41 protein-coding genes and 1 pseudogene are annotated in these 49671 nt (G+C 52.2%); 18 read left to right on the top strand and 24 right to left on the bottom strand.

The annotated features are described in order from the left end of the window. Positions 1-157: 157 nt before the first annotated feature. The 5 genes from ACR0IY_RS21575 to ACR0IY_RS21555 all read right to left on the bottom strand — a co-directional run bounded on the left by ACR0IY_RS21575 (position 158) and on the right by ACR0IY_RS21555 (position 5756). A complete protein-coding gene (locus tag ACR0IY_RS21575) occupies positions 158-880 on the bottom strand; it encodes a hypothetical protein (protein ID WP_480677034.1) in 723 nt (240 codons plus the stop codon). A gap of 744 nt (positions 881-1624) precedes the next feature. After that, positions 1625-2323, bottom strand: coding sequence for a TetR/AcrR family transcriptional regulator (locus tag ACR0IY_RS21570; protein ID WP_480677033.1), 699 nt, complete (start codon positions 2321-2323; stop codon positions 1625-1627). Between the two features lie 104 nt (positions 2324-2427). Then, a complete protein-coding gene (locus tag ACR0IY_RS21565) occupies positions 2428-3978 on the bottom strand; it encodes a TRAP transporter large permease (RefSeq protein WP_480677031.1) in 1551 nt (516 codons plus the stop codon). Further along, the gene (locus ACR0IY_RS21560; protein WP_480677029.1) at positions 3971-4492 is read right to left on the bottom strand and encodes a TRAP transporter small permease subunit; all 522 of its coding nucleotides are present in this window, start codon (positions 4490-4492) and stop codon (positions 3971-3973) included. Before ACR0IY_RS21560 ends, ACR0IY_RS21565 begins: the two co-directional genes overlap by 8 nt. Before the next feature lie 178 nt (positions 4493-4670). Then, positions 4671-5756, bottom strand: a complete 1086-nt coding sequence (locus ACR0IY_RS21555) for a TRAP transporter substrate-binding protein (protein ID WP_480677027.1) — start codon at positions 5754-5756, stop codon at positions 4671-4673. A 297-nt stretch (positions 5757-6053) separates the two neighbouring features. Here ACR0IY_RS21555 and ACR0IY_RS21550 point away from each other — a divergent pair, with 297 nt between their 5' ends. From ACR0IY_RS21550 to ACR0IY_RS21495, 12 genes are all read left to right on the top strand, one after another. Further along, on the top strand, positions 6054-6431 hold the full coding sequence (locus tag ACR0IY_RS21550; protein ID WP_480677025.1) for a cupin domain-containing protein: 378 nt from the start codon (positions 6054-6056) through the stop codon (positions 6429-6431). 94 nt (positions 6432-6525) lie between these two features. Further along, positions 6526-7905, top strand: a complete 1380-nt coding sequence (locus tag ACR0IY_RS21545) for an aldehyde dehydrogenase family protein (RefSeq protein ID WP_480677023.1) — start codon at positions 6526-6528, stop codon at positions 7903-7905. 50 nt (positions 7906-7955) lie between these two features. Then, complete coding sequence (locus tag ACR0IY_RS21540; protein ID WP_480677021.1) at positions 7956-9590, top strand: acetolactate synthase large subunit; 1635 nt, start codon at positions 7956-7958, stop codon at positions 9588-9590. Positions 9591-9604: 14 nt separating this feature from the next. Beyond that, positions 9605-10759 carry an iron-containing alcohol dehydrogenase gene (locus ACR0IY_RS21535; RefSeq protein WP_480677019.1) on the top strand — a complete coding sequence of 385 codons (1155 nt, stop codon included), beginning with the start codon at positions 9605-9607 and terminating at the stop codon, positions 10757-10759. 8 nt (positions 10760-10767) lie between these two features. After that, positions 10768-11601 (top strand): poly(R)-hydroxyalkanoic acid synthase subunit PhaE, encoded by an 834-nt coding sequence (locus ACR0IY_RS21530; protein WP_480677017.1) that lies wholly within the window; start codon positions 10768-10770, stop codon positions 11599-11601. Then, positions 11598-12701, top strand: a complete 1104-nt coding sequence (phaC, locus tag ACR0IY_RS21525) for a class III poly(R)-hydroxyalkanoic acid synthase subunit PhaC (protein ID WP_480677015.1) — start codon at positions 11598-11600, stop codon at positions 12699-12701. Before ACR0IY_RS21530 ends, phaC begins: the two co-directional genes overlap by 4 nt. 3 nt (positions 12702-12704) lie before the next feature. Continuing rightward, a complete protein-coding gene (locus tag ACR0IY_RS21520; RefSeq protein WP_480677013.1) occupies positions 12705-14591 on the top strand; it encodes an acyl CoA:acetate/3-ketoacid CoA transferase in 1887 nt (628 codons plus the stop codon). Between the two features lie 24 nt (positions 14592-14615). Then, positions 14616-15545, top strand: a complete 930-nt coding sequence (locus ACR0IY_RS21515) for an alpha/beta fold hydrolase (protein WP_480677011.1) — start codon at positions 14616-14618, stop codon at positions 15543-15545. Positions 15546-16080: 535 nt separating this feature from the next. Then, positions 16081-16752 (top strand): SDR family oxidoreductase, encoded by a 672-nt coding sequence (locus tag ACR0IY_RS21510; RefSeq protein ID WP_480677009.1) that lies wholly within the window; start codon positions 16081-16083, stop codon positions 16750-16752. Positions 16753-16856: 104 nt separating this feature from the next. Then, positions 16857-17768 (top strand): DMT family transporter, encoded by a 912-nt coding sequence (locus ACR0IY_RS21505; RefSeq protein WP_480677007.1) that lies wholly within the window; start codon positions 16857-16859, stop codon positions 17766-17768. A 171-nt stretch (positions 17769-17939) separates the two neighbouring features. Beyond that, on the top strand, positions 17940-19193 hold the full coding sequence (locus ACR0IY_RS21500) for an LVIVD repeat-containing protein (RefSeq protein WP_480677005.1): 1254 nt from the start codon (positions 17940-17942) through the stop codon (positions 19191-19193). Then, positions 19150-22143, top strand: coding sequence for an FAD-binding and (Fe-S)-binding domain-containing protein (locus tag ACR0IY_RS21495; protein ID WP_480677003.1), 2994 nt, complete (start codon positions 19150-19152; stop codon positions 22141-22143). Before ACR0IY_RS21500 ends, ACR0IY_RS21495 begins: the two co-directional genes overlap by 44 nt. A 76-nt stretch (positions 22144-22219) precedes the next feature. On the opposite strand, the gene ACR0IY_RS21490 is transcribed toward ACR0IY_RS21495, so the two are convergent. From ACR0IY_RS21490 to ACR0IY_RS21480, 3 genes are all read right to left on the bottom strand, one after another. Then, positions 22220-22933 (bottom strand): cytochrome b561 domain-containing protein, encoded by a 714-nt coding sequence (locus tag ACR0IY_RS21490; protein WP_480677002.1) that lies wholly within the window; start codon positions 22931-22933, stop codon positions 22220-22222. Between the two features lie 21 nt (positions 22934-22954). Further along, on the bottom strand, positions 22955-23449 hold the full coding sequence (locus tag ACR0IY_RS21485; protein WP_480677000.1) for a YbhB/YbcL family Raf kinase inhibitor-like protein: 495 nt from the start codon (positions 23447-23449) through the stop codon (positions 22955-22957). Positions 23450-23842: 393 nt separating this feature from the next. After that, entirely contained in the window at positions 23843-24631 is a 789-nt protein-coding gene (locus tag ACR0IY_RS21480; RefSeq protein ID WP_480676998.1) for a helix-turn-helix transcriptional regulator, read from the bottom strand. A 185-nt stretch (positions 24632-24816) separates the two neighbouring features. On the opposite strand from ACR0IY_RS21480, the gene ACR0IY_RS21475 reads away from it, so the two are divergent. The 5 genes from ACR0IY_RS21475 to ACR0IY_RS21455 all read left to right on the top strand — a co-directional run bounded on the left by ACR0IY_RS21475 (position 24817) and on the right by ACR0IY_RS21455 (position 29645). Further along, the gene (locus tag ACR0IY_RS21475) at positions 24817-26358 is read left to right on the top strand and encodes a sugar ABC transporter ATP-binding protein (RefSeq protein ID WP_480676996.1); all 1542 of its coding nucleotides are present in this window, start codon (positions 24817-24819) and stop codon (positions 26356-26358) included. Beyond that, a complete protein-coding gene (locus tag ACR0IY_RS21470) occupies positions 26345-27442 on the top strand; it encodes an ABC transporter permease (protein ID WP_480676994.1) in 1098 nt (365 codons plus the stop codon). Before ACR0IY_RS21475 ends, ACR0IY_RS21470 begins: the two co-directional genes overlap by 14 nt. A 29-nt stretch (positions 27443-27471) precedes the next feature. Continuing rightward, on the top strand, positions 27472-28581 hold the full coding sequence (locus ACR0IY_RS21465) for a substrate-binding domain-containing protein (protein WP_480676992.1): 1110 nt from the start codon (positions 27472-27474) through the stop codon (positions 28579-28581). 177 nt (positions 28582-28758) lie between these two features. After that, complete coding sequence (locus tag ACR0IY_RS21460; protein ID WP_480676990.1) at positions 28759-29085, top strand: NIPSNAP family protein; 327 nt, start codon at positions 28759-28761, stop codon at positions 29083-29085. Beyond that, positions 29085-29645, top strand: a complete 561-nt coding sequence (locus ACR0IY_RS21455) for a DsbA family protein (RefSeq protein ID WP_480676988.1) — start codon at positions 29085-29087, stop codon at positions 29643-29645. Before ACR0IY_RS21460 ends, ACR0IY_RS21455 begins: the two co-directional genes overlap by 1 nt. A gap of 41 nt (positions 29646-29686) precedes the next feature. Here ACR0IY_RS21455 and ACR0IY_RS21450 read toward each other — a convergent pair whose 3' ends face one another. After that, a complete protein-coding gene (locus ACR0IY_RS21450) occupies positions 29687-30805 on the bottom strand; it encodes an alkene reductase (RefSeq protein WP_480676986.1) in 1119 nt (372 codons plus the stop codon). 135 nt (positions 30806-30940) lie between these two features. Here ACR0IY_RS21450 and ACR0IY_RS21445 point away from each other — a divergent pair, with 135 nt between their 5' ends. Then, entirely contained in the window at positions 30941-31876 is a 936-nt protein-coding gene (locus ACR0IY_RS21445) for a LysR family transcriptional regulator (RefSeq protein ID WP_480676984.1), read from the top strand. A 514-nt stretch (positions 31877-32390) separates the two neighbouring features. On the opposite strand, the gene ACR0IY_RS21440 is transcribed toward ACR0IY_RS21445, so the two are convergent. The 15 genes and pseudogenes from ACR0IY_RS21440 to ACR0IY_RS21370 form a co-directional block, all read right to left on the bottom strand. After that, entirely contained in the window at positions 32391-33227 is an 837-nt protein-coding gene (locus tag ACR0IY_RS21440; protein ID WP_480676982.1) for a glycine betaine ABC transporter substrate-binding protein, read from the bottom strand. A 139-nt stretch (positions 33228-33366) separates the two neighbouring features. Continuing rightward, entirely contained in the window at positions 33367-34374 is a 1008-nt protein-coding gene (locus ACR0IY_RS21435) for a zinc-binding alcohol dehydrogenase family protein (protein WP_480676980.1), read from the bottom strand. 84 nt (positions 34375-34458) lie between these two features. Next, complete coding sequence (locus ACR0IY_RS21430; protein WP_480676978.1) at positions 34459-35367, bottom strand: LysR family transcriptional regulator; 909 nt, start codon at positions 35365-35367, stop codon at positions 34459-34461. Between the two features lie 63 nt (positions 35368-35430). Next, positions 35431-36426, bottom strand: a complete 996-nt coding sequence (locus tag ACR0IY_RS21425) for an NADPH:quinone reductase (RefSeq protein WP_480676976.1) — start codon at positions 36424-36426, stop codon at positions 35431-35433. A 66-nt stretch (positions 36427-36492) separates the two neighbouring features. Next, the gene (locus ACR0IY_RS21420; protein WP_480676974.1) at positions 36493-37611 is read right to left on the bottom strand and encodes an L-dopachrome tautomerase-related protein; all 1119 of its coding nucleotides are present in this window, start codon (positions 37609-37611) and stop codon (positions 36493-36495) included. Positions 37612-37631: 20 nt separating this feature from the next. Continuing rightward, positions 37632-40024, bottom strand: a pseudogene (locus ACR0IY_RS21415) (transketolase). Between the two features lie 142 nt (positions 40025-40166). Beyond that, positions 40167-40706, bottom strand: coding sequence for a YbhB/YbcL family Raf kinase inhibitor-like protein (locus ACR0IY_RS21410; protein WP_480676972.1), 540 nt, complete (start codon positions 40704-40706; stop codon positions 40167-40169). Positions 40707-40856: 150 nt separating this feature from the next. Then, positions 40857-41726, bottom strand: a complete 870-nt coding sequence (locus tag ACR0IY_RS21405) for a polysaccharide deacetylase family protein (protein ID WP_480676970.1) — start codon at positions 41724-41726, stop codon at positions 40857-40859. An 830-nt stretch (positions 41727-42556) separates the two neighbouring features. Further along, on the bottom strand, positions 42557-42964 hold the full coding sequence (locus ACR0IY_RS21400; RefSeq protein ID WP_480676968.1) for a universal stress protein: 408 nt from the start codon (positions 42962-42964) through the stop codon (positions 42557-42559). A gap of 420 nt (positions 42965-43384) precedes the next feature. After that, a complete protein-coding gene (locus tag ACR0IY_RS21395) occupies positions 43385-44197 on the bottom strand; it encodes an IclR family transcriptional regulator (RefSeq protein ID WP_480676966.1) in 813 nt (270 codons plus the stop codon). A 281-nt stretch (positions 44198-44478) separates the two neighbouring features. Further along, complete coding sequence (locus tag ACR0IY_RS21390) at positions 44479-45783, bottom strand: TRAP transporter large permease (RefSeq protein WP_480676964.1); 1305 nt, start codon at positions 45781-45783, stop codon at positions 44479-44481. A gap of 1 nt (position 45784) precedes the next feature. Next, entirely contained in the window at positions 45785-46300 is a 516-nt protein-coding gene (locus ACR0IY_RS21385; RefSeq protein WP_480676962.1) for a TRAP transporter small permease, read from the bottom strand. Positions 46301-46380: 80 nt separating this feature from the next. Then, positions 46381-47391, bottom strand: a complete 1011-nt coding sequence (locus ACR0IY_RS21380) for a TRAP transporter substrate-binding protein (RefSeq protein WP_480676961.1) — start codon at positions 47389-47391, stop codon at positions 46381-46383. A gap of 198 nt (positions 47392-47589) precedes the next feature. Then, positions 47590-48681: an NADH:flavin oxidoreductase/NADH oxidase gene (locus ACR0IY_RS21375; RefSeq protein ID WP_480676959.1), complete on the bottom strand. Its 1092-nt coding sequence runs from the start codon at positions 48679-48681 to the stop codon at positions 47590-47592. Positions 48682-48843: 162 nt separating this feature from the next. After that, positions 48844-49323: a RidA family protein gene (locus tag ACR0IY_RS21370; RefSeq protein WP_480676957.1), complete on the bottom strand. Its 480-nt coding sequence runs from the start codon at positions 49321-49323 to the stop codon at positions 48844-48846. Between the last annotated feature and the right edge of the window lie 348 nt (positions 49324-49671).

The raw sequence follows: 49671 nt of genomic DNA, 5'->3' as shown, positions 1-49671 counted from the left end.
CTCTCTCCGTTTCAGCAGTTCACGCAACTGGCAGGATAATCGACCAGCCTGCTCCATCCACTTAGCCTTCGAAGAAATTTGCGACAGAACCCATGTCGATCGCGCGATAAAGATATACCCAAAGTGTCCGATGCTGCGCGCGACACGAATGGTCGCTCTATTGATCCGGGTCGTTTTTGGCCTGCCAGACTTCAAAGGCTTCGAGGATGTCATCCCCATTTCTTTCGAAATGCGTTTCCACTTCCAACCCTTTCAGACCGATGAACGCATCGTCTGGAATATGCCATCTCAATTTCTTGCCCTCTGAAAGCGCTGCGTGCATCTTCGTTTTGTAGTCGAGGACACGTTCTGGTTCTGATGGTGCGTAGTTTCGCGACGCAAAGCTCGCGGCGTTCATACGCTTTAGGATGGCATCACTGCGGTGCACGTCTGCCTCAAATACCCCGAGAGGGTTTTTCTTGGCATCGTTCTCCCAGAGATACTCTTCGATCGACATTGGTGATCCAGAGCCGAGAAACAATTGCCATCCCGTACCAAGATCGCATTTCGGGTGCAGCACGCAGGCCATCGCCCAGTCCTCATCGAAAGGACCATCATAGTATATGTTGCTCGCAAGATAGTGAATATCCCCCGCATCCAACTTGGCCAGAAAAGCATGACCTTCCTCGCTATCTGGCATGATTTCGTGCAAGTTTAATAAGCGCGCGCTATCAAGCCATTTCTGCGTCTCATGCGCGCTCGCTTGGCGGCGGCTACGCGCCTCAACCTTTTCTTCCGACCTGTTTTCTTGCTGGAGTTTTTGAAAGGTATTGGCGTCATTCAATTGCCGAATAAGGCCACCTCGCTTCCCATCTTGAAAGAACTTCTTAAAAAAATTCACGCCGTTGGCCCTTTCCTACCCATGTCTTCCTTTTTTGCTAAACAAGCCGGATGTACGGCAAACTGTCGAATGCAGACATTTGTTCAATAGGCGCTGGCGGCAGATTCGTCCGTGTCTTTCGAGTGCGATCACAACTGGCAAGTCCATTCGTTCTGCGAGACTTGGAAGTTGCGTGTGGCTTTTGCGCCTAGGGGCTGCGGTCCCGCAATCAGTAAGAAACACGATGGCCGCATCTGCACCAGCAGAACGAAACTCGGAGCATCTTTCTACAACGTCGCCCCCGAGTTCTCCAACGCAAACGAGAAGAACTTTATCTTTCGAGAGACCTAACCGCGTTGCTGCGACGACCTCAAGACTCTCACTTCTCGACAGGTTTGCACGATCTCGAACCGGTGTATTGACGGCAATTCCTTGAATTCCGCTTATCCGCGATAACCTTGACGCCTGTGTGCTGATCACCTCCGGCGCCAGAGACAAGTCTTCTCTAAAGACCGCCAGTATTGAGACAAATAGGCCGCCTGAGATTGATTGCGAGGTCAGTCTTTGTGGAACGTAATTCAAATACCCAAACGCCCTACTCAGTTCGATGTCAAATGTCCTGCTTTGTCTAGGAAGCTTGGGCTAAGATGTGCTCATCTTGACCCAAGACTAGTACCTTGGCCAGAGGCTATTAGCTCTTGTCGTTCACCTCCGATGCGACTCGTCCGCTCGACTAAGTGGAAGTCTTGTGGACGGATTTACCTTTCACAAAACGTGGTTCTCCGGACGCAAAGAAGCGTTGCTGCTTGTCGTTTCCAAGTGAACTTTAAATCCATTGAGAAATGTACGAGCACGGCATGCGATGAGTGATTCCAACTCGACTTGCGCAGGCATTTTGAACACCCATTGCCGTACGCCGAGATAAAAGAAGCTGGAATGAAACCCCCAGATCAATTCGAGTGCCATCTCTCGATCCGATGGGTCGAGATCGGTTTTTCTTCCCATCTCTTGCAAGAGCTCGTCTAGGAGTGGCTCAAAAATACGCTTGCGCAGAAGTGCAATATATCTTTGCGAGATCACGGGGTCGTCAAAAGCTGACAGCAGAAAAATTCTGACCCAATCCTTTTGCAGGATGACCTTTGTGTAATCTTGAAGATACTGAACGAGACGCTCTTCAACAGAACGGCTCTTGTCGATCAAAGTTTCGTCCCATTCTGGGTCCCAGCGTCCAAGATAGACGCGTTCGTAGATTTTCTCCACGATATCGTCTTTGTGTGCAAAGTAGCGATACAAGAGGCTCTGGCTAATCCCCAAATGTTTGGCGAGGTCGCGCGTAGAGAAGTTCAACCCCCGGTCTGCTACAAAATCAATAGCCCCTTTTACAATCTGATGCTCGCGCTCTTGAGGTGAAAGGCGTTGTCGCTTTTTGGTTTGCGGTATTGTTGGTGTTTCTTTCTGTACCATAAGTCCCGAACTGCCTCTGCCTTGTAACCCACGTTGTTAGCTCACGTGCCCCTATATAGCATGTGCTGCGGATGCCACCCGCCGAAACGGGTGGCATCATAGATTTATCGCAAGGCGTAGGGAAGCCAGGTCGAGATTGCCGGAAAGAAGGCAACGATGATCAGGACCAGCACTTGCAAGCCAATGAATGGTAGCACTCCGAGATAGATATCCTTTGTCGATATCTGCGGAGGCGCTGCCGAGCGGAAGTAGAACAATGCGAACCCAAAGGGTGGGGTCAAGAACGATGTCTGTAGGTTGAGTGAGATCAAAATGGCAAGCCATATCGGATCGATCCCAGATGCCAGAAGCACCGGTGCAATCGTCGGAACAATTACAAAGATGATCTCAATGAAGTCCAGAATGAACCCTAGCAAGAACATAATCGCCAAGACCGCCGCAAGCGCGACATAGGGACCACCTGGAACACTGGAAATCAGATGCTGAACCGCTTCGTCACCACTAAATCCGCGGAAAACCAAAGACAGCATTGCCGCACCGATCAAGATCATGAAGACCATGGCGCTCAATCGCGTGGTTTCAGTAGCTGATTTGACAAGCGCTGATGATTTCACGGTTTTCAACAGGGCCACAAAGAAGAACCCGAAGAAGATGATCACCGGAATGCCGACGATGATACGTTCAGCGAACAAGGAAACCCCGACGTTTGCAAAGACAAGCTGTTTCAACAAGACTGCAAGCCCAAGAAATCCAAGGGCGATGTTAGCCCGAGCTCGATGCTCTGTGCCAAACCCGGCCAGAAGAATGGCGCCAGCGGCACCGATGGCTGCGGACTCGGTCGGAGTTGCGACACCGCCAAGGATAGATCCGAGAACACCTAGTATGAGTGCCAACGGAGGCACGAGTCGAGCCAAGAGAGTTGAAGCTGAGATTGTCATCTCATCTGCTTCACGCTCCGGCGGAGGGGGGCAGGTGTTAGGCGCAAAAAATGCCAGGCAAATCTGATAAGCGAGAAAAATCACCACCATCAACAGACCTGGAAGCAGCGCGCCGGCAAACAGGTCAGAGATCGAAACTGTGTCAGGTGAGAAGTTTCCCATCTCTAGTTGTGCCTTTTGATAGGCAGACGAAATCGTGTCAGCCAGCAGAACCAGAACCAAAGACGGCGGAATGATTTGGCCAAGCGTCCCCGCCGCGCAAATAGAACCGGCCGCAAGTTTTGGGGAATATCCCCACTTCAACATCACGGGAAGCGAAAGCAGTGCCATCGTGGTCACGGTTGCGCCGACAATTCCTGTAGAGGCGGCTAAAAGCGCACCTACGAGCGTAATCGCGTATCCCAACCCACCCCGACGACGACCAAATAAACGGCCGATGCCATCAAGGAGTTCTGAAGCGATGCCACTTCGTTCCAACATCGCACCCATGAAAACAAAGAGTGGAACTGCCAAAAGGATGTCGTTTGTCATGGCGGCGTAAATGCGTTGCGGAATCGCCGACAAGAACGACGCATCAAAATGTCCCAACAAGACGCCGAGCCCACCGAGAAGAAGGGAGAACCCGCCGAGTACAAATGCGACTGGAAATCCCGACATTAAGAACAACAAAAGGCCGCCGAATAGAGCGATCAAGTATATGTTGTGAACATCAATCATTGGTCTGCCCCCCAAGCCCGATACAGCGGGAAAAAATTGCAAGGGACTGAACAATGACCAACACCAATGCTACGGGGATTACCGTTTTGAACAAGAAAACACCCGGCAAACCTGTCGCTTCGCGAGACCCCTCAAAAGAAGCCCAGCTGTTGAGAACATATTCTCGCGAGCTCCAAAGCATGAATAGGCAAAGGGGCAGTAGAAATATGACGATCCCTGCAGCGTCTACGATGCGCTTTTTTCGTTCAGAATACGTGTGATAAAGCATATCGACGCGAACGTGCCGATCCGCTGCAAGACTATCAGCTAATGCAAGCATGAACATTGTACCAAACAGGTACAGTATCGCTTCCTGGGCCATCACAGAGCCGGCATCGAATAGGTATCGAGCTACGACAACAAAAAACTGTAGCAAGACCATCGCGACCGCCAGCCAGCGGACAGCTTTGCCAAGTTTTTCGATAATGAAGTCGAGCCAACTGCTTCCGCGCATATGGCCTTGGTGATCTGACATGTATTCCTCCCTGGAGTGGTGCCAGGAAGGTCCGCAAACCGGGAGCCCATTATTCAATTCTGGCACTTAATAGATTGAATGTTTCATCGTCGAGGCCAGGAAATCCGTAAAACCCAGCCTCGACGGTTCTGCTCGCTTCAGCTTTGGGCTGAAGGAACTGCCTGTATGGATGCCAGGATTAACCCTGTTGCTTCAGGCGTGCGTTTGCATAGTCGCCGATTTGACCCCATTCGCGCTGCGATTCACGGAAGGCAATCCAGCTTTCGTGTACCTTGCCAGCGATCTCGCTCTTTGCGGAGTTCTCGGCAAGCACGTCAGGTGCGATGCGTTTCATCTCCTCAACAATGTCGCTGGGCCATTCATGCAATTGGACGCCATGGTCATCAACCAATTGGTTCAACGCGGACAAATTGCGCGCATTGTATTCAGCGAGCGAGGTCATGTATTCGGCATCCGCGACTGACTGCAGAATTTCACGCTCCGAGTCGTTCAACCCTTCCCAAACGTCCTTGTTGATGTTGGAGCCGAGCGTATGACCCATTTCGTGGAAGCCGGGGTAGTAGTAGTGCTTTGCCGTGCGGTGGAAACCAAAGGCCAGGTCGTTCCAAGGCGCAATCCATTCCAAACCGTCAATTGTTCCGGACTGCAACGCAGTGAAAAGCTCACCGCCAGGGATGTTGATTGGGGTCGCACCAAGCTTTGAGAGCATCTGCCCACCGAGACCAGGGTAGCGAACTTTCAGACCCTGCAGATCGGCAGCTGACTTGATTTCTTCTTTGAACCAGCCACCCATTTGAGCGCCGGTGTTCAAGCTTGCCAGAGGTTTAACGCCGTGTGCGGCACCCAACTCGTCCCACAGTTCCTGACCGCCACCGAACTTCAGCCAAGTGAAATGTTCGTCCGCAGTCAATCCGAATGGAACGGTTGCAAAATAGACAAAAGCCGGATCTTTGCCGAACCAATAGTAGGGTGTGTCGTGGGTCAGGTCACCTGCGCCCGACGCTACCGCGTCGAGAACTTCGAACGGGGCAACGATCTCGCCGGCACCAAAAACCTTAAGCCGGAGCTTTCCTCCACTGGCGGTGGCGACACGTTCTGCGAAGCGTTCCGCACCCGTGCCAAGCCCTGGAAAATTCTTTGGCCAACAGGTGAGCATTTTGAGCTCAGTTCCACCTTCCGCAAGTGCAGGCGCTGCCAGCGCCGTAGCACCTGCACCCAAGGCTGCCGTTTGAACAAAGTTACGTCGTGAAATTTTGTTGGTCATGAGACCTCCCTTTCATTTGATCTGGATGAATTGACATGAGGCCACTGCAGCTGATCACGGGCCGATGAGCCCTGATCCAAAGCGCGTGAGCAAAAACGCCAGTTCCTGCAAGCGCGAGCCATCCTTCATGCCGAAGCGTCTCCACGCGTCAATCATCTCCTCTTAAATGGCCAAACGATCAATAAGAAAACTTTCTTGTTGCGTCAACATGCAAAATATCCTTACAAATGCTGTTTATATCGAATAATAGAGTGGTCGAATGATCAATAGAATCAAAATTTGACGAAGGAGGAGCGTATGCCAAACGACATGAATCCAAAAAATCTCTCTAATTGGACAGAGGAGTACCGTGCTGAAATCAAGGCGAATTGGAACAATCGTCAGGTGGGATCTCGCGTTGTGTCGGAGACAGACGCGATGCGGATCTGGCATCTCGAGCTGGAACCTGGAGAGCGTGCCCCGTTCCACCGGCATGAAGAAACCTATTTCTGGACCGTGACCGGGCCCGGTAAATCGCGCTCTCACTACCATGACGGTTCCGTGCGAGATACTGACTACCAAGCAGGTGACACGCGGCACTTTGAGCTCGAGGACGGCGACTTCTTTGTTCATGACCTTGAGAACATTGGCGACACGAAGCTCACTTTCGTGACGGTCGAGTTCAAAGCGAACTGAATAAACCAGGCTGCCATTGGATCGTGAGAAGCGAGGCCAATGGCAGTCATTGCAACTCACGATAATAGTAGAATCTTTGCTAGGCGCCTCCCAGATGGAAACTCACGTAGTCAGTGCATACGACCGCACAGAAATTGCCAAAATAGAGCAGTTGAACTGGTCGCAGGTAGACGCCGCGCTGGCGCGAGCGCAGAAGATACACCGCTCGGTGGACCAAAAGCTTCCGCGCTGGAAGCGCATCGAAATACTGGAGAACGCAGCTTCGATAATTTTGGCTCGTAAGGCGGAGCTTGCGCATCAAATTGCACTGGAGGGTGGAAAGCCTTTGGTGGACGCTCTGGTCGAAGTCGAGCGAGCCGCCAACAGTACCAAACTTGCTGCGTCGTTACTGATTTCCGAAAGAGGCGACGAAATCCCGATGGGGATTACCCCGGCAGGTGAGGGGCGGATTGCCTTTACCCGTAAAGAGCCCATCGGGCCGGTGGTTGCAGTGAGCGCCTTTAATCACCCGCTCAATCTGATTGCGCATCAAGTTGCACCTGCAATCGCAGCCAACTGCCCCGTAATCATTAAGCCCTCGATGCTGACACCATTATCCTGTCTCGCCTATGTCGACATTCTGCGGGAAGCCGGATTGCCGTCCGAACGTTGTTTCGTCGCGTTGTGCGACAGAGAGACATCGGAACGCATGGTTCGGGATCCTCGAACCGCTTTCTTTAGCTTCATCGGCTCCGCAAAAGTCGGCTGGTACTTGAGAAGCAAGCTCGCGCCAGGAACGCGTTGCGCCTTAGAGCATGGCGGAGTTGCGCCAGTGATCGTAGACAGTGACGTCGATCAGGATGACGCAATCGACAGCATCTGTAAGGGCGCCTTTTATCACGCAGGCCAAGTCTGTGTCTCTGTTCAAAGGGTGTTCGTCGTCGGAGAGCAAGCGGATGACTTTATCGAAGCCTTAGTCGCCAAAGCAAAAACACTTAACGTGGGTGATCCAACGCAACCTGAAACTGAAGTTGGTCCCCTTATCGCAGGCGTAGAAGTTGATCGAGTTTCCGATTGGGTCTCGCAGGCAATTGCCGAAGGTGCAGATTGTCGTTGCGGAGGCCGAAAGCTCTCTGAGACGTTATATGAACCTACCGTTTTGGTTGACCCCCCATACAACAGCAATGTTGCGCAGCGGGAAGTGTTTGGCCCCGTGGTTTGTGTGTTCAGATGTCGCTCTCTGGAAGAAGCCGTTGAGCGCGCCAATAGCGTGGATGCCTCGTTTCAGGCAGCTGTATTCACTCGAAACATAAACACTGCAATGCGTACAGCTGATGCATTGACCGGGTCCGCCGTAATGGTGAACGACCACACAGCCTTCAGAGTTGATTGGATGCCATTTGCCGGCCTCGGCACCTCTGGGCTCGGTGTTGGCGGCATCAAAGGCAGTTTCGAAGACATGACCTACGAGAAGATGACGGTCATTCGCACTTGAGGGCGAAGTTGCCCCTTCGGCGAATGACAAAAGGATAATTGGAGGAACCTATGAAAGCAGCAGAGCTGTTCGTGAAGTGTCTGGAGCATGAAGGTGTAGATTATATCTTCGGGGTTCCGGGCGAAGAAAACATCGACGTTATGGACGCCTTGATCGATAGTCCAATCGAGTTCGTGACGACCCGTCACGAGCAAGGTGCCGCGTTCATCGCCGATGTATATGGGCGGCTGACTGGGAGAGCCGGCGTGTGTCTTTCGACACTCGGTCCAGGGGCGACAAACCTCGTTACAGGTGTTGCTGACGCTAATATGGACCGGGCGCCCATTGTCGCGATCGCCGGACAAGGCTCGACCGATCGCCTACACAAAGAAAGTCACCAGATTCTTGATTTGGTGAATCTCTTCGAGCCCATTTCAAAATACTCGACACAAATTCGAACACCGGAAATCATTCCGGAAATCGTTCGCAAGGCCTTTAAACGCGCTCAGGCAGAAAAGCCGGGATGTTCGTTTATCGATCTGCCGGAAAATGTGGCTGGAGACGACTTGGACGCCACTCAACCACTGAAAGTTCAAGCTCCTATGCCTCCAACGGCGCCTGTAGGAAAATGTGCTTCCGTCGCTGAAATAATCGGTAAAGCCAACGTTCCGGTAATCATGGCTGGAAACGGGGTTATCCGAGGCGGAGCGTCTGAGGCCCTGGTTGACTTTGCCGAGAAGATGAACATCCCAGTGGCGACGACATTTATGGCGAAAGGGGTTATTCCGTTCAGCCATTCTTTAAGTCTTGGAACAATTGGGCTGAAAGCACACGATTTCGTGTCATTTGCGTTTGATGAAGCAGATCTCATCATCTGCGTGGGTGTCGATATGGTGGAATACCATCCCGCGCTTTGGAACCCTGAGAAAAGCAAAAAAATCATACATATCGACGAAAGTGCAGCCGAAGTTGACGCACACTATATCCTGGAGGCTGGGGTCGTCGGAACGATAGAGGATTCATTGTCGCGCATTGCTGCAAGATCTCGACGTCGCCCAAACACAAAAATTCACAAGCTGTCTGCCATCATCAAAGAGCAGATTGCAGAGCACGCAAACGATACAGAGTTTCCGGTTAAGCCTCAGAAAATTGTCTGGGATCTGCGCCAGGCGCTCGACCCAGACGACATCACAATCTCGGATGTTGGTGCCCATAAGATGTGGATGGCCAGAATGTATCAGGCCGAGGCGCCAAACACCTGCATTATTTCCAACGGGTTTGCTTCTATGGGGATCGCTCTTCCAGGAGCAATCGCCGCAAAACTTGCGTATCCAGATCGTAAGGCTGTTGCAGTCTGTGGCGATGCGGGCTTCATGATGAACAATCAGGAGATCGAGACCGCAGTTCGCCTGGGGCTGGATTTGGTGATCCTGATCTTCAACGACAGCAAATACGGTCTCATTGAATGGCACCAAGAGCGCCATTTTGGTCGCTCGACAAAGATTGAGTTCGACAACCCAGATTTCGTGAAATTTGCCGAAAGCTTTGGCGCCAACGGATACCGGGTTGAGAGCGCCCAAGAGTTGCTTCCAACTCTGCAAACTGCCCTCAACGATGGCACGGTTTCGGTAATCGACTGCCCCGTCGACTACCGAGAGAACATGAAGCTAACAGAACAGCTGCAAAACCTGACTTCGCCGATCTAACAGGGGGCGTTTAGATGACTTCATTTAGTTTTCAAACTACTCGCTCGGTTCTCGCCGAGATAGGGGCCACCGCCAAGATCGGCAAAATTCTCTCCGACCGGGGGTGTAAGAAAGCTGGTTTCATTACCGACGAAATGATTTTGAAACTTGGGTTGGCCGATCCAGCGTTGGAGGGGTTTCGGCAAGCTGGGCTTGATGTATGGATATTTTCCGGTGTTCAGCCTGATCCTCCTGAGGATATGGTCAAATCCGCCGTCGAGCGTGCCCGATCTGAAGGCATAGACTGCGTGGTCTCCATAGGCGGCGGTTCTTCGCTCGACACAGCCAAGCTAATCGCCGTTTTGGCAAACACCGATCAAGACTTGGCGGATATGTACGGCGTAAACCTGGTCCGGGGAGAGCGTCTTCCTCTGATCTTGGCACCCACGACTGCCGGCACAGGGTCCGAAGTCACTACGATTTCCATCGTAACGACAGGTTCTAATGAAAAAAAAGGGGTGGTCGCTCCCCAGCTCCTGCCTGACTTTGCTGTTTTGGATGCTGAACTCACTATTGGCCTTCCTGCACCGGTAACAGCGGCTACTGGTATCGATGCGATGGTACATGCCATCGAAGCCTACACGTCAAAGCGACTCAAAAATGTGGTGTCAGACTGCCTGGCGAAACAGGCGTTAGAATTACTCGGGGCCAATATACACAAAGCGTGTTTCAGCCCGGAAGATCGAGATGCCAGGGGCAATATGCTACTCGGTTCGATGCTTGCGGGGATGGCATTCGCAAACGCTCCGGTCGCTGCCGTACACGCATTGGCCTACCCGTTAGGAGGGCATTTTCATGTTCCTCATGGGCTGTCAAATGCGCTGGTATTGCCCCACGTGCTTGAGTTCAACTTGCCGAACACGCACTCAGAATATGCCGAATTGGCACCAATTGTATTCCCAGAGCTTGCAGGGCTCGGAGAATCTGAACGCGCCAATGCAATGATTTCACGGTTCCTGGAGCTGGGTCCTGAACTGGGCATGCCGAGCCGGTTGAGCGATGTGGACGTCAGCCAAAACCATCTGCCGATGTTGGCAACGGATGCCATGAAACAGGAGCGATTGCTGATCAACAATCCTCGCGAGATGACTTACGAGGCAGCGCTCGCCATTTATAGCAAAGCGCTGTGAGGTCGGCCATGCCAGACAAACCTTCCGAACCTTTCCCGTTTCTTGATATGTGGTTACGCTCCCAGAGCGCCATGATTGATGCTCAGCGACCATTCTGGGAGAGCATATCAAAATCACTCACTGCGAGCGAAAGTGAAGAAAGCGCGAGAATTGCCCAGCAGCTTTGGGACAAATCCGTAACAGCTAGACGAGATTGGATCTCGGCAGCGTTTCAGAATGCTCGCTGGGAAAAAGACACCAATGACATCGCTAAGACAACGCTCAGCAAGGTAATGGACCCGAGCCAGTTTCTATTGTTCGGATCAGATGAAGTTAATTCCACCATACAAAAGCTTGTCGATGGCCCCGGGCATTTTAGTTCTGCAGATCTCAGTGATCTTGGAGAGCAAACGACGAACGAGTGGGCGGCGCTTCGCGAGGCCAGCGCAACATATCGGAACATCGTCCTGAAGGCTTGGTGGGCGGCATATGAGATCTTCTTGAAGGAACACAGCGGTGATCTTTCAAAACTGGGGCATTCGCCGAATGAACTCATTCAGAACTGGCTCCAAATCGCCAACGAAGAACTCACCAAAACCCAACGCACCAAGCGCTACCTCGATGCACAAAGACAATTGTTACGTGCCGGCGTGGACTACAGGCTCAAAGAGCAGGAACTGGTTGAGAAATGGTGTGAGACGCATTCCCTTCCAACTAGATCAGAGGTCGATGAGCTTCATAAGTCAGTCCACGAATTGAAGAAATCGCTTCGAGACTTGACCAAGCAGATTTCTGATCAAGTTTCCGCTCCGCCGTCCCACAAAAAACCAGATTCCTCCAAGTCTTATGGAGAAAAGATATGAGTGACGAAAAAAACTCTCAATTGGGCGTGTTCCAAGATGCGATCAAATGGAATGACCAGATATCGAAAAGCCTGAAAAACCTGAGCGCGGTAAGTGCCGATGATGTGGATGTCGGCGCAACGCCAAAAACTCTTGTCCTAGAGCAAGATAAGGTCACGCTGCACCACTACGACCCGCTCCCAGACACTGAAGTACAAATTGGTCCAGTAATTATCGTGTATGGGTTGGTTGGGCGATACACGATGGTCGACTTGCAAGAAGACCGGTCTCTTGTGCGCAATCTACTCGGTCGCGGGGTGGATTTGTATGTGGTCGATTGGGGACATCCGACCCGCGCCGATCAGTACCTGACACTGGATGATTATGTAGACTGGTACCTTAATGATTGCATAGAGAGAATTCGAGAAATCTCCGGCGCCGATCAGGTGACGATCCTTGGAATTTGTGAGGGTGGTACGTTTTCCGTCGCTTATGCCGCTTTGCATCCTGAGAAAGTCAAGAACCTCATCTTGACCATCACGCCCGTAGATTTTCATGGTGATCTACGGGATGAAAATGAGGCCCATGGGTTCATCAATCTTTGGACCCGCAGCCTTGAGGAAGAAGATATTAATCGCCTGATCAAGGTCTTCGGGAACCTGCCTGGTGAAATTATGGCGAGCGTGTTCCAGATGATGACGCCCGTTCGGACCATGACAAAGTACAATATCGACCTTCTCGAAACAGCGTCGGACGAAAAACGACTTCTGAATTTCCTGCGAATGGAAAAATGGCTCGCCGATCGTCCACACCATCCCGGTGCAGCGGCCAAGCAATGGCTTATCGAGTTGTATAAGGAAAATCAGCTTGTGGAGGGGACTTTCGAACTCTCAGGACGCCGCGTTGACCTCAAGAATTTGGATATGCCGATCCTCAATGTCTTCGCCGAACAAGATCACATCATTCCACCACCATGTTCAACAGCTCTGGGCAAGCATGTCGGCACCGATGACTATACAGAGCTCGCGTTGCCAGGTGGCCATGTCGGCGTTTACGTCAGCAGAAAGAGCCAGGGCATTGTCGGGTCAGGTGTTTTCGATTGGCTGATGGATCGGCAGTAGCGCATGGGTCATCCAAGCATCAGTGTTCCTGCTCGAGACGCCATTTCCGTGATACGCGACGGCGACACAGTCTGTGTTTCTGGCTTTGTCGGTGTTGGAACGCCAGACGAGCTCCTGATTGCACTCGAAGAGAGGTTTTTGGAGACAGGCCACCCCAGAGATTTAACTTTGGTTTTTGCGGCAGCCCCGGGCGACGGTGGCGAGCGGGGATTGAACCGCCTTGCGCATAAGGGTCTCATCAAACGTGCTATCGGTGGCCATTGGTCGTTGGTACCTAAGCTATCAGCCATGGCTGTTGAAAACGAAATAGAGGCATACAATCTTCCGTTGGGCTGCATCAGCCAGCTCTATCGGGAAATTGCTGGTGGAAAGCCGGGCATGTTCTCAAAGGTTGGTCTTCGGACATTCGTTGACCCTCGACAATCCGGTGGGAAAATAAACGACCGGACAGTTCAAGACCTTGTCGAACTGGTACATCATCAAGGGGAAGAATGGCTGTACTACAAGGCCTTTCCAATTGATGTCGCGTTATTGAGAGCAACGACCGCTGATACAATGGGCAATTCCACAATGGAGCGGGAAGCCCTCAAGCTGGATGCCACAGCCGCAGCAATGGCCGCACATAATTCTGATGGGGCGGTGATCGTTCAGATTGAGCGAATGGCGATACACGGCACACTCTTACCCAAGCGTGTCATGATTCCAGGAGCACTGGTTGACTGCGTGGTTATCTCCAAGGCAGAAAATCACCGGCAAACTTACGCCACACCCTATAACCATGCCTATTCAGGTGAATTGCGTTTGCCATTGGATCAGGTGAATTCGCAACCACTAACTGAACGCAAGGTCATTGCGCGTAGGGCTGCTTTCGAATTGCCGATAGACGGCGTCGTCAATTTGGGCATTGGAGTTCCCGAAGGCGTGGCTGCTGTCGCGGCGGAAGAAGGGTTGCTCAACAACGTGACGCTCACTGCTGAGCCCGGCGTCATTGGCGGCATGCCACAAGGAGGGTTGGATTTTGGGGCCGCACTAAACCCCGATGCTGTCGTCGCTCAGAGCGCCCAGTTCGATTTTTACGATGGAGGCGGTCTCGATATGGCGTGTCTCGGCATGGCCCAGACAGACCGTTTCGGCAACGTGAACGTCTCGAAGTTTGGTCCGAAATTTGCCGGGGCGGGTGGTTTTATTAACATTAGCCAGAACGCTGGCCGCCTAGTTCTTGCAGGCACGTTCACTGCGGGGGGGCTCAAAACCGAGATTGGTGATGGCAAGATCAAGATTGTTCGCGACGGGGTTGTAAGAAAGTTCGTCCCATATGTTGAGCAAATCACCTTCTCCGGAGAGTTAGCCGCCGAGCGGGGACAACCCGTGCTCTATGTTACTGAAAGATGCGTTTTCCAAGCTTCGGCGGAGGGTCTGGTGCTGGTCGAAATCGCGCCAGGCATTGACCTAAAGAACGACATTTTGGCGCTTATGGATTTTATACCCATCATTCGTGAGCCGAAACTTATGGATGAGCGAATTTTTCGTCAGGATCAAATGGGTCTTCGCGAAGAACTATTTGGAGCATCCGTGGACACACGTGTTCAACTAAATGAGCATACTGGACAGTTGGAGATCAATCTGCGCGGCTTCTTTCTGAGTAGGAAAGAAGAGCTGTTCCAACTGGAGGAGCATGTCCGAGATCGGTGCAAAGGGCGAGAGGGGTCGATTGATTGCACAGTTTGGTATGACGGATTTGACGTCCATTCAGACCTGATTGATGAGTATCTTCGTTTGACCAGTGAGCTCGACGAGAAGGTGTTTAGAAAAGCGACCAGGATTACTAAGAGCCCGTTTCAAAGGCTCAAGTTTGGCGTGGAACTTGCCAAACGCGAACTACGATCCTAACGAAAGCTTCTGGGGAGAAAGTCAGTGACCTTACGCGCTTTAAAGTCAAATGACCAAGTCTCATCATCTGAGGCACAGGGCCGAAGTGTTATATTGAACCATGCAAGATGTATCAGTCGGCATGGATTTCACACACTGGCCTACCGTGAGTACCCATGCCTTGAACCAACCAGTGATGTAATATGCGTTCACGGTTTGACGCGAAACAGTCGTGATTTCGATGTGCTCGCCTCACGTCTTTCATCAACGCGAAGAGTTATTTGTGCTGACCTGGCTGGTCGCGGTGATAGTGATTGGCTGACCGACCCATCGGATTACAATCTCCTGCAGTACAACATGGACATGACCGTGGTGGCCGCCAAAGCGGGTCTCTCACGCTACGACTGGATCGGAACATCCCTTGGGGGTCTAATCGGCATTGCATTGGCGGGTCTCGAAAACTCACCAATTCAGCGCCTTATCATTAACGATATTGGGCCGGATATTCCGTTCTCGGCACTTCGTCGGATCACATGCTATGCGGGGCAGACGAACCAATTCGATAGTTTGAAGGAGGTTGAGAACCACCTTCGGCAAACGCTTAGCCCATTCGGGCCGATGACCGACACCGATTGGGCGCAAATGGCGCAAACCAGCTGTTTTGAAACGTCCGAAGGCTACCATATGCATCATGACCCAGACATTATGCAGAACTTCCGCAACTATTTTATGTTCATGCATTTCAATCTTTGGAAATTCTGGGACAGGATCAAATGTCCTGTTCTGGTGCTGCGGGGGATGGACTCCGATTTCTTGCCCGAAAGCTTGCTGGACAAGATGCTCCGCCGACTACCAAACGCAACTTCCATCGAGTTTCCGGATGTTGGGCATACGCCAACCTTGAACGCCACCGAACAAATCGAACCCATTCAGAGTTGGCTTGCCGAGACAGACTCCGGGATGCGCAAGACATAATCCTGATCAACAGAGGTTTTGACAGTTACATCTCGTTCGCCAGTTCGCGCATCCATCTTTCAGAAAACTCAAACTGACAATTCGATGCTTCCAGATTGTTTGGCTGGTGCCATTGCTTACGCTCCGCCGAGCGAAAGGACCGCCTATGCAGCTAGACCACGTCACAATCAGAACAAAGGATCCAGCGGCCGTAAAGTCGTTTTTTCTCTCGGTCTTTGACGAGTTGCAGGTAGGGTCGCGGCCTAAAGCGATCCAACATATCCCTGGGTTTTGGCTTTACGCCGGAGACAAACCGATTTTGCATTTGATTGCCACAAATCGACCGGGTCAGAACCCTCAATCTGAGGCTTGGGACCACGTCGCTTTTCGCCTGAAAGGTTACCATAAGTTTCGAGCCAGATTGGAGAACCTAGGCATTCCCTACAGCCCTATGGAGCTTCCTGAACTCAGCGAAAGACGGCTGTTTTTTAAGACACCGGAAGATCTCCTAGTCGAAACAGTTTTCCGCGAATGCAAATCATGAGGAGCAAAAAAAATGAGCTTTACCGAGACCACCAAATCGATCGTGATAGGAGGGACGTCAGGTATTGGACGCGCCGTTTGCGAAGCTCTGTCGAGGCGTCCTGGTGCCGTAGTCGCAGCAAGTCGTTCTACCGGCTTGGATATCTCTGAGAGAACCTCTATAGCTCGATTTTTCGAAGAACAGATCGATCTGGATCACCTCGTCATTACAGCGGGATCACAGGCCCCTGGAGGAGAGATTTCAGATCTCGATCTCAAAGCCGCCCGACAAGCCTTTGAAACAAAGTTCTGGGGTTCCATTGAGACAGCACAGATTGCCTCAAAATATATGCGAGCCGGAGGTTCAATTACTTTGACCTCGGGGTTTTTAGCACGTCGCACAGTTCCCGGGACGTTCACCAAGACCGCAATGAATGCTGCTCTGGAAGCCTCAACTAGGCTGCTCGCACGAGAGTTGGCTCCGCTTCGCGTCAATGTCGTGAGCCCGGGATTGACCGATACGGAAGCCTACGCCGGAATGGAGTCAACAGCGCGTTCATCAATGTTCCAGAACGCTGCCAACACTCTTCCGGCCGGACGCGTCGCCCGAGCTGAAGACCTCGCTCCCGCCTATCTTTTTGCGATCGATTCCCCGTCTATGACCGGCGCAACGGTTGATGTCGAAGGCGGCGCGCTTATCGCTTGATAGCTAACATTTACAAAAACCTGATTGCGTAGGTCGGCGACCCAAGGTTGCCGACCTTTTTTATAGAACTGAGTTTAAGCGGCCCAAGAGTCAGATTTCTTACGATGGCAGATAACAAATATGACGTGCCAAAAAACACAGGAGCATATGTCGCTCTTGTTGTTTCTGTTGTGATGTTAGGTGTTAACTGGCCCTTTATGAAACTAGGCCTAGCCTACTTTAGCCCATTTTGGATGGTGTCTCTCCGGTTTTGCCTCAGTGCACCTGTTGTTGCTCTACTGGTCGTTGTGCTCAAAAGGCGTTTGCCCGTTTTTAACAGTTTGGACCTGCGGGTGATTATTGGCGTCGCACTAATGCAATTTGTCACTCAGATGGGGCTTGTGACGCTGTCGCTAAAATGGATTCCCGCTGGAACTGCGAGCATACTTATCTACGCGACGCCCCTTTGGCTTGTCCTGTTGGATCTATTGGTCTTTCGAGCCAGAATCGAAAAACATCGTCTCGCCATTACCGTTGCATCTGCATTTGGGTGTGCCATCGTGGTCTTCAGCTCCAGCCAGGCGATGCCGGTTGTTCCCCTATTCATGGTTCTTCTAGCGTCAGTTTTCTGGTCGCTCTCGATGCGACTGATTGCAACACATAGGTGGTCTGGCGATGTTCCGGATGCAGTTTTTTGGCAATTCTTGCTTGCAGGCCTTGTTACATTACCGCTGGCTTGGTTCATGGATGGATCACTAGCACCAGAAGCATTATCGCCGCCGGGCTTGCTCATCTTGCTATTTGTGGGTCCCTTTGCGACTGGGCTCGGGTTTGGGCTAATGATCGTCGCAGGTCGTTCCCTTCCTGTCGCACGAGTTTCGCTGGTCAGCACGGCTGCCCCACTCATCGGTTTCCTGAGCTCGGCATTTATCCTTAAGGAAGCGATTACTGTCTGGATCGCTTTCGGCGGCGCTGTCATTTTAGCCGCTTTGGTTGCGGGATCATTTGAGACAGTCAGGCGTAGTGCCAAAGGCTAGCTCACAAACTGCGTAAACCGCGCACTGATCGACCTCACAAGAATTGCAGGTGCTGGCCGAATATCGAGGTTTTGTGTCCTCTTACAGAATGCAGGCCACATGATTTACGTCCATTCTTGGAACAACGCGTGAATCCAACAAGCGTAGTTTACCATTGAAAGGAATGCGAAGATGGCCGCCTCGGACCTACCTACACCCGACTTTGCAAAAAACATGAAACTCATTGGTCATTGTGATCAGGGTGGTCGTCCGGATGGCGTTCAATTGATGATCAACAAGGGCTTTGCCTTCACAGGGCACATGTTTTCAAAAGGCTTCAGTGTCATAGACGTACGCGATCCTCGGAACCCTAAGCCGGTGAACTATATCGCCGCCCCGAAAAATACTTGGCACCTTCATCTGCAAACTTACGAAGATCTCTTGCTGGTTATAAATGCGAAAGACATGTTTGCATCGGCTGAGTTTCAGGATGAGAGCGAATATTATAAGGGCGCGCTTGGTCGGAAAGTCGGCACTGCGGATATGAACCGTGAACGCGACTGGACCGCGGGGATGTCCGTTTACGATATCAAAGACCCAGCAAATCCACGTCAAATTGGTTTCTTTTCTGTAGAAGGCGGTGGTATTCACCGGCTTTGGTACGCTGGTGGTCGATGGGCATACGCATCGGTACTGCTCGATGGATTCACAGACTACATATTCATGACCATCGATATGAGTGATCCATCTAATCCAAAAGAGGCCGGGCGCTTTTGGTTGCCGGGAATGAATGCGGCGGCAGGAGAAGAACCTGCAGATGAGAATGCCCGCGGTGGATTGCACCACGCCATTGTAGACGGTGATATCGCTTATGGCGCGTGGCGCGATGCCGGCATGGTTGTAATGGATGTTAGTGACCGGACCAATCCAGAGCTGATTGTGCATCGCAATTGGTCGCCGCCGTTTGGTGGAGGGACCCATAATTGCTTGCCCTTGCCCGATCGGGACCTGCTCGTCGTCGTAGATGAGTCTGTTCTTGATAATTGTGAGGATGGTATCAAACACATCTGGATGTTTGATAACCGTGTTCCATCCAATCCCGTCAGCATTTCGACTTTCCCTGTCCCGTCTGAAGCCGACTATTGTAAGAAGGGGGGGCATTTCGGCCCGCACAATATCTATGAAAACCGACCCGACGGTCTTGTCAGTGATCAGCTGATTTTTTCAACCATGCAGAACGCGGGTATTCGCGTTACCGACATTTCTGATGAATACCGCCCCAAAGAGGTTGCAGCGTTTGTGCCGCCAGCGCCCAAAAAGCTGGTTGATCACCGGCCAAACCGTCCCTTGGTCATTCAGAATTGTGATGTCTATGTCGACAAGCAAGGATTGATCTACGCTAATGACTACAATGGCGGGCTCTACATTCTTGAGTACGAAGGCTGACATGAAAGACCTGCCACCTCAAGGAATGCCAGATGTCAGCCTGACCGTCACTTCCTATTTTGACAGTTTAAAAAGTCACGGATTCTCCGGAGAGCTGGCGTCGGATACAGCAAGCCGAATTGCTTGCTCGACCGACAATTCGATCTACCAGATCATTCCGCAAGCGGTGGTTTATCCCCGCTGCGGTTCTGATATCGATCTGCTTGTGCAGGTCGCTCAGGAGGAAGCGTTTTCTTCTCTGAGATTTTATCCGCGGGGTGGCGGAACATCGACAAACGGACAATCGCTGGGAACAGGCGTCATCGTGGACACATCGCGTTTCATGCAAAACGTCCTGAGTTTTGACCAAGCCAAGGGTTTGGTGCGTGTCGAGCCGGGTCTGGTGCGCGACAAACTGATTGATTTCCTGAAACCGCATGGCCGCTTTTTTGCGCCACATGTCTCAACCACGAGTCGCGCGACCCTTGGAGGAATGACGTCAAACGACAGTTCCGGGAAAGGATCAGTCGTATATGGCAAGACTTCTGACCATGTTCATTCGATAGAATTTGTTCTGCCCAACGGAGAATGTGTTGAGATAGGGGAGGTGGCAGAGGCGGGTTTGCCAACCCTCGAAGGCACAACAGGAGAGCTGGCCCGACGGGTGGATGCCATTCTGGCACCTCATGTTAAGGAAATTCAGAAGCGCTTTCCTGACATGAAGCGCGGGTTTACCGGCTACAATCTGAAAGAAGCGCGGAATGTGGACGGAAGCCTGAACCTTGCGAAATTGGTGGCAGGGTCCGAAGGAACGCTTGGATTCATCAAATCGATCACTCTTAAGGCAGAACCAATTCCGGCCCACACGGTGCTTACCGTTCTGGTCTATCCCAGCCATGAAGCGGGACTGCGCGCTGTTCCGGGTCTACTTGAGGCTCGTCCTCACGCGATCGAGTTCATCGACGACAAGATTTTGGGCGCTGCATTGCGTTCACCCTTCGCGAATGATGTGCGGGATGTTCTGGGAATTGAAGGGGATGGTGAGGCGCTGGCGGCCCATTTCTTTGAAATGTCGGATGATGATGGCGATACTCTGGATTGCCGTCTGCAGGAATTTCTGGCACATTTCGAAACCTTGCCCGATGCAGGCCTGCGCCCAATCGGCGTCAAGGTGTTGCGGGACCCGGATCAGATCGCTCGTGTCTGGGAGATCCGCCGCGCCTGTCAGGGTTTGCTCGCTGGTTTTGATCGCAACAAACGTGCTGTCGCCTTTATTGAAGATTGTGCGGTTCCACCAGAACATCTGGCCGATTTCGTTGGCGAACTGGAAGAAGTGCTGTCAGCAAAAAATATTCCGCTGGGTATGTATGGCCACGCCGATGTTGGCTGCGTCCACATTCGACCGCTGATGAACCTGAATTCCGAGGACGAGCGGCGGCAAATCCGTGAAATCTCGGATGCGGTGTTTGACCTCACACGCAAATATGGTGGCCTTTTGTGGGGTGAACACGGCAAGGGTTTGCGCGGAGAATACTCAGAACAGGTTATCGGGGCCTCGCTCTATAAGGTTATGCAACAGATCAAGGCGGCATTCGATCCTCTCAACCGGATGAACCCGGGAAAAATTGCCCATCCAGATGGTGGCTCCTCGCAGCTTCTTGCTTTGGATGGCGTCACCATGCGTGGCGAATTTGATCAGCAGATTTCACCGGACGTCGCACAATCCTTTTCAAACATGCTGCGATGTGATGGCAATGGGGCCTGCTTTAATCAGGATGAAAAGCAAGCATTCTGCCCGTCTTACAAGGCGACAGGGGACAGACGGTTGTCCCCGAAGGGGCGTGCAGGAATGCTTCGAGAATGGGCGCGCAGTCTGTCTCAGGAGCAAGAGTCACAAGTGTCCAATATGGCTGAGGCCCTACATGAGGTTCTGGGTACGTGCCTTGCATGCAAAACTTGCGCAGGCGCAGGCTGTCCGGCGAATGTTGATATCCCAGAAATGAAATCACAGTTCTTGGAATGGTATCACCGATCACAACCCAGGCCGATATCCGATATAATGGTGGCCAATCTTGAACGGTTGGCTCCTGTTCTGGATCATTTTGGCGGAATCGCAAACTGGGTGCAGTCAACGAAGATCGTCAAGAAGCTTATGGCAGATCGGGTCGGTCTGGTAGACATACCAAAACTTACGAGCCGACGAGAGTTTAAAAGGGCGCTCAACAAGCTTGAGGTTCCAATACTTGCCGCGGGAAAGATATTGGCGATGCAGCCCAGGACCCCCAGCAACACGGTTGTCTTGGTCCAGGATTGTTTCACAAGTTTCTACGATAGCGATGTTGTACTTGCCCAAATCCAGCTTATAAAAAGGCTCGGTTTCCGCCCGATAGTGCTGCGCTATCGGGAGGGCGGAAAGCCGCTGCACGTAAGGGGCATGCGCAGGCGCTTTAAGTCCGTTGCCACCCGGCAGGCGCGTGATCTTGCGCAACTTGATCATGCAGGCTTTACCTTGGTTGGCGTGGATTCAGCAACAACGTTGATGTACCGACATGAATATCCTGACACTCTAGCAGACTGCCCGGAGTTCCGGGTGAAAGTCTTGAGTGAATGGCTATCTGAGGTGAAGCTTCCACGGCTATCCGGACTTCAAAGCTTCGCCGTGATTCAGCACTGCACCGAGCGGGCTCTCATCCCAGAAGCATCAGCGCAATGGATGCAAATCTTTGAGAAATTTGGGATCAAATTGAAAGTCGTCAATGCAGGATGTTGCGGCATGTCCGGCCTGTTCGGCCATGAGACGGAACATCAAGAAATTTCTAAGATGCTCTACGATCAGAATTGGCGAAGAATTGTTGAGGCGGAAGATCACACAGACTTGATTGCGACCGGCTACTCTTGCCGTTCGCAAATCAAACGTTTGTCTAAGGTTACCGCGCTGCACCCAGCAGAAGCGATTCTTCGAGCGTGGTAGCAATCTAGCCCGCCTAGCGCGAAACCGATGTACATCTTTCCGTACCTACCTTCGTAGGCTCCGGCGATGGCTTGGGCTAGAGGCCTTCGCGTTCTTTGTTGTAAGGATGATCAGGATCGTTCCCAAAGACCGCGCGATAAGTGTCGTATCTCTTGCCACGATGCTCTCGATACAGGCACACCAGAGACAAACCTAAACTGGAGGCCACAATAAAAATGGCCAGGGCCGGCATTGGGTATTGAGATAATCCAGAGCCTACCGCGCCAGCAGCGCAAACTAGCGTTAGGAAGCCTGTCGTTTTGTGGTAAGTCTCCATACGACGGCGGCGACGCGTCATGCTGAAATGATCCCCTTCCCAGGTTTTTGGATCAGCAGGGTCGGCAATTTCATAATATCGGCCACCATGGCTGCCGCGGAAAAACGCCGAGACTCCTTGTAGTATTCCAAGCGCAATGGTGGCCAACCCGAAGTATGAGTGAACCGTTCCAGAGAACCCCTGACTAACTACAAGAGCAACCCCCATCCCCGCCAATGACATGAGGATTGCGATGTTCAGTCCGTATTGATGAATGTGAAACCAAATCCACTCCGGTCGCCATATCGTGCGATAGGCCGTAATACCTATTTTTGTGGGTTTGGGTTTATAATAGCGCAACGACATAATGCATATTGGCACCAGAACAAGCCAGATACCGGTCATGAGTATCGCATGATAGTTCCAGTGAATCTCGACCGTTCTACCTAAGAACTCAAGGTAGACCTCTTTAGGTATTTGGTGCTCATTGGTCATGCTTTCCTCCCTCGGTGAGTTTCAGGTGTCTGCTGTGCGGGGACCGGCAATGACCGTGAAGCTAGCCTTCGCCAGTGTGTGTTGATGGATAAAGAATCCGGCGAGCGCGCCTGTAGCGTTCTCAGGCACCTCCAGTTTCTCAACGTCCAATGCATGCACATAGAATGTGTATCGGTGTTTGCGTCCAACTGGGGGGCAGGGGCCAAAGTACCCTGGTTCTCCAAAATCGGTGTTCGCCTCCTCTGAACCGATCGGTTTTGGTCCGGCTGCAATCCCCGATAGGGTGGCCGGAACATCGAACAGAACCCAGTGCCAGAAACCACTGCCAGTAGGAGCATCCTGGTCATAGAGAGTGAGGGCGTAACTCTTGGTGCCCTTCGGTGCATTGCTCCAAGTTAGATTTGGACGTTCGTTCTGTCCGGAACATCCAAAACTGTTTAGATATTGAGCCGCGGAGATATTCGCATATTCCGCCATGCCTGGACTGGATAATGTGAATGTTTGAGTGTCGATCACTTAATTCTCCTCCGTTTCATGTGTCACGCGCCATCTCGATGGCCAACTGGAAGGGCTCTGCGATTACGGCAGAAGGCAAGCGCGGTTAAAAGTGTAGAAAACAGCTTGATGGTATCTGGCCCAAAATAGCACGCATTGCCAAATTCTGCCATTTTCGGTCAGATGCTGCATGCTGAATTCGGCCAATAAATTTCGGCTATCGGACAGTGTCTGATCAATAACAGGTTTTTTGTCCAATAACCCGGAGTTTGGGCTGAGTGAATCGAATCCCAGGAGAAAAGATGTATGGTAAGTATATGATTTATAAGTAAGAAAAGTGACTAGAAAATCTGATCTTCGTGCTTTCAAATCGGCGTATGTCGGTCTTAGTTCGCGTCGCTTGTGATTGTGTCTTTAGTGTTGAACCTCCCGCTCTTTGATGTTTTTGACAAATGCGGAAGGTGTTTTTCCTACGTATTCCAAAAATGCATTGGAGAAGGCGGAACTACTGGAGAACCCGACTTCAAATGCTGTTTCCGTTACAGACTTCCGTTCCTTTCGGAGCAATTCCATCGCTTTGTTCATGCGTATCTCACGAATGAACTCGCGCCAACTCTGGCCGAGCTCTGACTTCATGTGTCGTCTAAGATTTCGTTCTGACATCCCAACATGCGCAGCGACTTCTGGAAGCGAAATGCTCGGCCCTTTTTGGCGCGCAAAGTCAATCACCTTTTGCACCGAAGAATTTTCTGCATATGGTGTCCACATAATGCGCTCGTGTTGAAACCAACCAGGCACCATTTCTCCCAAGGTGACAAAAAACGCTTTTGCCTTGCGGCGCTTTCTGTCTTCTTCACGGCTCCATTTCAAAGAGTAATTTGAAAGGTAGCTGGCCATTTCTTGAATTGGTCCAACCCAACATCCGTTGTGGTCCCAGCTCACCTCATTACGACAGAATTTTATTGTCATTCCTGAGGTCGGAATCCGCACCCGAATTCTGAACATTCGGTCCGATGGTACAAAAACCATATACCCGGATGGGATAATCCACTCTCCGTTGTGGCCGTACAGTTCGACTTCGCCAGCTTGGCACAGAATAAGCTGGCCGCAAGGTTCGGCTTGAGACGAAAAATTATGTCTTTCGATTTTGAACTGCGTCGCGTGGCTGTTCGCGAGGTCCTCGACTCGGAATGGTTCTTGCATGTGTTCGTTCCTATTGGGGCGTCGGCTAGTGAGCGTTGTGTCATAACCACTGCAACCGTGATCGTAGTGGCCGAAAATGTAGTATATTTGTCCGATATTCGGTTGCAGGACAAGTCCGAAATCGTGAAATATCTTAAAATCGTTGAATTTGGGACATCTGGATCGACGATGGGAGGAAAAGAAATATGACAACCACTCATGGAAAAGGCGCGCGGTCGCCTGTTCTATCAATCACGTCGGTCAGTAAGCGATTTGGGGGTACCAAAGCTGTTACAGACGTGAGTTTTTCAGTGTCGAAAGGTGAAATTGTCGCTCTGTTGGGCGAAAATGGAGCGGGGAAATCGACACTCATTAAAATGCTGGCCGGAGTATACACGGCTGACGCAGGCAAGTTCGCGTTTGAAGGCGCAGAGTTTGACCCCAGAGAAGCCCATCCAGGCATCGCTTTTATTCATCAGGATTTAGGGCTGATTGAATGGATGACGGTCGCTGAGAATATCGGCCTAATGCAAGGCTCGTTTCCGCGTCGCTTTGGGCTCATCGATTGGAAAAAAATGCGATCAGAGGCGGCGCAGGCATTGGCCGCGGTGACTGACACAATTGATCCAGATGCGCGAGTCCAAGAGCTGACAAGGACGGAAAAGTCACTGGTTGCCATCGCACGGGCGCTGGCTCGCAACGCTAAGCTTTTGGTGTTGGATGAGCCGACGGCTAGCTTACCGCAATCTGACGTTGAAATGCTTCATGAAGTGTTATGCCGTCTCCGGGAAACCGGTGTTGCGATGATCTATGTCTCTCACCGGCTCGATGAGGTTTTTGCAATCGGAGATCGCGCTGTCGTATTGCGGGATGGCTACCTTGTTGGTGATGAGCCAATCGGGAAGCTCGATGGTGACCGACTTATCAATTTGATCATCGGGCGCGCAATAGAGGAAGTCTTCGTACATCCACCGGCAGTCGAAAATAGTCCGGTTGCGCTGCGCCTGGAAGCCATGTGCACTGAGGACGTCGGTCCGATTAGCTTTGAGTTGAAGCGCGGCGAGGTTCTTGGGTTAGTGGGCCTCAGAGGTGCTGGGCAAGACGCCGTAGGGCATGCTCTCTTCGGTCGCAGCCAAATTACCAGCGGGTCTGTAGTTCTGGAAAATGGCTCGCATTTGAAGACGAGTCACCCAGAGGAATCTATCGGCCAGGGAATCTGCATGGTTGCTGGTGACAGGAACGCAGAGTCTGTCGCGCGGGGCCTGACGATTCAGGAGAACTTGTTTATCAATCCCGCGCTCACAGGTAGAGGACCGTTTTCGTTCAAGTCGCCTTCCAGCGAGGCCGAAGAGGCTCGCAAGATCGGAGAGACATTCGATATCCGCCCGAATGATCCAGCGGCGCCGATCGAAACTTTATCAGGTGGAAACCAGCAGAAAGTCGTAATGGCGAGATGGATGAGCGTTGGTGGCTCAATCCTTGTGCTTGAAGATCCAACGGCCGGGGTGGATGTCGGATCAAAGGCGGACATTTACGCACTTTTGGCCAAAGCCTTGGGTGATGGGCTCGCCGTTCTGCTTATCTCAACCGATTTCGAGGAAGTGGCGGCATTAAGTCATCGCGCCTGCGTCTTTCATGATGGCCAGGTGGTCGCTGAAATTCCCCAAAGCGACCTCTCGATCACTTCACTATTGAACGCCGCTTCGCTCGAAGCCGGGCGTAAGGAGACCCAACATGCAATCGCTTGAATCAAATGCGCTAGAGCCAACTACGTCGCAATTGCGCGGTTTGTCCACATCCCAGAAAATCGTGCGGTTGTTGCCGGTGTATGGTTTGCCAATTCTAACAATTGCCCTGATAATTCTGTTTTCAATTCTGCTCCCGAAAACGTTCCCGACATATCTAAATTTGCGGGCGATCTTGGGTGAAAAGTCGGTAATCGCGTTGCTTTCCCTGGCGGCGATGATCCCGATGATGACTGGTCGCATTGACCTGACAGTTGGGTACGGGATCGTCATTTGGCATGTTCTCGCCATCAGTTTGCAGACGGTTTATGGGCTTGATTGGACGATAGCAGTCGTCATCGTTTTGCTCGGTGGCTGCACACTTGGCTTGCTCAACGGTCTGTTAGTTGAAGTCGCACGGATTGACAGCTTCATCGCTACACTTGGAACCGGCACAATCATTTACGCTCTAGCTTTGTGGCACACAGGAGGCCGACAAGTCATTGGCGCACTTCCCGAAGCCTTTACCGGAATATACGCACACACCATATTTGGCCTGCCTGTTGCCGCATTTTATGTTCTCGCAATCGCTGTCATATTGTGGATCATCTCAGAATACCTGCCAATTGGTCGGAACCTGTACGCCATTGGAGCGAATTCGCGCGCGGCAGAACTAAACGGTATCCGTACTAGACGCTACGTTATCGGGGCTTTCATTGCATCCGGATTGATCGGGGCAATTGCAGGTGTGGTTCTTGCCGCGAAGCTTCGCATTGGACAAGCAAGCGTTGGGCTCGAATTTCTTCTGCCAGCCTTGGTCGGCGCCTTTTTGGGTTCCACAACAATCAAACCGGGACGCGTGAATGTATGGGGAACGATGGTTGGCGTCATCATTCTGGCCGTTGGGATCTCAGGTATTCAACAGCTTGGCGGCGCTTTTTTTGTCGAACCGCTTTTCAACGGGACCACGCTTCTGATTGCCATCGGCATAGCAGGATATGCGCAACGAAAACGCAGCTCGGTTCGTCACGCACGCGTGCCTGTCGCGCAAGCAAAGAGCGACGAAGGAGACGAGGAGTCTCCGGACGACAAAGTTTCACAAGCATAAGTCAAAGTGTTCAACAAGGAGGAAACGCAATGAACTTTGGACTGAAAACTGCGCTTGCAGTGGCACTAATGTCGGGGGCGGCTATTGGGGGGCAGGCCGCATACGCAGATGCCGTAAGTGACGCGATCGCATATGTAGAGGCGGCGTCAGCTCCCAACGCACCTTGGACCGGACCCACGACTGGGCCTGAAGCACAAGCGGGTAAGACAATCGTCTACGTTTCCGCCGACCAAAGAAATGGCGGGGCTTTGGGCGTAAGCGAAGGCGTGAAGGAAGCGATCGACGCGATCGGTTGGAATCTGCGCATCATTGACGGCCAAGGATCTGTTTCGGGGCGGTCCGCAGCGATGCAACAGGCAATCGCGCTTCAACCTGACGGGATCATCTTGGGTACGGTCGATGCCAATGAACAAGCGGAAGCGATCCGCCAGGCTGACGAAGCAGGTATTGTTGTCGTTGGATGGCACTCCACTGCCTCCACCGGTCCGTCGGACAAGCACGCTATCTTCACCAATATCACTACTGACCCACTTGAAATCTCGCGAGCAGCTGCCTCGCTGGCAGTCGCTGATAGTAATGGAACGGCAAACGTGGTGATCTTCACGGACAGTGTTTACGAGATTGCTATTGCCAAATCTGACGCAATTGCGGAGGTGATTAACGCTTGCGAAGGGTGCAAGATTCTGTCGGTTGAAGATACACCTCTGGCGGAAGCCAGCACCCGTATGCCGCCGTTGACAAATGCACTGCTGCAGCGTTTCGGTGACGAGTGGAATTATTCCCTGACCATCAATGATTTGCCATATGATTTCATGGCGCCTGCGCTGATCTCGGCGGGCAAATCTCAAGAAGACTTTCCCCGCAATATTTCGGCCGGTGATGGTTCTGAAGCGGCGTTCCAGCGCATTCAACAGAACTTCTATCAGTATGCAACGGTGGCCGAACCTTTGAACCTGCATGGATGGCAGGCCGTTGACGAAATGAACAGGGCGCTCGCCGGTGAAGAACACTCAGGCTATGTAGTCCCAGTCCACCTGTTCACGCCAAACAACATCATGGAAGATGGTGGCGCTGACCTTTCTTACGACCCTGGTAATGGCTACCGCGATATCTACCGTGATATCTGGGGCGTGAATTAACACCTCGGCGTTCTCGATTGGATGCTCGAGAGCGCCATTTCAGGATCGATTGCACCGCATTCGATCCCCAGGCTGCCGGATGCGGCTGACTCCCTCCGCATCCGGCAGCTTCCCGTCAACGAACTGAGATCTTAAAAACTGCCATCTTTGAGATATTGGTCGGCCAAAGGAGAACCTATGCTATTTGATCTTAGAAAGTACCGAACTCGCCCGGGAACACTGCAAAAGCAATTGGCACTCTATTCGGAAATGGGATTCGAGGCTCAAAAACGTCACCTAGGCGCTCCTTTGTTCTATGGTGCAGTCGAAACAGGTGATGTGAATTCTTATGTCCATATTTGGAAATATGAGAGTGCGGCGGATCGCGAGAAGCGACGACAGGCGCTTTATCAGGATGCCGATTGGCTCGCTTATCGCGAGGCGGGCGCGGAGCTTGGCTATCAGATTGAACAGCTCAACACGCTCCTAAAACCGGCTGCATTCTGGATTCCAGGAGATGAATAATGAAGCGTCAAACCGTTAAGACTGCCGAGTTGGTATGGGGGCAGAATGGCGCGCTTTTCGAAGTGTTTCTCGAGCCGACTTGCCCGTTTTCTGCCTTGGCATTTGGAAAACTTCCAGCTTTGCGTCGGCAACTTGGGGAGGACGGCTATGTCCTAAAGATCTGGCTGCAGTCGCAACCGTGGCATCTTTTTTCAGGTATTATTTGTCGCGCGATTCTTGCGGCGTCTACAGGCCCGGGTGGTAAAAGAGATGCCTGGGCGGTCATGGAGGCTATCTTTGAGCATCGCGAACAGTTTGAGTTCGAGCATCATTGCTCTGGCCCTAACTTGGACGTGACACCGAGCACATTGCTAAAACGGATAGAAACTGTGAGTGGAGTATCGGTGAAAGAGGCCTTTGGTCAAAAGGATCTGGATCGTGACCTCAAGCGTCATGTTAAGTATGCGCGCCAAAACGGCATTCACGCGTCACCAACCTTCATGGTCAACGGTATCATCGAACCCGGGCTCGGCAGCCGCGACCCAATTGAGAACTGGATGGCGGCACTGACCAAAGCATGATGGGCTGGCGGTTTAAACGAACCGTCAGCGATATCATCGGTTTACTTGCTTGCAATATAGGGTGCCGAAACATAGGGTGGATAGTTTGAGTATCCCACTTCGGTTCCACCAAACAGCGTATCTGGGTCAAATTCAGCTAGAGGCAAGTTTTCGGCGAACCGTCGTGGTAGGTCTGGGTTGGCAATAAAGGGACGACCATAGGCCACGATGTCGGCAAACCCCTCGCATATAATCTGCTCACCTCGTTCCTGTGTGTATTTTCCGGCAACGATAATTTTCCCGGAAAAGGCCTCGCGAAGGTCGTGGCGGAAATTCCTTGGTATAGTTGGAGCGTCGTCCCAATCTGCCTCCGATAAGTGAATATAGGCGATCCCGAGATCGTCCAGAGATTTGGCAGCTTTCAAGATTACTTCGATGATCTCAGTGTCGGCCATGTTGCGCTGTGTGATGTAAGGCGACAGGCGGATGCCAGTCTTCTCGGCCCCGATTTCATTCACAACAGCCTCGGTAACCTCGTTGAGGAAGCGGATACGGTTTTCCTGTGACCCGCCATATTCATCAGTGCGTTGGTTCGAGGATCGGCGCAGGAACTCATCGATCAGATAACCATTTGCCCCGTGGATTTCTACGCCGTCAAAGCCGGCCGACATTGCATTGGCTGCTCCCTTCCGGAAATCTTGAATGACACCTCGGATTTCGGCTTTAGACAGTGCGCGCGGAATAGGGCAGTTCACCATTCCGCCTTCACCAGTAGCAGGATCGACAATCCAAACCTGTGCATCAGGGGAGAGTGCGGACGGGGCAACCGGCTTGCCATCTTCGTGGAAACTCTCGTGGCTCATTCGACCGACATGCCAAAGCTGCAGAAATATGCGCCCTCCGGCATCATGGACTGCATCGGTAATAAGCTTCCAGCCCTTGATCTGATCTCCTGTGAAGATGCCAGGCGTGAAAGAATAGCCTTGCCCCTGGCTCGAAATCTGAGTGGCCTCGGAGATGATCAACCCTGCGCTGGCGCGTTGAGCGTAGTAATCCGCCATCATCGCATTTGGAACATCTCCCGGCTGACTGGTGCGAGCACGTGTCATCGGCGCGACGGCGATCCGGTTCGGGATATTTAGGCCACCTAGTTGCAGCGGTTCAAACAGATTGTGGTTCATATCAAGGGTCCTTCTTTAGCCTTTAGTTGAAAGGCACACTTCGGATGCACCAACACTCAGAACAGATATTTGTTCTTTTAAGAAAAATTGTTAATACTTAGATTTAGATAAAACCTTTTAGGAATGCCAAATAATATGATTGAAAAAATATCTGACCTAAAACTGTTCAAAAGGATCGCAGAGTTGGGGTCACTCAGCGCAGCCGCTGGAGATTTGGGAATTTCGCCGGGATCCGCTTCACTACGTCTGTCCGCAATGGAAACTGCCGTAGGCGCTACACTCTTTCGGAGAACCACCCGCCAGATGCACTTGACCCAGGCCGGCGAAGACTTTTTGGAAGTGTCCCTCAACATACTGAATGATCTTGCAAATTTTGACGAGAAGATCACTCATGAGAGGCGACAGCTTTCCGGACAGGTCAAAGTCACTGCACCTGTTGACCTCGGTAGGAACTACATTGCACCGGCCCTCGACAGGTTCCTCACGATGAATCCTGAGATGTCGATAGATTTAGTATGCACGGACTTGGTCACTGATCTCACCGAGCGCGGTATCGATATCGCTATCCGATACGGTGCTTTGATGGATAGTAGTCTAAAGCTAAGAAGGATCTCGTCTAATAAGCGCATACCAGTTGCTTCACCTAGTTATGTTGAACTCAATGGCATGCCAAACCATCCCAAAGATCTCGCGCAACACAACTGCATGCTTCTTTCATCACTTGGCGCAAAAAATGACACTTGGACATTTGTGGAAAACTCTAAGTCGCTAAACGTGCGCGTGTCTGGCTCGCGGGCCACAAACGATGGGGAGGTTTTGCGCCGATGGGCCACAGAGGGAAAAGGCATTGCATTAAAGTCTGCCTGGGATGTTGCTGACGACATCCGAAATAGCCGCCTTCTCCCGCTCCTTAGCAGTTTCTGCCCTCCAAATATCGACCTTCAAATGGTTTTTCCACCGATCGCGCGTCAACCAGCGAAGGTAAGACGCCTGTCGGATCACTTAGTCAAGGAGCTAAAGGAACTCGATAATTGCCTCGAGATGCTTGATCTCAAGCCCCATTATCCTTGAGTGGTCCTGTCACAGGATTGCTCCGTTCCTTTGACCTAGCAAGTTGCCACAATCGAGAAACTTCATGGCATCGAAACCAACACTGGTCTGCCGCGCCGAAGCAGTGCGTATGTTGACAATAGGGAAGGCCTCAAAAGACTCTTTCGAAAACGGAAATTCCACTCTCTAGGTAAATCTGTCACCTTCAATCTGCCTAAAGGCGAATGGAAATCCCCTAAATTCATTGGAGAATCTCTTGAAACCCCTAAAATTCAGCGTCATTCTTTTCACCCTCTTGTCACTTGGATCCGTACCGGCAATGGCCGGAGGGGCGAGCGGCGAAATACTCAGGCAGATTTGCTCTCAGTTTGATGAAGACGATCCGGAAAGACCGTTCTTCTGTCTTTGAAAAGCCTAAACTTACAAACTCTCCCCCGCCACTCCATGAAGGGGCGGAGATCCTAACTTGTCATTTCTTTATGGCACCCAATCCCCAAAGAGTGACGTTTTGCCGATAGAAGTTGGTGAGTGAACTTCACTCACCTGACGCTGAAGAATTCGGATAACCTGCTTCCGGTTCGCCTATCCAATCAGAGACACTTTCATTGTGTTGGGCGATCCAAGCCCGAGCAACGTCTCGAGGCGAAGCATCTCCGTTTCTTATGCTGTGATCCAATTTGGAGACTTCCGTGTTCCCAATTGTCATATTGTCAATCAGTCTAAATCCGCCGGTGCTGATCTTGTGATGAGCATCCTTCCTAAGTATGAGTGTGGCGCTGTCCTCTCCTCCGAGTAGCCCTTTGGGGTCATCCAGCTCTCGAAGGGCATAACTTTGGTGAAGCCATTGCGGGTGCCAAAGCGGAATAATCGCAAACTCGCCCGCTTTTTCGGCGTCAATATAGGCGTATGCGCAGTCTTCCAGCGAGCCGTTTTCAAAGTGAAAGCCCTGATGCTTCAACTCGTATTCGTCAATCATCTGACGAGAAAAACGGCTTATCCCTGCTCCAGGATTGATGCCCTGAATGCGTTTTCGAAAGAGCTTGGCGACTTCAGGCTTTGTAAGGTCAACCACCGACTGAATGTGACTGGGCGCGCGCTCAGAGATGCCCCAAATACAATAAGGGTTGTATATGACCGCATGCTTGGAAAGCTGATCCTCAAAAGGTGTGATATATTTCTCGTGGCTCGCTGGTAGCCAAGCAGAAATCAGGAGATCGATTTCTCCCTTCCCAAGCATTTCATACAATTCTTCATGCGGGGCCTGCTTTATTACGATATCGTGCCCCAACCGCTCAAGGAGTTCGCAAACTACTGCGGAAGTAGCGATGTGAAAACTTAGAGCGATTTGCCCAACTACTAAGGGTTCAGTCATTTGATTTGGCCCTCAAATATTCCAGAGTCTACGCGTTCGAAGTGAAGCGCCGATGGCCAATTAGCAATTCGGAAATTCCGGAAAACAGTCTTTTTCTGCGCCAAAGAATGACGCAGGCCAGAGCCCTCTTCCTTCGAGATCAATAGATGATTGAGATCTTGCCGATTGTAGCGCCCGTTTCGATGGATTGATGCGCGGCCTTGAAAGTTGCAGCGCTCAACCCAGAAAACTCCTGTGTAACGGTTGGCCGCAGCTTGCCTGTATCAGCGAGGTCCGCAATTTGAGAAAGTATCTCTCCTTGGCGCGACAAATCGGACGTGCTGAACAAGGATCTCGTGAACATAAGTTCCCATACGAAAGTCACAGACTTGCCCTGAAGTTTTGAAAGCTCAACACCTCCATCAAACTCAACAATGGCACCGATTGTACCCTGCGGCGCAATGAGGTCCGCCATGGCATCCCAATGCCCTTTGGTGTTTGCCGCGTTGAAAATGTAATCTACATTCTCGAACCCAAGATCGCGCACGGATGACACCAGATCGCGATGATCAGCTACATGATCCGCGCCCATGCGCTGAACCCAGTCGCGGGTTTCCGGGCGTGAAGCCGTTGCGATTACCGTCATATCCGTCAGGGTTCTTGCAAGTTGGATCATGGTTGAGCCAACGCCTCCCGCTCCGCCGATGATCAGCAGCGAGCCGCTCTGACCTTTTGAAAGCTTCATGCGATCAAACAGAGCTTCATATGCCGTCAAAGATACTAGAGGTAGTGCTGCGGCCTCTGCATTTGTCAGGGTTTGCGGAGCTTTTGCGGCAATCCTGGCATCCACTGCCTGATACTCTGCATAGGAGCCATCGCGGGTGACATCTCCTGCGTAAAACACGCGATCTCCAAGCGCAAAGCCTGTTACCGCCGAGCCCATTGCTTCAATGTTTCCTACTGCGTCATATCCGAGGATCCGCGGGGTTTCCCTGTCTTGATCCTGCGCCGTTCGAATGCGGATTTTGGCATCTGCGGGGTTCGCGGAAACTGCATTAATCCGCACAATCAAATCGTGATCAAGTGGTTCGGGTTTGGGTATTTGGTACTCTTTGAGTGAAGCAGGGTGATCGATAGGGTGAGAGCGAGTAAATCCGACGGCTTTCATTTGGTGTCCTTTTCGTTGCTGTTTTGGATGTAGGCAACGTTCAACAAAGGATAATCTCGGAGGAGCCCAAGTCAGATTTTGGGTTTATGAAACAATTGTTCCAAGGCCGGTTTTGCGAAACCGTTCCTCAAGAAAGCTGGTAAATACCTGTACTCTTGGTGGAGTGGTCCGGCTGGCCGGGCGGACTGCCCATACCTGCCATTCTGGTGAAACGGTATGACTGGGCAAGACACGTATCAGCCGCCGGGTCTTTAGGTGGTCTGATATGTCCCAGACAGATTTAAGCCCGATCCCTATCCCCTGAAGTGTAGTATCGGTCACTGCCTCGCCAAAGTTTGTGGTGAAGTTTCCGCCGACACGTACTTCTGTAATGTTCCCTGCCTCATCCTTGAGTGCCCAGTTTCGCGTTTCGCCAAGCACAATACAGCGATGCGATTTCAGGTCCGAGGGTTGCTGTGGAACGCCGAACTTCTCCAGATAATCCGGCGAGGCGACAAGCAGCCGAGGATTGGGCGCAAGCTTGCGGGCCAACAGCGTTGATGAGTTCAGCATCCCTACCCGGATTGCCAGATCATACCCTTGCTCCACGATGTCGATGATGGAATCATTTAGGTCGAGCTTCAGAGTGACATCTGGAAATTGCTTAAGGAATTCGCCGATATGTGGAACAATCTGTGAGCGCCCAAAAGAGGCCGAAGTAGTCACGCGCAATTCACCTGCAACCTGTCCTTTGACAGTGGAAACCGCTGCTCTTGCTTCTTCGACGCTATCGAGAACCCTTTGCGCATGTTCCAGAAATAGCTCTCCGTCCGGCGTAAGAGACACTGCGCGGGTTGTCCGGTTGAGGAGCTTGGTTCCCAGATCCGCTTCGAGCATCTGGATGCGCTGGGTCGTCGCCGTTGGCGATAGCCGGAACTCTTCACCCGCTCGCCCGAGGGCTCCAAGAGCGGCCACTCGGACGAAAAGTTCCAGCGATTTCAAGTCAAAGGTCATTCTTTGAGTGAGCCAAACAAAGTAGGCAAAATCAATCGCTTTCTTTGCGGTAGCGGCATGGTCTCAAACGGTCAGAATGATTTTTCCGACAAAGCCGCCCTGTTCAGCGAACTCATGCGCGGCCGCAATCTGCTCCAGAGGGAATGATCGCTCGACCTTGAGTTTTAGTGCTCCAGTCTGAAGACATGCATTTATATCCTCAATCGCATCCTGTTGCGCTTGGGCGGGGATTGCATAGACAAACACGAACCTGACGACCGCATTTGTTACCAGAAGGGAACGATAGGGCAGGGGAGCGGCAGGATCACTGGTAGCATAATGCGCAATGACACCACCCTGTTTGAGGTAGAGATGGGCCTCTTTCATCGTATCGGATAAGGCCACATCGACAATCCGGTCAATTCTCTTTCCGCCAGTGATGGTTAGGACCGCAGCGGGAAGGTTTTCTTCCCGGTAATTGATGATGTAGTCTGCCCCGGCTTGGCGTGCGATCTCTGCTTTTTCGGGGCCGCTGACAGTGGTGATCACCCGTGCGCCGGCCCATTTCGCCAGGGCGATGGCGCATTGACCAACGGCACCGGCCCCTCCAGTGACCAGAACCCACTGGCCTTTGACCGACCCGTCCGCCATCAGAGCGCGATGAGCGGTCATCGCAGGCACGCCCAGACAAGCACCCTGTTCGAAGGAGATACCATCGGGCAGCAGGGCCGCAAGTTCGGCTTTGACCACGATCTGCTCCGCGGCGGTGCCCCTGTTGCCTTGGGCTAGGCCGTCTTCGGTACGATTCACATTGAACAGCCAGACGCGCTGGCCGATTTGGTCGGAGGAAATCCCCTTGCCCACAGCCTCAATAGTGCCAGCACCATCTGAATGAGGGGTCACATCGCCATCAGGCAACGGGCCCTGAGCGCCCGAGCGGACCTTATAGTCTGACGGATTGATTCCGCTGGCGTGAATACGCACGCGTACTTCGCCTGACCCAGGTTCAGGCACGGCTCCGTTTGTGATGCGGAAACTGTCTTTCGCGGCTCCTTGGCCAATAGCGGATATGGATTTCATGTGTGTGTCTACTTCCTAAAAAGGGGTCCGCACGGTTATCCGCGCGGGCAAGATTGGGGAGAGGTGTCAGTGTCCGATACGCCCTAGTGCCTCAGGGCGGAAACGGTAGATCAGATAAGGCGCTTCGTTCTTTGCCTCACCATCGTTGAACAGAGCGGCTTTGGATATCTGGGCTGCAGAAACATACATGTAGCCGTCCAACGCATAGCTTACGCCATCGGGCCAGGACAGATCCTCTGCCACGGCGTAGCGGCGGTATTTCCGGCTGTCTGCCGGGATGATCCCGACAGCGTTGGTTTCCACCTCGGTCAGATAGAGGTTTCCAGCCTGGTCGATCGACAGACCACCGTTGTTGGGCTTGTCGGCATGGCGTTCGACCCGCGCGCCGAGCTCAGTCTCAGTCAGGGTTTCATTCAGAAGATCGGCAAAACGGATGCGATAGATGGCGGAGCCGTTAAGTGGACCGTAATACAACCATTCGAATTCCGTATCCGCAGCGATACCGTCTGCACCCACCTTGATCACGGCCTGCCCGCCATTGCCATTCGGGACGGTCAGCGGCTTGCCATCGATTACGATCGCTACATCCTCGGGCAAGGTCGACACGTGACCTTGCAAAACGCGCCGCGTGGCGCCGGTCTTCATGTCGACGATGACCAATGCCGCCGTCGATCCGTCGCCGCCCGGCCCGATGCCTTCGTCGGCGATGACAAACACGCCATCCTTGTGATTGACGACAAAATCGTTGTGCTGGCTTTCGGGGCGCGAGGCCGGGGCAGGAATGTAATAGATCCGTTCCAGTCGATCCTCCCAGGTGTTCCAGCCGACCAGCTTGGGTGTCAGCCCGGTGCGCTGACCCATGTCGAGAATCCAGACGATCCCGTTTTCATCGCCGCGAAGACCCAGTACGCTGTCGAAGTAGCGGTCGGTTCCATCCCGTGGTGTGTTCCATTCGGTGTTGGGAAACGGGGCAAATGATTTGCCGTCTTCGCCCAGTTCGGCCACCCGGATTTCAGGCGAAAAGAACGGGTGGTGCCTATAGATGATCCGATTATACGGCGTGAATGTGATATTGCCGACAGATTGCGGGAGTTCGGCAACGATCTCAGCAGTTTGCGGGGTTTCGCTCCAGGCAGGAAAGGCGATGGCCGCACTCATGTGGAGCGAGGTGACAAGATGTTTCATGGGATCTTCTCTTCTTGGATTCAGCTAATTCGGGCCAGCCGGAGCGGGCGTCCGTTGAGCGCTAGTTCCGCCGCTCGCATGATCGCATCGGCGTCGATGCGGTGAGCGCGGTACAGATCTGCAATTGATCCGCTCTGCCCAAAATGCTCGACTCCAAGAGGGCGAACCCGCTGGCCCAAGACCGACCCAAGCCAGGACAAGGCGAGGGGATGTCCATCCGTGACCGTGACGATGGCTGCATCTCTGCTGACCTCGGACAACAGTATTTCGATATGGGATTGCGCATTCGGATGCCCCAGGGCGCGAGCTCGATCAGCGGCGTGCCACCCCGCGTTAAGCCGGTCCGCCGATGTGATAGCCAGGACCCCGATGTCGCGCTGATCCTGTCCAATTCGCCCGGCAGCAGCAATCGCTTCGGCTGCTACCACACCGGTATAGGCGATCACGAGGCCGCAACCCGGACCCGGCTTGCGCAGCCAGTAACCGCCATTGACGATGTCGCGCCTAAGCCTGTCATCCAATGTGCGTGTCGGCTGTTCCAGCTTGTGGGTGGACAGGCGCAGATAGACCGATCCGCCGGTCTCATCGCGCAGCCAGTCGCTGGGTTCGAGGGCCTCTTCTCCATCACGCTGCAAATAGTCGAATGACCATTCAAGAATGCATCTAAGCTCGTCCACGAAGGCAGGTTCGAAACTGGCCAGGCCATCTTGCGATATGCCGATCAGCGGTGTTCCGATGGATTGATGCGCGCCGCCCTCGGGCGCTAGGGTGATGCCGGATGGCGTCGCGGCCACGATGAATCGGGCATCCTGGTAACAGGCATAGTTCAACGCATCCTTGCCGCGTTCGATGAAGGGGTCATATAGCGTTCCTATAGGAATAAGCCGCTCGCCGAACAGCGCGTGCGACAGTCCTGCTGCACCGAGCAGGGTAAAGAGATTCATCTCGGCAATGCCCAGCTCGATATGCGCGCCTTCAGGCGATGCAGCCCATTTCTGCATCGATGCAATGCCCCGATCCCGAAACTCGTCCGCAATCGGGGTCTTGGCAAAAACCCCCTTACGGTTCACCCATCCAGCCAGCCCCGTTGAGGTTGCCACATCCGGTGCCATCGTCAGAATGCGATCTGTTAGAGGGGATGAGCCGCGCGAGAGATCGTCCAGCAGCTTGCCGAACCCTTCCTGTGTCGACAGAGCGGCTTTTGCCAATACAGGCGTTAGATCCGGCACATTGATACGCGCGGCGGTGTAACGCCGACAACCTTGCGCGATGAAGGGCACCTGATTCAGGAATGCGGCGTATTCGGCGGCGGGGCGGGGTAGACCCTCGAAAAGGTCCCATTCATGGCCGGTGCGAATTTGATGCGCATCACGCAAGATTCCCAACTGGGCGCTGTTGATCTGGCCCGAGTGGTTATCCTTGTGACCCGCAAGAGGCAGACCATAGCCCTTGACTGCGTAAAGGATGAAGCAAACGGGGCGATCGTGGTCGATTGAAGCAATAGTCTGCATCAAGCTGCGCTGGTCGTGACCACCCAGGTTGGTCATGAGCCTAGCCAGTTCGACATCCGTGCGACTCTCAATCAGGCGGCTTACATCGCCTTGATCGCCGAGATCGTTCAGCAGTTGTTCGCGCCAGGCGGCCCCGCCGGAAAAAGTCAGCGCCGCATAGGTCTGGTTGGAACAGCCATCTATCCAGTCGCGCAACTGTTCACCCCCAGGTTCGGCGAACGCTGCCTCTAGAAGCGATCCGTACTTGAGCTCGACCACCTCCCAGCCCATCGAAGAGAAAACGTCGCGAAAGAACACGTTCTGCGCATCTTTCGTGACGGCATCAAGGCTTTGCCGATTGTAGTCGATGAACCACCAGCAATTGCGAAGATCGTGTTTCTTGCCCTCAAGCAGCGCCTCGTAGAGGTTGCCTTCGTCCAATTCGGCATCGCCGAGTATGGAGATCATGCGCCCGGGACCCCGCTTGCCCCAACCCTTGGTGGCAATATAGTCCTGCACCATTGCGGAAAACACTGCCATCGCCCCTCCTAGGCCGACCGAACCTGTGGAAAAGTCCACGTCATCGGCATCCTTCGTACGAGAGGGGTAAGATTGCGCGCCGCCGAAACCACGGAAGCATTCGAGGTTTTCGCGGTCTGCCGCCCGAGAAGGTACTGCCAGGCATGAAAGATCGGAGAAGCGTGCGGTTTGACGGCGACCCGGTCCTCGGGCTGCAGCACCGCGCCATAGAGTACCGCCATAAGGGTCGAAAGCGAAGCCGACGACGCCTGATGACCACCCACCTTGAGCAAATCTGATTTCGGGCGGATAGAGTTGGCGTGGTGTATCGTCCATGTCGATAGCCAGAGTGCTTTCTTCTCGAGGTCTTCAAGAACGGTGGAGCGTGCGCGATGGTCCGACATCAGGTTTTCCTCATTTGTCGGGATAGCCTATGCGCTCGTTTCGGCTAAATAATCAGATCAGCTGCGAAATCTATTTTTGGAAATGGCAAATAAAGGCCGACCGAGGAGCCTCGGTCGACCCTGATCCGATCTATTGTGTCTGCTATTCCTCGCGTGGGCCAGCGATCACATCCAGTGTTGCGGTAGCGATAGCATTGCTGTTGTAGAAAAACCCGGCCAGTGCAGCCGAGGCGTTTTCAGGCAGATCAAGATGGTCTGTCGAGAGCGCATATACGGTGTAGGTATAAGTATGTGTCCGCCCGACTGGCGGACAAGGGCCGAAGAAACCGGGCTGGTTGAGGTCAGTGTTGTTTTCAACCGTTGCCGCTGGGAGGTTCGCGCTGATTCCGGTTTCATCAGCGGGAATGTTGTAGGCGCTCCAGTGCCAGAAACCACTGCCGGTGGGGGCATCGTTGTCATAGAAAGTGACCGCAAAGCTTTTTGTGCCTTCAGGCACATCGGTCCAGGCCAACTCTGGGCGGGTGTTTTCCCCGGTGCAGCCGAAACTGTTCCAATAATACTCGGCGGGGATCGTCTGACCCGCCTGTAAATCAGGGCTTGTTAGAGTAAAAGTGTCCTGTGCTTGGGCGGTGCCTGTTGAAAGGGTGATTGTCAGGGCGGAGATCAGAATATTGAGGCGCATGGCGACGGTCTTCCTGTGTTGAATTGAGATCCCTGACATAACGCGTATGGATTCCGAAAAATCATGTGGTTCTCAAATGCAGATTTTGATCAGGCCAAACAAAAAAGCTTCTTGATGCCCAATTGTTTGGCCGCGAAATTATCTCCAGAGCTAGTAGATGCGCGGGGGGTTCACCGGAACATCATCCTGTTCTAAAGTGTATTTTGCTATTTCATCTTTGCGCATGAAAACCACGCCTTCATGTTGTTTGGCATAGTTCAGGAACCGATCCAGCGCACCCACAATCCCTGGGGCGCCACCGATGCGATCATGTGTGCTGATGGACATCATGCGCCGCCGCGCTGCTCCTTCGGCATACAAAACATCAAATTCGTCTTTCAGTTCTCGTTCAAAGTTTGATGCTGTCATGGCCTGGGATGAAAACCGTCCGATGTCGTTGCAGCGCAGCGTGTATGGCACTACAACAAGTGGCTTGTCCTGCACCATGGTCAACGCAGGTTCGTCGCGGGACAAATCGTCTGTGTGGTACAGAAATCCCAGTTCTTGCAGGATGTCGAATGTCGCGCGTGTCTGGCGCATCCAGAAAGCATTAAAGCCGATGGGGCGCTGACCAGTTATCCGCTCAACAACCTCAATGTTCTTTTCATATGAGGCGCGCTCCTCGTCGGGTGTCATCCCAAATTGAGGGGTCCAGTTGTACCCGTGCGCTGCGGCTTCGTGCCCCCGGGCCACCAGTTCTTTGGCCAGATCCGGTCTACGTTCAACCGCTTGCCCGACCATATGAGAGGTCACTTTAACCCCATGGCGATCCCATAGATCAAGCAGCCGGGGAATGCCCTCGTTCATCCCATACCCGTACCACGTGGGTGTGATAGTATCCACCAATCCTGCCTCCATCGGCGGAAATGGCCCCTCGGCATCTGCCCCCTGTGCACCGGCCTCAAACTGCATCGAAATCGAGATGGCTAGTCTCGCTCCATCTGGCCAGAATCCGGTGCCATTTTGATGTTCGTCCTTCATAACCCTCTTCCTGTGTTCGGATAGATTTGAAATTTCCGGTAGAGACTAGAGGTCAAGCACAGACAAACAATTCCAAACGCCTGAATTCATTATTTGGCTTTGTTAACGAAATCCGGGTGGTGTTAAGGGCACCTGCACCTGCAAATCACAGCAGTTGGGAATGGCTATACAGAAATATCGACTGCGCTTGCCGCTGGGGAGCGGCACCCAAGTAACGCCCGGAACAAACCTGATCGATAGTGAAACGAGTTACTTCAACGCTATCTTGTGAGAACGGCCAGCTCCTGCTCGTTTACGTGGTCGGGGGCCAAACGCTAATAGACTCTGGGCTGAAAGGCTGGTTCCAAACAGCGAAGCTCCGGCGTGACATGTGCGACAGCTGAAACGGTGTCTCACGTCATAGCCGATGGGTCCAAAACTCTGACGACGGACAGGTTGCAGAGGCGTGTTGTTTAACTTGAAGAAAATCCGGCCCAAATGATTTTGTGGCTAAGCAAACTGCGTCAAGTAAGAGGTATATAGTGCCTTAGGCCTATGAACTTTCATGCCTAACCCTAGACCAGATTGCGTAAGATCGCGAAGCAAAACAAAAAATCACGGTTCGTTCTTGTTTCATAGCTAGAACATGTCTGTTGCGGCGAGGGCGATTGAGGAAGATAGTTTCACTCGGAACACGCCTCTCATCAACGCGAGGTTTCTCATGGGGCTTCGGAAAGTCAAGTTTCGGACGCACCACCCGCGCGTCCTTCAGCCAGAAGAAACCATCATGGTCACCGCTCGTTTTCGAACCGTGACTCACACCGACCAACAGAGATCATCGGGTCCTGACTCTAGCGAACAACGTGAACGGCGCATTGAGCATGACGAACGACGCGCGCTGCAGTGGTGCCAATCAGCAAATCCTTCATTCCAGGTCTGTGACTGGCGATGACAATACAGTCTTTGTCGTTTGATTGCGCAAAATCCAGGATGCCTCGTGCGGGATGTCCCTCTACGACGACCACTTTTGCATTCTCGATATCCTTAACCAAGGGTGACAAACTCTCGATTACAGAATGTCGAGCGGTTTCAAGATGATCGTCAGGCAGTAAATCGCTGGCGTACTGAGGCAGGTACTCCAGAACGTGTAAGACCGTTATCGAACCACCACTTTCACAAAGTGCACGTGCGATCGTTATTGCCTCAGCAGCGTCTCGGTCAGCCTCAAAAGACAAAGGGACAAGGATATTTCGGTACATTTATTGCTCCATATGAAAATATGTACGCCGATGTCATCGCACAAAGAAACGTCAGACTCCATAAAAAACGTTTTTGCGCAGATTGTTGTGCCTGCTCTGCCTTCTGGATGATTCAAGGAGGCGGTAATATAATTTCTATAATTGATAGTTACTTTTCCTCGCGCTCACCCTTCTGTAAGTTCAGCGGCGGGTTTTAAAAGGCAGGCTGGTGGCGCGAGAGGCGAATGACGCCTTTGTTGATCCAAGTTGGTTGCTGCGTAGCAGGGTCTATCCAGTTGACTTCATCCGATTTCGATAAGCAGGGTTGCGTAGATTGCATGTGCCAAAATGCTGAGAGCCATTTTGGGGAGCATTTACCTGCAAGGCGGCCGAACTGCACCCACCAGCTCCCATTGAGAGTGGCAAAGGTGCAAAACCGGCTTATTCGGCTAGGAGGAATAGTTCTTTTGAATGAGCTTGCACCAAGTCGGAGGCGCGTTTTGATGCCTCTTTCACCTGTTCAATACTGACTTTCTCGTCAAAAACCAGCCCTGATAGCGAGGAGGACAGCATCGAAATACCGATGGCTGCCAGCGCCATGCCATCTTTGCCAAAGATCGGGGCACCAATACAACAAATCTGCGGATCGCCCTCACAGTTATCGAAAGCAATTCCCGTCTTTTTCACATTCGCCAATTCGCGCTTAAGAGCTGACATTGTGGTGATGGTGTTTTCGGTGTGTGGGGTGAATTTCAGCGACTTTAGAAGCGCGTTCTGTTCAAATTTTGGAACGTTTGCGAGTAAGGATTTACCAACCGCACTGCAAAAGAGCTCGTCAGCATCACCTGGCGCTTGTCTGATCGTGACTTTGGCGTTCGAGCCGATCGCCACTTCAGCAAGGATTGCATGGTTGTCCTGACGAATGGCGGTATGTGCGATACGTCCAGTGGTTTCGGCAAGCTCGACAACGATGGGATGCAACAACTTCACCATGCGATCCGTTGTCGAGAAGCTTCTAGCAAGCGCTTGCACCTTATCGCCCGGTCCATACGCCTTCCCGATTGAGAGCCGCGAAACATAACCAAGTTGTTCAAGCGTTTTCAGGATGCGGTGGGCGCTGGCCATATCAAGCTCGAACGCTTCTGAAACGTCTTTTAGGCGAACTGCGCGTTGGCTAAAAGCAATGAATTCAAATACGTCCAACCCACGCGCGAGCGATTGAGCGGGAAAAGATTTGGCGACTCGCTTACTCATGCGTGTTGGAATCCTTGTCAGTGTTCGTTCAGTACTTCAGATTACCAATCTTTGGCACTGAGCTCGGCTCGGTTGGGTGAGTTATAGTTCAGAAAGCGCTGTCCCAAAAGCCTCCTAGGTTCAGGGCCTTGCTGTCTCGGGACCTTATCAAAGTCGAGCGGTGTGCTTGGTTGCCTTTCCCCAGATCGCTCGCGGGCTTTTTTTGTGGAAGTTTTCTGTGCTGGTCTGTCTATCGGGAGGCTTGTGAAAGAAGGAGCGCCATAGGTCGCGCTCCTTCAATGTCAGCCACCATACATCAGATTTGGCAAGAACAATGACAGCGCAGGTATCGCAAAGATTATCGCAAGAACGATGACTTCGACCTGAAGGAACCACCAGATCCCTCGGTAAATCTCTCCAAAACTGAAGTTCGGCGCGACACTTTTTAGAACAAACGCGTTAAGTCCAACAGGTGGGGTGATGAGCCCGATTTCCAGTGCCTTTGTGACCAAAACACCAATCCAAATCGCGTCAAATCCGAGTGCAGTTAACGCTGGCAGAAAGATTGGCACTGTGAGGAACATCACTGAAATCGGGTCTATGAACAAACCGAGGATCAGCATCAAGACCAAGTACATGATCATCAGGACCTGCGGGTGAACATCTAAGCCAACAATTGTTTCTGTGATCGCTGCGGATGTTCCACTGACCGCTAGAAAAGAGGTGAAGATCAACGCGCCGACCATGATGATAAAAATCACCGATGTTGTTTTTGCGGTCTCCAGGAAAACGTTTCCCAACACCTTGAACGAGAGGCGCCGACGAAACAAAGCTATCAAAAAGGCACCAGCTGCTCCCATTGCCCCAGCTTCAGTCGGCGTGAAGATCCCAGCATAAATTCCTCCGATGACAAGAAGCGCAAGAAGTACCGCAGCCCAAATGCTCCTAACGGCGTCAATTTTTTCTGCTGTAGTTGCTTTTGGAAGAGGTGGTGCCAATTCAGGATTTCTAAGGACCCTCAAGTAGATCATCACGCCGAAAGCGAAAGCGGTTAGCAACCCTGGTACAATCCCGGCAATGAATAACCTAGGGATCGACTCTTGAGCAATAATGCCAAAAACGATGAGCACGACACTGGGTGGTATCATGCCCGCTAGAGTGCCAACCGTTGCGATGCAGCCGGCGGCAAGGCGACGATCAATTCCAGCATTCATCATTTCGGGAAGTGCTACCTTGCCGAAAATTGCTGTTGTCGATGTTGTTGAGCCGGAACAGGCCGCAAATCCGACCGCTGCAACCGTTGTCGCAAGAACAAGACTCCCGCGAATGTGCCCGACGATCGCGCGTGCTGCTTTGAACATGTCATCCGTAACACCGGACGCGATTGCCATATGCCCCATCAGCAAGAAGAGCGGGACGGCACTTAAGGAATATCCCGAGCCGATATCAAATAACCGAGCGCCCAATGTTTTGAGTGCTGATTCCAGTCCTCGGGTCATGGCAAAACCAATCGCGCCCATGAGCAACAACGAAAACCCTACGGGCATTCGCAAGGCCAATAGCAAACCCGCTCCCGAAACTACAAAAAGGGGGATGGCGGCATCCATATCAGACCTCTTCGATCTGCGCCTCATGGCGCTCTTCAATTAGTGAATTCCAAAAAACCAACATCACCAACTGGTTAAGGAGGCGGGCTGATAGGAAAAACAATCCGATGGGGATCATGATGCGTGCAGGCCAGGTGAGAACTGCGATGGCGCCCAGTATTGTGTCTCCCATTGCATAGTTTTCCCAAGCCGAAACGCCGGTGAACCAGGTCAAAGCTGCAAAGAAAGAAAACAAAACGTGCAACTGAAGACTCTGTATCAGTTTCCTAAGTGTGCGGGGCAGACGCGCGTAAAGCATGTCGATCGCGATATGCGCGTTTTCGCGTTGAGCAAGTGCGAGGCCAAGATAGATCACAAAAACAAAGGCAAGGCTCACGAACGAATAAGAACCGGGGACATTCCACGGCGTGAGGTAACGCACCAGGACATCGATAACGGTGATTACCATCATCACAGCGACAGCTGCGGCTGACACGTAACTCAGAACATTCTCAAACTGGCGTTGGATAACTAGCAAAGCGATGCCCTCCATTCTGGTAAGTTGGACAATAAGTGGCGACCTGCCCAAACCAGCAGGCCGCCAATCGGAGGAACAAATCAGTGGTCGCTGCCTACAAGTTGTTGGTACCGGTCCAGCAGGCCCTGACCATCGACACCAGCATCGTTCATGCCATCAATCCATACAGACCAGGAGGCTTCCCCTGCGGCTTTTAGTTGTTCGGCATCATCGAACTTGACGACGGTCACTCCGAGGTCCTTCGTCAGGGTTTCTGCCGCAGTTTCCTGCTGCACCATCATCAGTTCCATTGAACGTTCGACCATCTCCGTGTTTAATTCTTCGATGATCGCTTGAATATCTGCAGGTAGCTCGTCCCAGGCATCTTGGTTGAAAACCAAAGTCATCGGCATGTAGTACCAATCGAGGCCTTCGTACCAATATGGGAAGATGTCGCCAAAACCGAAGTCGACCATATCCGATGGCCCACCCATAGTGACAGCTTCAACCACTTTTTTTTCAGCTGCGGCGGGAAGCTCGCCGAACGGGATTGCGTAGGATGTGATACCAGCTGCCGTTAGAGCATCCGCAGACCCCCCATGGGCTCGGATTTTGATCTCGGCCAGATCTTCCATGGTCCGGACTTCGTCATAGGACATCATTTGCATCCAGATCCAAGTTCCGTTGAACATGAACTTTTGGTTCAGCGCATCAAATTCACTCTGGAATTCCTCAGATCGATAGAGTTCATCCATGACCCGATTGTGGGTGAGAACATTGTCAGAGATGAACGGCAGAATACCTACGGTCGCTCGAGGGTAGAGTCCTGGGTTGTAGACTGCCGAAACTTGCCCCACATCGAAGGAACGAGCTTTCAACCCCGTCGGCTGACCCGAAAATTTGCCCAAGGCACCGCCGAAGATGCGATTGAACTTCACGCGCCCATCTGTTCTTTTCTCCACCTCGTCCATCCAGACGCGTGCAGATTCATTCAGGCCAGCTTCACCGAACGCCGCGTGAAAAGTTAGGTTGTAGTCAGCTGCGAAAACGGAGCTGGCTGAAGTTGCAATTGCTACGCTGACGGCCGTGAGTATTTTCTTTGCTGAGATCAATTTGGACCCCCCTTTTGTTGGCAGAGCTATAAGCGCCCAAGTCTCCTCACGATGGACACGCTCTGATATTGTTGAGATTGAAGTCGCTCTTTCTGAACGACCGAGTGTTTTCGTTGTTTGCTCCTCTTTGTTTCGCTGATTGATGACTGGTGAACTTCGTCCTTCGGCCCGTAGGATTGGTTGCTTCCGAGCGATTACCTAAGGAGGTGCATTGGTCTTAAGGGTGGGGTGAGCACGCTCATATTGCTTCGGGTAAGTCAGGGAGACCCCAAGCTCCTCCGCAGCGCGCCAAGTCCATCTTGGGTCGAATAAATGGCGGCGGCCGATGGCGACCAAGTCTGCGGCACCAATTCTCAATAGCGTTTCTGCCTGAGAGCCGTTAGTTATATGGCCCACGGCAATAACTTTCGCCGTCACCTGCTGTTTGATCGCTTCTGCAAACTTGGCTTGGTAACCTGGTCCAGCGTTGATTTCTTGAAGCGGGCTTACTCCGCCACTGGATACATGGATATGATCGCAACCCAGAGCATCAAGTGCCTTTGAAAACGCAATGGAGCTTGCGATGTTCCAGCCTCCGTCGACCCAATCGGTTGCCGAAATGCGGATGCCCATGGGTTTTTCGTCAGGCCATTCAGCGCGAACCGCTTCAAAGAGCTCGAGACCAAACCGCATTCGATTTTGGAGGCTTCCACCATACTTATCTTGCCTAATGTTGGAGATCGGAGACAAAAACTGATGGATGAGATACCCGTGCGCGGCATGGAGCTCGATGGCGTCTGCACCGGCGGCATTGGCATGTTTCGCAGAATCCACGAAACTCTCGATGATGTCAGTGATTTGAGAGGCTGATAGTTCAGTCGGAATGGGGAAGCCGTCTCGAGCTGGAAGAGGCGATGGAGCAAAGGTTTCGGATCGTTGCGCTGATTCAAGTGGACCGGCACCCTCCCATAGTGGTTTATGACCCGCCTTTCGCCCTGCATGGCACAATTGCACGCAAAAACTTGCGTCCGTATTCGAGTGAATGAAATCGACAACTCGACCCAATCCACGAACTTGATCATCCGAGAAAAGGGCTAAACACGCGGGATTGTTGCGAGCATGAGGCTCGACATAGGTGCTTTCGGTAAAAACGAACCCGACACCAGACACGGCAAACTGACCTAAGTGCATTAAATGCCAGTCACCAGCAACACCGTCGACCGCGCTGAACTGCGTCATTGGCGGCAAGACCACGCGATTAGGCAGAGTAAGCCCACGCAACTCCAATGGTTCGAATAACAAAGGTGCCATGATCCGTTTCGAAACCATTATCTGGTTTCGATCTCCCCAAAGTCAGGTTCTTCGATACTCCGTTCGCATGTGCGAACGCTCCCACGGTTGGCCTCCGATGCAGCCCTCACGCATAACGTGCGGGATGTATCAGAGGCCTCCCGGGAGGTTCTCAATGAGTGGTTAGCGGTCTTCCACTTGAGCCCACAGAACAACGAGAGTTGCACAATCCAGGCACATTCCCGGATCCGAATAGATCATTCGAGAATGTCGACCCTTTGATCCAAACACTTCGTTAATGAGGTGAGATGCGCCGTTCAAAGCTTGGGGTTGTTCCGTGAAGTCAGCCGAAGCTTGGATTGATCCCTCAAGGCGGATGATCCGCTTGATCCGGCTCAACTCCCCAACCGCAGCTTTTAGCTGTGCGATCGCGTTGAGCGCAGAAATTCGAAATGACTGATACCCATCTTCCGTTGTGAGTTTCTCTCCGACCCGTCCGGAATACTTCATATCTCCATCAATCCACGGCAATTGACCTGAGGTGTAGATGATGCCGTTGGCTTCCGTCCACGGCTCGTAGTCACCAACTGCTGAAGGAACCGAAGGTAGCGTCAAACCCATCTCCAGAAGACGTTCTTCGGGTGTTTTTGTGTCATCAAGCATATTTTCCTCCCTTATAAAAATTTCAATAAAAGAAAGAAAAAAGTAAAACAAGATGTAAAAGTTAAAAGGCAGGTAAAAATTTTCTATTATAGAAATATTAAATCATGAAGTTGCAAGGGGAGAGGTGAAGCTTCCAGTCAACGAGGTTGCTCATCAAATCAATGAAAAGACAGTTTATTCCGCGTGAATGTGAGGGATCTGTTGCAAACTTTTGGCTGTTGACGAGGTCGGATGCTGCGGGTGAATGACTTTCGGTAGGATGTGTCGCAAACTTTTAGAACGGCCAGCGCCAGCGACCTGCCGGACACACTTATCTTGCGATCTCGGCAAATAGTCGAAAGCCCGACG

The organism is Ruegeria sp. BC1, assembly GCF_056539305.1.
Note: the sequence above shows the minus strand (reverse complement) of the source record. Positions and strands in the feature narration are given on the sequence as shown.

Coding starts and splice junctions, on each gene's coding strand:
- ACR0IY_RS21450 (WP_480676986.1), bottom strand. CDS start 30,805: ATGAACCACAATCTGTTTGAACCGCTGCAACTAGGTGGCCTAAATATC.
- ACR0IY_RS21370 (WP_480676957.1), bottom strand. CDS start 49,323: ATGCTTGATGACACAAAAACACCCGAAGAACGTCTTCTGGAGATGGGT.
- ACR0IY_RS21480 (WP_480676998.1), bottom strand. CDS start 24,631: ATGCAAGAACCATTCCGAGTCGAGGACCTCGCGAACAGCCACGCGACG.
- ACR0IY_RS21530 (WP_480677017.1), top strand. CDS start 10,768: ATGCCAGACAAACCTTCCGAACCTTTCCCGTTTCTTGATATGTGGTTA.
- ACR0IY_RS21520 (WP_480677013.1), top strand. CDS start 12,705: ATGGGTCATCCAAGCATCAGTGTTCCTGCTCGAGACGCCATTTCCGTG.
- ACR0IY_RS21510 (WP_480677009.1), top strand. CDS start 16,081: ATGAGCTTTACCGAGACCACCAAATCGATCGTGATAGGAGGGACGTCA.
- ACR0IY_RS21570 (WP_480677033.1), bottom strand. CDS start 2,323: ATGGTACAGAAAGAAACACCAACAATACCGCAAACCAAAAAGCGACAA.
- ACR0IY_RS21375 (WP_480676959.1), bottom strand. CDS start 48,681: ATGGCACCTTTGTTATTCGAACCATTGGAGTTGCGTGGGCTTACTCTG.
- phaC (WP_480677015.1), top strand. CDS start 11,598: ATGAGTGACGAAAAAAACTCTCAATTGGGCGTGTTCCAAGATGCGATC.
- ACR0IY_RS21395 (WP_480676966.1), bottom strand. CDS start 44,197: ATGAGTAAGCGAGTCGCCAAATCTTTTCCCGCTCAATCGCTCGCGCGT.
- ACR0IY_RS21505 (WP_480677007.1), top strand. CDS start 16,857: ATGGCAGATAACAAATATGACGTGCCAAAAAACACAGGAGCATATGTC.
- ACR0IY_RS21490 (WP_480677002.1), bottom strand. CDS start 22,933: ATGACCAATGAGCACCAAATACCTAAAGAGGTCTACCTTGAGTTCTTA.
- ACR0IY_RS21390 (WP_480676964.1), bottom strand. CDS start 45,783: ATGGATGCCGCCATCCCCCTTTTTGTAGTTTCGGGAGCGGGTTTGCTA.
- ACR0IY_RS21455 (WP_480676988.1), top strand. CDS start 29,085: ATGAAGCGTCAAACCGTTAAGACTGCCGAGTTGGTATGGGGGCAGAAT.
- ACR0IY_RS21410 (WP_480676972.1), bottom strand. CDS start 40,706: ATGCGCCTCAATATTCTGATCTCCGCCCTGACAATCACCCTTTCAACA.
- ACR0IY_RS21440 (WP_480676982.1), bottom strand. CDS start 33,227: ATGACTGAACCCTTAGTAGTTGGGCAAATCGCTCTAAGTTTTCACATC.
- ACR0IY_RS21565 (WP_480677031.1), bottom strand. CDS start 3,978: ATGATTGATGTTCACAACATATACTTGATCGCTCTATTCGGCGGCCTT.
- ACR0IY_RS21550 (WP_480677025.1), top strand. CDS start 6,054: ATGCCAAACGACATGAATCCAAAAAATCTCTCTAATTGGACAGAGGAG.
- ACR0IY_RS21540 (WP_480677021.1), top strand. CDS start 7,956: ATGAAAGCAGCAGAGCTGTTCGTGAAGTGTCTGGAGCATGAAGGTGTA.
- ACR0IY_RS21430 (WP_480676978.1), bottom strand. CDS start 35,367: ATGACCTTTGACTTGAAATCGCTGGAACTTTTCGTCCGAGTGGCCGCT.
- ACR0IY_RS21425 (WP_480676976.1), bottom strand. CDS start 36,426: ATGAAATCCATATCCGCTATTGGCCAAGGAGCCGCGAAAGACAGTTTC.
- ACR0IY_RS21435 (WP_480676980.1), bottom strand. CDS start 34,374: ATGAAAGCCGTCGGATTTACTCGCTCTCACCCTATCGATCACCCTGCT.
- ACR0IY_RS21535 (WP_480677019.1), top strand. CDS start 9,605: ATGACTTCATTTAGTTTTCAAACTACTCGCTCGGTTCTCGCCGAGATA.
- ACR0IY_RS21400 (WP_480676968.1), bottom strand. CDS start 42,964: ATGTACCGAAATATCCTTGTCCCTTTGTCTTTTGAGGCTGACCGAGAC.
- ACR0IY_RS21475 (WP_480676996.1), top strand. CDS start 24,817: ATGACAACCACTCATGGAAAAGGCGCGCGGTCGCCTGTTCTATCAATC.
- ACR0IY_RS21460 (WP_480676990.1), top strand. CDS start 28,759: ATGCTATTTGATCTTAGAAAGTACCGAACTCGCCCGGGAACACTGCAA.
- ACR0IY_RS21470 (WP_480676994.1), top strand. CDS start 26,345: ATGCAATCGCTTGAATCAAATGCGCTAGAGCCAACTACGTCGCAATTG.
- ACR0IY_RS21405 (WP_480676970.1), bottom strand. CDS start 41,726: ATGAAGGACGAACATCAAAATGGCACCGGATTCTGGCCAGATGGAGCG.
- ACR0IY_RS21420 (WP_480676974.1), bottom strand. CDS start 37,611: ATGAAACATCTTGTCACCTCGCTCCACATGAGTGCGGCCATCGCCTTT.
- ACR0IY_RS21500 (WP_480677005.1), top strand. CDS start 17,940: ATGGCCGCCTCGGACCTACCTACACCCGACTTTGCAAAAAACATGAAA.
- ACR0IY_RS21445 (WP_480676984.1), top strand. CDS start 30,941: ATGATTGAAAAAATATCTGACCTAAAACTGTTCAAAAGGATCGCAGAG.
- ACR0IY_RS21545 (WP_480677023.1), top strand. CDS start 6,526: ATGGAAACTCACGTAGTCAGTGCATACGACCGCACAGAAATTGCCAAA.
- ACR0IY_RS21465 (WP_480676992.1), top strand. CDS start 27,472: ATGAACTTTGGACTGAAAACTGCGCTTGCAGTGGCACTAATGTCGGGG.
- ACR0IY_RS21560 (WP_480677029.1), bottom strand. CDS start 4,492: ATGTCAGATCACCAAGGCCATATGCGCGGAAGCAGTTGGCTCGACTTC.
- ACR0IY_RS21555 (WP_480677027.1), bottom strand. CDS start 5,756: ATGACCAACAAAATTTCACGACGTAACTTTGTTCAAACGGCAGCCTTG.
- ACR0IY_RS21495 (WP_480677003.1), top strand. CDS start 19,150: ATGACTACAATGGCGGGCTCTACATTCTTGAGTACGAAGGCTGACATG.